The following is a 56,572-nucleotide window of genomic DNA, read 5'->3' as shown; positions in this document are numbered from 1 at the left end:
AGGGCAAAGACGTTGGCCAGGCCAATCGACAGCGCCGCGGTGATCTGCGCCGACATGCCCTGGGCGTAGGTCATGCCCTGCTTGCCGATCTTCTCGCCGATGGTCAGCACCACGCGCTTCCAGCCGATCATGGTGCCCAGGCCCAGGGCCAGTGCCACTGCAACCACGACCCAGAAGGGCGCGTATTCGGTGGTGGTGGTCAGGTCCTTGCGCAGTTTCTCCAGGTCCGACTTCTCACGCGAATCCAGGGCCGGCAGCTTGCCGACCTGGCGCGCGGTGTCATCCAGGCACAGCAGGTAGCGGCGTACTTCGATGCGCTTCTCGGCGGGCAGGGTGTGGTAGTCGGACACGCCGTTGAGGGTGGTCATCAGCGCATTGATGGTCGGCTCGGTCTGCTGCGGCTCGCAGCGGAACTGGTCCGGCAGGTCGCCGCTCTGGGCCTTGCCCAGGGCCAGGTACTCGCCCAGGGTCGCTTCGTTGCGCTTGTAGAACTGGCTCAAGTGCACGGTGGCGTCGCGGGTGCGTTCGATCTGGTAGGTGGTGCTGCTCAGGTCCAGCACGAACTGCGCCGGCACGATGCCGATCAGCACCAGCATGATCAGGCCGATGCCTTTCTGGCCATCGTTGGAACCGTGCACGAAGCTCACGGCCATGGCCGAGACCACCAGTACCAGGCGGTTCCAGAACGGCGGGTGCTTCTTGGAGTCGGTCCGTTTGCGCTCGTCAGGGGTCTTGTGCATGTTCGACAGCGGGCGCCAGGCCTTCAGCGCGATCAGCACCAGGGCGGCCAGGAAGAAGCCGACGATGGGCGAGACCACCAGCGAGGCGCCGATGTCGATTGCCTTCTGCCAGTTCACGCCCTTGCCCAGCGGGATGTGGTTGATCATGGCGTTGGCCAGGCCCACGCCCAGGATAGAACCGATCAGCGTGTGCGAGCTGGACGACGGAATGCCGAAGTACCAGGTGCCCAGGTTCCAGGCGATGGCGGCGGCCAGCAGCGAGAACACCATGGCCAGGCCCTGGCCAGTGTTGACGTTGATCAGCAGCTCGACCGGCAGCAGGTGAACGATTGCGTAGGCAACGCCCACGCCGCCAAACAACACCCCCAGGAAGTTGAAGGCGCCGGAAAAGAACACGGCCAGGTGTGGCGGCATGGCTTTGGTATAAATGACTGTAGCGACCGCGTTGGCGGTGTCATGAAAGCCATTGATGAACTCGAAAGCCAGGACAAAGGCGAGAGCGAAGAAAAGGCTCACCAGTACCCAGGCGTCGACTCCGTGGAATAAATCAATCATGAAGGTTTTCTGACCCGGTCATAAGGGGGCGCGATTATGCCAGAAAACCCCGGAAATCGATGCCCCTGCTGCTCACTGGTAACAAATTTCGACAATTTGGTCAGGTCGACCGAGCGCTTCCCGCCTGTGGCTACAGGCAGGGCGGGGCCGCTAAACAGCGGGCTTTGGCGGGAAAAACGCAACCTCGAGCGCCTGTTCAGGCACCCTCAAACGGGCGTATGAAATTTCCCTGTCACCCGATAGTCATCACTCGGTCATGATGCGTGCCGCACCGGGCACGCCATCAGAGTGCGATCAGGCGTCAAGGTTCCTCGCCTTTCAAATCCTTTTCGATTTTCTGGATTTCCTGGGCGAACGCCTGGTCGAGCAGGGTGGCCCGCTTGCGCCACGGCTTGCGTTCCGGCTCGGGCTGGGCGGCGTAAGTGGTGACTTCGCCACCGTAAACTTCCTTGTAACGTTGTTCCTGGCGCTCAAGTTCCGCGCGCAGTTCATCTTTCGTCACATTGTTACCTAATGGTCCGTTGTATTCCGGTGTTTGCGCACTGCCACGAGGGGCAGGCGGCCACGTCACCAGAACGGGGGCTGTCGTAGCAACAGTCTGGTTATTGGTCGAGGCCGGCAGTGGGGTGCCGGACATGCATGGGCGGGGTGGGGTGGCCCAGGCAAGGTGTTTGCCGCCGTGAACTAAACTATCACGAGGCTTACGGAAAATATTATAGCAACCCGTGCAGATAACACTATCGGCACGGTAACGACGTATCTGCAAGTTTCGTGTGTTTTTTGTTACGGCGATAAACAACGGTTTGAACAACAACGCTGTTGCAAGATGCCTTCGGGCATACCAGGGCAGCCGCAAGGAAAGAAAAACGGCCTTGCCTGGGCAAGGCCGTGCCTGGGACTTCTTTGGTGGGTACCTGACCAGTCTCTCCAAGAAGCCACATGGTGGCAGTGAAAAGGTATAAGCAACCCGTCGAATCGTCAATTGCGATTATCGGCCAATCGTTCGATAATCGCCCTTCGGGAACGCTTTTTTCTCAGGCAGCGGTGCCCGTCGTACTGATTGACCATGCAAAGGACCCGGAATGAACGATCAACTGCGCAATTCATTCACTTCACTGGCCCCGCCCATCGTGGCGTCGCCGGCCAAGCGTATCCAGGCCTTCGCCGGCGATCCGGACTTCATGACCTCGCTGGCGCGCGGGCTTGCCGTGGTGCAGGCGTTCCAGGAGCGCAAGCGCCACCTGACCATCGCCCAGATCAGCCACCGCACCGAGATCCCTCGTGCAGCCGTGCGCCGCTGCCTGCACACGCTGATCAAGCTGGGCTATGCCACCACCGACGGGCGCACCTATTCGCTGCTGCCCAAGGTGCTGACCCTGGGCCACGCCTACCTGTCGTCCACGCCGCTGGCGGTTACCGCCCAGCCGTACCTGGACAGCATGAGCGAGCAACTGCACGAGGCCTGCAACATGGCTACCCTGGAAGGCGACGACATCCTTTATATCGCCCGTTCCGCCACCACCCAGCGGTTGATCTCGGTGGACCTGGCGGTGGGCGGGCGGCTGCCGGCCTACTGCACGTCCATGGGCCGCATCCTGCTGGCGGCACTGGACGACGTGACCCTCAAGGACTACCTCGACCACGTCGAGCTGCAGCCCAAGACCAGCCGCACCCTGACCTCGCGCGAAGCGCTGCTCGAATGCCTGCAGCTGGTGCGCCAGCAGGGCTGGTGCATCGTCGACCAGGAACTGGAGCAGGGCCTGCGCTCCATCGCCGTGCCGGTGTACGACGCCTCGGGCCAGGTGCTGGCCGCGCTGAACGTCAGCACCCACGCCGGCCGTGCCAGCCGCACCGACCTTGAACAGCGCATCCTGCCGATCATGCTCAACGCCAGCCGCGGCCTCAGCGCGCAATTGTTCTCCTGAGCCACCCAGCGGTTGCTGTTCGATAAACGCACAGATCCACGTTTGTCGAATTGCGCCGCGCAGCGCTGCTGATTAATGTCGCCCGCACAGGTCGAGCCCGACTCGACCCTTCCAATAATAAAGTGCAGAGGTTGACCCCATGACTCCGATCCCCTTCGTGCGCCTGCGATCCTGCGGAGCCTGACCCCCCTTTCAGCTATTCTTTTGAATATGCGGCCCCGTGCCTGCATACGTGCGCTTGCGCGTCTCTTGCGGAAATAAAAATAATGAATCGTCCCCAAACCGCTGTAGGGAACTGCCTCGATGTGCAGTCCTTCATCAACGCCCAGCCGCTGTCTCGCTACCAATGGCGAGTGGTCATCCTGTGCTTCCTGATTGTCTTCCTCGATGGCCTGGACACCGCCGCCATGGGCTTCATCGCCCCGGCGCTGTCCCAGGACTGGGGCATCGACCGCGCCAGCCTCGGCCCGGTGATGAGCGCCGCGCTGATCGGCATGGTGTTCGGCGCCCTGGGCTCCGGCCCGCTGGCCGACCGCTTCGGCCGCAAGGTGGTGCTGGTCGGCGCCGTGCTGCTGTTCGGTGCCTTCAGCCTGGCGTCGGCCTACAGCGGTAACGTCGACCAGTTGCTGGTGTTGCGTTTCCTCACCGGCCTGGGCCTGGGCGCCGGCATGCCCAACGCCACCACGCTGCTGTCCGAGTACACGCCCGAGCGCTTCCGCTCGCTGCTGGTCACCAGCATGTTCTGCGGCTTCAACCTGGGCATGGCAGGCGGCGGTTTCATCTCCGCCAAGCTGATCCCGGCCTACGGCTGGCACAGCCTGCTGCTGGTGGGCGGCCTGCTGCCGATCGTGCTGGGCGTGGTGCTGCTGGTGTGGCTGCCTGAATCGGCGCGCTTCCTGGTGGTGCGCAACCGCGGCACCGACCGCATCCGCAAGACCCTAGCGCCCATCGCCCCGGCGGTGGTGGCCGAGGCGGGCAGCTTCAGCGTGCCGGAACAGAAGACCGTGAAGGGCCGCAACGTGCTGGCGGTGATCTTCTCGGGCACCTACAGCGCCGGCACCCTGCTGCTGTGGCTGACCTATTTTATGGGCTTGGTGATTGTCTACCTGCTGACCAGTTGGCTGCCGACGCTGATGCGTGACAGCGGCGCCAGCATGGAGCAGGCCGCCTTCATCGGCGCGCTGTTCCAGTTCGGCGGCGTGCTCAGCGCCGTGGGCGTGGGCTGGGCCATGGACCGCTTCAACCCGCACAAGGTCATCGGCACCTTCTACCTGCTGGCCGGCGTGTTTGCCTACGCCGTGGGCCAGAGCCTGGGCCACATCACCGTGCTGGCGACCCTGGTGCTGGTGGCGGGCATGTGCGTGAACGGCGCGCAATCGGCGATGCCATCGCTGGCCGCGCGTTTCTACCCCACCCAGGGCCGCGCTACCGGCGTATCGTGGATGCTGGGCATCGGCCGCTTCGGCGCCATTCTGGGTGCCTGGATGGGCGCGACCCTGCTGGGCCTGGGCTGGAACTTCGAACAGGTGCTGACCGCGTTGGTGATCCCGGCGGCGCTGGCCACCACGGCCGTGGTCATCAAAGGCATGGTCAGCCACGCTGACGCGACCTGAGTGTTGATTCTTGTGGGAGCTGGCTTGCCAGCGAGCTTTTCGAGGCCCCAAAGCTCGCTGGCAAGCCAGCTCCCACAAAGTGCATAGCAAGGCAAGGATTGGTTCGGTGATCGCACACAAGGTCGATTATCGGATTGTTTCAACAAATTCGGCAGCTTACTCTGCTACCCATTCCGGCGTGCCCCTCGCGCCTTTTTTTATTCTGAGCTGCCACCGCTCACGGCCCGTTACCAGGAGAAGATTGATGCGTGAAGTATTCATCTGCGACGCGATTCGCACCCCCATCGGCCGTTTTGGCGGTGGCCTGTCCACCGTGCGTGCCGATGACCTGGCGGCTGCGCCCATCAAGGCCCTGATCGAACGCAACCCGCAAGTGGACTGGAACGCGGTGGACGAAGTGTTCCTGGGCTGCGCCAACCAGGCCGGCGAAGACAACCGCAACGTGGCGCGCATGGCGCTGCTGCTGGCCGGCCTGCCCGAGTCCATCCCTGGCGTTACCCTGAACCGCCTGTGCGCCTCGGGCATGGACGCCATCGGCACTGCCTTCCGCGCCATCGCCAGCGGCGAAATGGAGCTGGCCATCGCCGGCGGCGTCGAGTCCATGTCCCGCGCCCCGTTCGTGATGGGCAAGGCTGACGCGGCGTTCTCGCGCAACATGAAGCTGGAAGACACCACCATCGGCTGGCGCTTCATCAACCCGCTGATGAAGGCCCAGTACGGCGTGGACGCCATGCCCCAGACCGCCGACAACGTCGCCGACGACTACAAGGTTTCGCGCGCCGACCAGGACGCCTTCGCCGTGCGCAGCCAACAGCGCACCGCCGCCGCCCAGGCCGCCGGCTACTTCGCCGAGGAAATCGTGCCCGTGCGTGTTGCCCACAAGAAGGGCGAGACCATCGTCGACACCGACGAGCACCCACGCGCCGACACCACCCTGGAAACCCTGGCCAAGCTCAAGCCGGTCAACGGCCCGGACAAGACTGTCACCGCCGGCAACGCCTCGGGCGTCAACGACGGCGCTGCGGCGCTGATCCTGGCCTCGGCCGAAGCCGTGAAGAAGCACGGCCTCAAGCCACGTGCCCGGGTGCTCGGCATGGCCAGCGCCGGCGTTGCCCCGCGCGTCATGGGCATCGGCCCGGTGCCGGCGGTACGCAAGCTGATCGAGCGCCTGGGCGTGGCGGTCAACGATTTCGACGTCATCGAACTCAACGAAGCCTTCGCCAGCCAAGGTTTGGCAGTGATGCGCGAACTGGGCCTGGCCGACGACGCCCCACAGGTCAACCCCAACGGCGGCGCCATTGCCCTGGGCCACCCGCTGGGCATGAGCGGCGCGCGCATCGTCATGACCGCCTTGCACCAGCTGGAGAAAACCGGCGGCAAGAAAGGCCTGGCGACCATGTGCGTCGGCGTTGGCCAAGGCCTGGCACTGGCCATCGAACGCGTCTGATACAGAGCAGTCCGGTTACCCGAAACGCCCATCGGCCTCCACGCAAGGCCGCTGGGCTTTCGGGTAATTGTTTTGTTGAGGGAGGTTGTTACGGTATATGTCTTACCAGTACCAACCTTAACGAGTGATAAGAACATGACAACAACTCACTACACCGGCGAAGAGCGGAGCAAACGCATCTTTGCAATCGTCGGCGCTTCCTCGGGCAACCTGGTCGAATGGTTCGACTTCTACGTGTATGCCTTCTGCGCGATTTACTTCGCACCGCATTTCTTCCCGTCCGCCGATGCCACCGTGCAGTTGCTCAACACCGCAGGCGTGTTCGCGGCCGGCTTCCTGATGCGCCCCATCGGCGGCTGGATCTTTGGCCGCGTGGCCGACCGCCACGGCCGCAAGAACTCCATGATGATCTCGGTGCTGATGATGTGCGCCGGTTCGCTGGTGATCGCCTGCCTGCCAGGCTATGAAAGCATCGGCCTGTGGGCCCCGGCCCTGCTGCTGTTGGCGCGCCTGTTCCAGGGCCTGTCGGTGGGCGGCGAATACGGCACCACCGCTACCTATATGAGTGAAGTGGCCCTGCGTGGCCAGCGTGGCTTCTTCGCCTCGTTCCAGTACGTGACCCTGATCGGCGGCCAATTGCTGGCTGTGCTGGTAGTGGTAATCCTGCAGCAAGTGCTCAGCGAGGACGAACTGCGTGCCTGGGGCTGGCGCATTCCGTTCGTGGTCGGCGCCATCGCCGCGGTGATCTCGCTGCTGCTGCGTCGCACCCTGAAGGAAACCACCAGCGCCGAGACCCGCAAGGACAAGGACGCCGGCAGCATCGTCGGGCTGTTCCGCAACCACACCCCGGCCTTCATCACCGTGCTGGGCTACACCGCCGGCGGCTCGCTGATCTTCTACACCTTCACCACCTACATGCAGAAGTACCTGGTGAACACCGCGGGCATGACCGCCAAGACCTCCAGCTTCGTCATGACCGGCGCGCTATTCCTGTACATGTGCATGCAGCCGCTGTTCGGCATGCTCGCCGACAAGATCGGCCGTCGCGCCTCGATGCTGTGGTTCGGCGCCCTGGGCACGCTGTTCACCCTGCCGATCCTGCTGGTGCTGAAAACCGTGACCAGCCCGTTCCTGGCGTTCGTGCTGATTACCCTGGCCCTGGCCATCGTCAGCTTCTACACCTCGATCAGCGGCCTGGTCAAAGCCGAGATGTTCCCGCCCCAGGTGCGCGCCCTGGGCGTGGGCCTGGCCTACGCCGTGGCCAACGCCATTTTCGGCGGTTCGGCGGAATTCGTCGCCCTGAGCTTCAAGACCGGCGGCAACGAAAACGCGTTCTACTGGTACGTGACGATCATGATGGCCATCGCCTTCCTGTTCAGCCTGCGCCTGCCCAAGCAGCCGTCGTACCTGCATCACGATCACTGATCCAGCCAGCGCGCGCCTGACACGGGCGCGCGCCTTTAAGGAAGGTTTATGAGCGAGAGACCGAGCAACCAACTGTTCGACGCCTACTTCAGCGCCGATGCCATGCGCGACATTTTCAGCGACCGTGGCCGCGTGCAGGGCATGCTGGATTTCGAAGCAGGCCTGGCCCGTGCCGAGGCCCGCGCCGGGGTGATTCCTGCTGAAGCGGTGGCGCCGATCGAGGCGGCCTGCCAGGCCTCTCGCTACGATTACCAGGCGCTGGGCCAGGCCATTTGCAGCGCCGGCAACTCGGCCATTCCGCTGGTGAAAATGCTCGGCAAGCAGATCGCCAGCCAGGCGCCGGAAGCCGAGCGCTACGTGCACCTGGGTGCCACCAGCCAGGACGTGATGGACACCGGCCTGGTGCTGCAATTGCGCGATGCGCTGCAGCTGCTGGAAGCCCGCCTCGCCACCCTGGGCGACTCCTTGGCGCGTCAGGCCGAGCGCTACAAGGCCACGCCACTGGCGGGCCGCACCTGGCTGCAACACGCCACGCCCGTGACCCTGGGCATGAAAATAGCTGGCTGGCTGGGTGCGGTCACCCGCAGCCGCCAACGCCTGCAAGAACTCAAGCCGCGCCTGCTGGTGCTGCAATTTGGCGGCGCTTCCGGTTCCCTGGCGGCACTGGGTGACAACGCCATGCCCGTGGCTGAAGCCCTGGCCCATGAGCTGCTACTGACCCTGCCCGAGCAGCCCTGGCACACCCAGCGCGACCGCCTGGTGGAATTCGCCTCGGTGCTGGGCCTGGTCGCCGGCAGCCTGGGCAAGCTGGGCCGCGACGTCAGCCTGCTGATGCAGACCGAGGCCGCCGAAGTCTTCGAACCCTCGGCGCCGGGCAAGGGTGGCTCGTCGACCATGCCGCACAAGCGCAACCCGGTGGGCGCCGCCGTGCTGATCGGCGCCGCTACCCGCGTGCCGGGCCTGGTCTCCACCATGTTCGCCGCCATGCCCCAGGAGCACGAGCGCAGCCTGGGCCTGTGGCACGCCGAGTGGGACACCCTGCCGGAGATCTGCTGCCTGGTGGCCGGCGCCCTGGAGCAGGCCCAGCTGTTCGCCGACGGCCTGGAAGTGGACGCCGCGCGCATGCTCAAGAACCTCGACCTGACCCAGGGCCTGGTGCTGGCCGAAGCGGTCAGTATCGTCCTGGCCCAGCGCCTGGGCCGCGACGCCGCGCACCATCTGCTGGAGCAGTGCTGCAAGCGCGCCGTGGCCGAAAAGCGCCACCTGCGCGCCGTGCTCGGCGACGAGCCGAAGGTGACCGCCGAACTTTCCGCGGACGAGCTTGATCGTCTGCTCGACCCCGCGCACTACTTGGGCCAGGCACAAACCTGGGTCGAGCGTGCCGTGGCTGAACATTCCCGTTTTAGTGCCTGAGGAGAACCGTTGTGGGCAAGATTCAACTCGCTGATGGTGAACTGAACTACCAACTCGATGGCCCGGCTGACGCGCCGGTGCTGGTGATGTCCAACTCCCTGGGCACGTCCCTGGAAATGTGGGACACGCAGATCGCCGGCCTGACCCAGCATTTCCGCGTGTTGCGCTATGACACTCGCGGCCACGGCGGTTCCCTGGTTACCGAGGGCCCGTACAGCATCGAGCAACTGGGCGGCGACGTGATTGCCCTGCTGGACGCCCTGCACATCGAGCGCGCGCATTTCTGCGGCCTGTCCATGGGCGGCCTGATCGGCCAATGGCTCGGCATCAATGCCAGCGAGCGCCTGCACCGCCTGATCGTCTGCAACACCGCGGCCAAGATCGGCAACCCCGACGTGTGGAACCCGCGCATCGAAATGGTCCTGCGCGACGGCCAGGCGGCCATGGTCTCCCTGCGCGACGCTTCCATCGCGCGCTGGTTCACCCCTGACTACGCCGAAGCCAACCCGGCCGAAGCCAAGCGCATCACCGACATGCTGGCTGCCACCTCGCCCCAGGGCTACGCGGCCAACTGCGGCGCGGTGCGTGACGCCGACTTCCGCGAGCAACTGGGCGCCATCAAGGTGCCGACCCTGGTCATCGCCGGCACCGGCGACGCGGTCACCACCCCGGCCGACGGTCGCTTCCTGCAAGAACACATCAAGGGCGCCGAATACGCCGAGTTCTATGCGGCGCACCTGTCCAACGTGCAGGTTGGCGAACCCTTCACCCAGCGCGTGCTGGATTTCCTGCTGGCCAAACACTGATAGTCGAGGAGTCATCCGTGGACGAGAAAGAACGCTACAACGAAGGCATGAAAGTTCGCCGCGCGGTGCTGGGCGACGCCCACGTGGACCGCAGCCTGACCAACATCACCGAGTTCAACGGTGAGTTCCAGGAAATGATCACCCGCCACGCCTGGGGTGACATCTGGACCCGTCCGGGCCTGCCGCGTCACACCCGCAGCCTGATCACCATTGCCATGCTGATCGGCATGAACCGCAATGAAGAGTTGAAGCTGCACCTGCGTGCTGCGGCCAACAACGGCGTGACCCGCGCGGAGATCAAGGAAGTGCTGATGCAGAGCGCGATCTACTGTGGTATTCCGGCGGCTAACGCTACGTTCCACCTGGCGGAGTCGGTGTGGGATGAGTTGGGCGTTGAGTCGCGCGAATAAGCGCGAGGCATTGAAATGCAAAAAGGGCGATGAGAAATCATCGCCCTTTTTTATTCGCTGTTGGCAGCCACCAACACTATCGGCTTTTGATCTTGATCCCGTGCGGCCTTTGATCTTGATTGTGTGCCCCATAAAGCGCCAGGGCCGACTGGAGGCGGCGGCCAAGCGGTCCACGGCGTAGCCGGGGAAGACGGAACCGGAGGCGCTTCTATTCCGGGCCGTCGGCCGCTTGGGCGACGCCGGAGGGAGGGGACCCGCAGCGAAGCGTAGGGACCAAGCAGGGGCAAGCCTTTTTTGCTTACTTTTTGTGGCGTTTGACAAAAAGTGAGTCGGCGTAAGGCCGAAAAGGTGATTCTGCATCACCCTTGGTAATGGATATGTTCACGATGGTCGGAGGGACTGTCAGATATTTTGTGTACGAGCCGGTAACGGCCTGCCGTCAGGCAGGCCGTGCTCTTACCAGGTCGGCCTGATAAACCGATCACCGTACAGAATCGCGAATTGATTCATCGCACTCTTCCAATCCTGAGCCGCATTGCCCCAGTTTGCCGTGATATTTCGCAACCCCAGCCAGATAAGCTTCGTCGCCGCCTCGTCCGTAGGGAAGTGGCTTCGTGTCTTGATAATCTTGCGCAGCTGGGAGTTTATGCTCTCGATGGCGTTGGTGGTGTAGATCACCTTCCGTATGGCTGGTGGGAACACGAAGAACGGGATGACCCGGTCCCACGCCCGCCGCCAGGCTGCAACCACGGTGGGGTGTTGCTTGCCCCAAGGGCCGGCTTCAAAGTCGTTCAGCGCCTGCTCAGCTACCTCGGCGTTCAGCGCCTGGTAGATGGGTTTGAGCGCCTTGGTCAACTCGCGTCGCTTGTCCCAGGCCACGTAATCCAGGCTGTTGCGGATCAAGTGGACGATGCAGGTCTGCAGCGTCGTCTGCGGATAAACCGCCGCCAGCGCTTCTGGCATGCCCTTGAGCCCGTCGGTGACGGCGATCAGCACATCTTCCACGCCCCGCGTCTTGAGGTCGTTGAAGACCTTCATCCAGAACTTGGCGCCCTCGGTCGTCTCGATCCAGATACCCAGGATATCGCGGGTTCCGTCAGGCAAAACACCCAGCGCAAGGTAGACCGCCTTGTTGCGAACCAGTCCTTCTTCGCGGATTTTGACCCGCAGCGCATCGAAGAAAATAACCGGGTACATAGGCTCCAGGGGCCGCTGTTGCCACGCACCGATCTCAGCCATCACCTCGTCGGTTACCGAGCTGATGAAGTCAGGCGAAACGTCCGTGCCGTATTGCTCGGAGAGAAACGCACGGATTTCCCTGACCGTCATGCCACGGGCATACATGGCGATGATCTTGTCGTCGAAACCGGTGTAACGGCGCTCGTGCTTGGGAATCAGAATGGGGGCGAAAGTGCCGTCCCGGTCGCGCGGGATTTCCAGTCGGATGGGCCCATCACCGGTCAAGACCGTCTTGCCGGTTTTGCCGTTACGGTGATTGGTTTCATCCTCTGGGCGCTGCGCGCCCGGCGGATAGCCCAAGTGATGGCCGAGTTCGGCACTCAAAGCTCGTTCAATCAGGGCCTTCTTGAACGCCGCAGAGGCATCCTCGATAGCTTCGGCCGTCATTGGCCCGTCAGCGAACTGCTCCAGCAGCTCTTTCGGGATTTTTGGTAGCTCGCGGAGCGGGGTTTTCTTTTTGGTTGGCATGCATGCATGCACCTCTTACTCATGTTATGCCCGAACACAAAATTTCTGACACTCCCTTCGAATCCCGCTTCGGCGATTTCGAACATATCCATTTTCGCGGGGATACCACCGACCGTTTCGCCCTTACGGCGACTCACTTTTTGTCAAACGCCACAAAAAGTAAGCAAAAAAGGCTTGCCCCTGCTTGGGCCCTCCGCTGCGCTACGGGTCCCCTCCTTCCGGCGCCGCTCAACGGGCAGACGGCACCCGCTATAGAAGCCTGCGGGTTACCGTCTCTTCGGCCTGCGGCCTCGGCCCTTCGGGCAGCCCGTTGAGCGACGCCTCCAGTCGGCCCTGGCGCTTTACGGGGCATACAATCAAGATCAAGAGCCAGATCAAAAGCCAGATCAAAAGCTAGATCAAAAGCTAGATCAAAAGCTAGATCAAAAGCCAGATCAAAAGCCAAAGCAAAAGCCAAAGCAGGTCAACGGCAGGTCAACGGCAGGTCGGCGGCGGGGGAGATGTGGGGGAAGGGCAGAAACGCAACGTCGCCGCAGCCTGACGGCAGCGGCGACGCAGTTGCGGCGGGAGTTACAGGATGCTGATCGGGTACGACACGATCACGCGGTTCTCGTTGAACTGGCTGGTGCCATAGTCACGACGCATGGTCGAGTTGCGCCACCGCAGGTTCAGGTCTTTCAGGGTGCCTTCCTGGAAGGTGTAGGCGATTTCCGATTCGCGGCCCCACTCGCTGCCACCGTCGATGGTCGCGGTGTGGATGTTGTCACCGTGGATGTAGCGGTTCATCAGGGTCAGGCCCGGGACGCCGACGGCGGCGAAGTTGTAGTCATGGCGCAGCTGCCAGGACCGTTCCTGGGCGTTGTCATAGCTGGAGTTGTAGCTGTCGTTCGCCAGGGTGCCGCCGCTGGTGCCGTTGACGCGCATCCAGTTGCTGTCGCCGGTCAGTTTTTGCAGGCCGACGTAGAAGGTGCTGCCGCCATACTTGGCCGAGAGCATGGCCGAGTAGGTGTTGTTGTCCAGCTTGCCGTCCAGCGCGCTGCCGTCATCGGAGCCGTGGAAGTAGCCCAGGTTGGCCCCCAGGGTCCAGGCGCCTACCGGCTGCGAGTGGATCAGTTGCAGGTATTGCTGCTTGTAGATGTCTTCCAGTTGCGAGTACCAGGCGCCTACCAGGGTGCGCTTGTCGTTGAAGGTGTACTCGGCACCGGCGAAGTTGAAGCGATCGGACTCGTGGCTGGTGTTGCCGGTCAGCTGCATGGGCAGCATGCTTGCGTCGTTGCGCGGGCTGTTGTCGCGGAACTGGCCACCGTACAGGGTCAGGTTGGTGATTTCCTTGGAGGTGATCTGCGCGCCGCGGAAGGTCTGTGGCAGCGAACGACCGTCGTCCGAGCGCAGGATCGGCAGCACCGGCATCCACTCGCCCACTTTCAGTTCGGTGTTGGAGATCTTGGCCTTCACTGCCACGCCCAGGCGCCCGAAGTTGTCGACCGCCTTGCCGCTGCTGTCCAGGGGCAGCAGCTGGGTGCCGCTGGTGCCGCCACCGCCGTCGAGTTTCTGCGAGTACAGGCCCAACACATCGACGCCGAAGCCGACCACGCCCTGGGTGAAGCCGGACTTGGCATCGAGGATGAAGTTTTGCGTCCACTCGGCCTGGGTGCCTTGTGGGGCCTTGTCGTCGGTGAAGTTGCGGCCGAAGTAGAAGTTGCGCAGGGTCAGGTTGACCTTAGCGTCTTCCACGAAGCCACCGGTGTCGTCTGCCATCACGGGCAGGGAAGAGCCGGCGATGGCCAGGGCGATCAGACTGTGAGCGTAGGACGAGCGAGTGATGGCTTTCATTATTGTTCTGGTCTCTCTAATTATTGGCAACAGGGGGCCGTCGCGACGGTTGTTCAAGTCGTCGTGATTCATGCAGTTCTGGCGTTGCGGGTGGGTCAGCTGGAAAGCGGAGAGAGGGTGTGCATGGTGGCTTTACCTGTTGTTATTGTGTTTTTTGTGTTCGGGATCTGGCGATTCCTTCACCGGTCCTGTTGAGCGGATGGTGCTTGGTCGCAAGGGGTGAATCAATCTGTCGCACCTGAAACGGGGCGATAAACGAACACTAACTAACTTGTTAGTTCCGCACAACCCCCTTCATTTTTGTTAGCGCATGTGTTTTATAACATTGATTCTGACAAAATTGACAGAAATTCATCAGTTATCGTACATCTTTGGCGCGCCTTGGACGCGGCCTTTGGCCGCTGCTACGTGGGGGGCATGAGAAAGCCCGCCGGGGAGGGCGGGCTTCGGGTGTTGCGGGGCAGCTATCAGCTTTTCGGTGCTTCAGCCTGGTCCTGCTTGGCCTGGGCATCGCCGGTCTGCTGGTACCAGCCACCACCCAGCGCCTTGTACAGGTTGACCTCGCTGGTCAGCTGCGACAGGCGGTCGCTGATGGCCGACTGCTGGGCGCTGAACAGCGAGCGCTGGGCGTCCAGGAAGGTCAGGTTGCTGTCCACGCCGATGCGGTAGCGGCGCTCTGCCAGGCGGTAGTAGTCCTGGTTGGCTTGCACCAGGTCTTTCTGCGCCTGCAGTTGTTCCTTGAAGGTCTTGCGCGCCGCCAGGCCATCGGAGACTTCCTGGAAGGCGGTCTGGATGGATTTTTCGTAGTTGGCGACGTTGATGTCCTTCTGGATCTTCGCGTAGTCCAGGCTGGCCTTCAGGCTGCCGGCGTTGAAGATCGGCAGGTTGATCGAAGGCGCGAAGGTCCAGGCGCCCTGGCCACCCTTGAACAGGTTGCCCAGCTGCGAGCTGGCGCTACCCGCCGAGGCGGTCAGGGTGATGCTTGGGAAGAACGCCGCGCGGGCCGCGCCGATGTTGGCGTTGGCGGCCTTCAGGGCGTGCTCGGCTTCAAGGATGTCCGGGCGCCGCTGCAGCAGGTCGGACGGCAGGCCGGCCGGCACTTCGGTCAGCAGGTCGCCGTCGAGCGGCTGCGGCTTGGCCAGGTTGGCCGGCAGCGGGCCGCCGAGCAGCAGCACCAGGGCGTTTTCGTCCTGGGCCACCTGGCGTTGGTACTTGCTCAGGCTGACCTTGGCAGTTTCCACCGAGGTGCGCGCCTGGGCCAGGTCCAGCGCCGAGGACACGCCCACTTCGCTGCTGCGCGAGGTCAGCCGGTAGCTTTCCTCGTAGGCCTTGAGGGTTTCCTGGGTCAGCTTCAGCAGGTTCTGGTCGGCCTGCCAGGTGTAGTAGGCGTTGGCCACGCTGGCCACCAGGCTGATCTGCGTGGAGCGACGCGCTTCCTCGCTGGACAGGTAGGTTTCCAGCGCCTGCTGGCTGAGGCTGCGCACGCGGCCCCAGAGGTCCAGCTCGTACGAGCTGATACCCAGGTTGGCGGTGTACTCGCCACCCACCGCGACCTTGCCGGTAGAGCTCAGGTCGGCCGGGGTGCGGGCGCGGGTGCCGGTGGCGTTGGCGCTGACCGCCGGGAACAGGTCCGCACGCTGGATGCGGTACTGCGCCTGGTAGGCCTGCACGTTGAGGATCGCCACTTTCAGGTCACGGTTGTTGACCAGCGATTCCTGGATCAACTGCTGCAACGCCTGGTCGTGGAAGAACTGCTGCCAGCCCTGCTCGGCGGCGGCCATGCTGGCTGCCTGGGCAGGCGAATACGCCTGCCCTTGCGGGTACTGGGCCGGCACAGGCGCGGCCGGCTGCTTGTAATCCGGAATCAGCGAGCAGCCGCTGAGGATGGCCGCGGCGACCGCGATGGACACTAGGGACTTGCTCATTGCCCAGCCTCGTTACGTGGGGTTTGGGTCGATTCGATCGACTCGTGCGACGCGTGCTCATCCTTCTTGCGCTTGTCACCGAACAGCGCTGACACCGACACGAAGAACAGCGGTACCCAGAACAGCGCCAGGGTAGTGGCCGTGATCATGCCGCCGATCACGCCGGTACCGATGGCGTGCTGGCTGCCCGAGCCGGCGCCGTGGGAGATGGCCAGTGGCACAACACCCAGGATGAACGCCAGGGACGTCATGATGATCGGGCGCAGACGCATCCGGCAAGCCTCGATGGCCGCTTCGGTGTAGCTGCGGCCCTGCTCATGCAGTTCCTTGGCGAACTCGACGATCAGAATGGCGTTCTTCGCCGCCAGGCCCACCGTGGTCAACAGGCCCACCTGGAAGTACACGTCGTTGGACAGGCCGCGCAGGCTGGTGGCCAGCAGCGCACCGATGATACCCAGCGGCACCACCAGGATGACCGCGATCGGGATCGACCAGCTTTCATACAAGGCTGCCAGGCAGAGGAACACCATCAGCATGGAAATGGCGTACAGCGCCGGTGCCTGGGAACCCGACAGGCGTTCCTCGTAGCTCAGGCCGGTCCAGGACAGGCCCACGCCTTTGGGCAGCTTGGCGGCAATGCGTTCCACTTCGGCCATGGCCTCACCGGTACTGTAGCCAGGCGCTGGCGAACCGAGGATCTCGATACCTTCCACGCCGTTGTAGCGGGCCAGTTTCGGCGAGCCGTAGATCCACTTGCCGCTGGCGAAGGCCGAGAACGGCACCATGGTGCCGGCGCTGTTGCGCACGTACCACTTGTTCAGGTCTTCAGGGTTCATGCGCGAGTTCGGCTGGCCCTGCACGTACACCTTCTTCACCCGACCGCGGTCGATGAAGTCGTTGACGTAGCTGCCACCCAACGCCACCGACAGGGTGGTGTTGATGTCGGCGATGGTCACGCCCTGGGCGCTGGCGCGTTCGTCGTCGATTTCCAGCTGGAACTGGGGCTCGTCGTTCAGGCCGTTAGGACGGGTCTGCGTGAGGATCTTGCTTTGCGCGGCCATGCCCAGGAACTGGTTGCGCGCTTCCATCAGCTTGTCGTGGCCGATGCCGGCACGGTCCTGCAGGTAAATGTCGAAGCCGGTGGCGTTACCCAGCTCCAGTACCGCAGGCGGTACGAAGGCGAACACCATCGCGTCGCGCAGGCTGAAGAAGTGCTGTTGGGCACGGGCCGACAGTGCGGCAGCGGTGTTGTCGGCGTTACGCTCGTCCCACGGCTTGAGCATGATGAAGGCCATGCCCGAGCTCTGGCCGCGGCCGGCGAAGTTGAAGCCGTTCACGGTGAACACCGAGCTTACCGCGCCTTTCTCGTCGTCCAGCAGGTACTTGCGCATGTCGTCGATGACCGTCTGCGTGCGCTGGGCGGTGGAGCCTGGCGGGGTCTGCACCTGGGCAAAGATCACGCCCTGGTCTTCTTCCGGCAGGAACGAGGTAGGGATGCGCGTGAACAGCCACGCCATGCCCACCACGATCAGCACGTAGGCCAGCAGGTACGGCACTTTGCGGCGCAGCACGTGGCCCACGCCAGCTTCGTACTTCTGCACGCCGCTGTCGAAGGTACGGTTGAACCAGTTGAAGAAACGACCGTGCTTGTGGTGATCCTCGCCCTTCTTGATGGGCGCGAGCATGGTGGCGCACAGCGCCGGGGTGAAGATCAGCGCGACCATTACCGACAGGGCCATGGCCGAGACGATGGTGATGGAGAACTGACGGTAGATCACGCCGGTGGAGCCGCCGAAGAACGCCATCGGCAGCAGTACCGCCGACAGCACCATGGCGATACCCACCAGGGCGCCCTGGATCTGGCCCATGGATTTCTTCGTGGCTTCTTTGGGTGACAGGCCTTCCTCGGCCATCACCCGCTCCACGTTTTCCACCACCACGATGGCGTCGTCCACCAATAGGCCGATCGCCAGCACCATGCCGAACATGGTCAGGGTGTTGATGGTGAAGCCTGCGGCGGCCAGGATACCGAAGGTACCCAGCAGTACCACGGGCACTGTCATCGTGGTGATGATGGTGGCGCGGAAGTTCTGCAGGAACAGGTACATCACCAGGAACACGAGGATGATCGCCTCGACCAGGGTTTCCACCACGTTATGAATCGAGGTGGTGACCACTGGGGTGGTGTCGTACGGGAACACGGCCTTCACGCCAGGCGGGAAGAAGGGTTCCAGGTCGGCGATGGTCTGGCGGATTGCCTTGGCAGTGTCCAGGGCGTTGGCGCCGGTGGCCAGCTTGATGGCCAGGCCGGAGGCCGGAGCACCGTTGAACTGCGCATCGATACTGTAGTTCTCACCGCCCAGGCCTACTTCGGCGACATCGCCTACGCGCACTTGGGAACCGTCGGTGTTGACCTTCAGGAAGATGTTGCGGAACTGCTCGGCCGTCTGCAGGCGGGTCTTGCCGATGATGGTGGCGTTCAGCTCCTGGCCGGCTACCGCAGGCAGGCCGCCCAGCTGGCCGGAGGACACCTGCACGTTCTGCGCCGAGATGGCGGTGGAGACGTCGCCCGGGGTCAGTTGGTACTTGTTCAGCTTGGCCGGGTCGAGCCAGATACGCATGGCGTACTGGGCACCGAACACCTGGAAGTCACCCACGCCCGAGGTACGCGAGATGGGGTCCTGCATGTTGGAGACGATGTAGTTACTCAGGTCGTCCTTGGTCATGCTGTTGTCGGTGGACACCAGGCCCACCACCATCAGGAAGTTCTTCACCGCCTTGGTCACGCGGATACCCTGTTGCTGCACTTCTTGCGGCAGCAGCGGGGTCGCCAGGTTCAGCTTGTTCTGCACCTGGACCTGGGCGATGTCAGGGTTGGTGCCCTGGTTGAAGGTGGCGGTAATGGTCATGCTGCCGTCGGAGTTACTTTCCGAGGCGACATACCGCAGGTTGTCGATACCGTTGAGCTGTTGCTCGATTACCTGCACCACGGTGTCCTGCACGGTCTGTGCAGAGGCGCCTGGGTAGGTTACCTGGATGGCGATGGCCGGTGGCGCGATCGCCGGGTACTGGTTGATCGGCAGGCTGAGGATCGATAGAGCACCGACCAGCATGATCACCAGGGCAATTACCCAGGCGAAAATCGGACGGTCGATAAAGAATTTCGACATGGTTTACTCCCCTTTGCCGCCTGCGGACGCATTGGTGGCGGGGGCAGGGTTCGCAGGTTTGACGTTGGTCGCTTCGGTCGCCTTGACCTCGATGCCTGGCTTGACGTACTGCAGGCCTTCGGTGATCACGCGGTCACCGGCCTTCAGGCCATCTTCCACCAGCCACTGGGTGCCGACGGTGCGGCTGGCTTTCAGCTCACGCAGCTCGACCTTGTTGTCGGCATTCACCACCAGTGCGGTCGGGGTGCCTTTCAGGTCGCGGGTCACGCCTTGTTGCGGCGCCAGGATGGCCTGGGCGGCAACGCCGGCTTCCAGCTGGGCGTGCACGAACATGCCCGGCAGCAGGGTGTGGTCTGGGTTGGCGAACACGGCGCGCAGGGTGACGGAACCGGTGGTTTCGTCGACCGACACTTCCGAGAACTCCAGCTTGCCTTCCTGGGCGTAAGTGCTGCCGTCTTCCAGGGTCAGCTTGACCTTGGCGGCGTTGTCACCGGCCTTCTGCAGGGCGCCGCTGGCCAGTTCGCGGCGCAACTTCAGAATCTCCGCCGAAGACTGGGTCACGTCAACGTAGATTGGGTCCAACTGCTGGATGGTCGCCATGGCGTCGGTCTGGCCGCTGGTGACCAGGGCGCCCTCGGTCACGCCCGAACGGCCGATGCGGCCGGTGATCGGTGCGTAGACCTTGGTGTACTTCATGTTGATCTGCGCAGTCATCAGCGCCGCTTCGTTCTGCAATTGCGTGGAACGGGCGTTGTCGTATTCCTGGCGGCTCACGGCCTGCTCGTTGATCAGCTGCTTGTAGCGATCAGCCAGCGACTTGGATGCCTGCAGGGTGGCCTGGGCGCTGGCCAGGGTGGCCTCGTACACCGACGGGTCGATCTGGTACAGCTGCTGGCCGGCCTTGACGTCCGAGCCTTCGGTGAACAGGCGCTTGAGAATGATGCCATTGACCTGAGGACGGACTTCAGCCACACGGAAGGCAGTGGTGCGGCCCGGCAGTTCGGAGGTCAGTGTGTAGGCTTGTGGTTGCAGGGTTACGACGCCGACCTGAGGAGTTTGTGGGGCGGGGGCCGCCTCTTCCTTTTTACAGCCGCTGAGCAAAGTGGCCAGGGCGACGGCGGAAACCAGAGCGGTAACAGCTGGCTTGAATTGCATGAAGATCCTCGGGTCAGGAGCACTGTGAATGCTCAAGAATAGTGGAATGGCAAAAAAGAGGTGCTACTAGATTAGTAGCTTACTAACGAATATACTTACATTCATGGTTGTTTGTAAACACCCGAAGGTCCCTGAAAACGCCTTACGGGTACGATTCAGCAAGCGCGGTAGCAGGCACACAAACGCCGCACCGTCCCGACCCCGACTGCCGAACACAGCGGGGCCCCCGAAAGAGGTTTTTACTGCCATGGTCCGACGTACTAAAGAGGAAGCCCAGGAGACGCGGAACCAGATTCTGGAAGCTGCCCAGAACGCTTTCTACGAGCGTGGCGTGGCGCGCACCACCCTGGCCGACATCGCGGCGCTGGCGGGCGTGACCCGCGGTGCCATCTACTGGCATTTCAGCAACAAGGCTGACCTGGTGCAGGCGATGCTCGATTCCCTCCATGAACCGTTGGACGAACTGGCGCGGGCCAGTGAGAGTGAAGAGGAACTCGACCCGTTGGGCTGCATGCACAAGTTGCTGGTGCATTTGTTCCAGCAAGTGGCGCTGGACCCCAGCACGCGGCGCATCAACGAGATCATGTTCCATAAATGCGAGTTCACCGACGAGATGTGTGACATTCGGCGCCAGCGTCAAGCTGCCAGCCTGGACTGCAACGTGCGTATCGATTTGTCCCTGCGCAACGCGGTCAACCGCGGGCAGTTGCCCGAAGACCTGGATACCGCTCGCGCCGCGGTGGTCTTGCATGCCTATATTGACGGCATGCTGGGGCAGTGGTTGTTGGTGCCAGATAGTTTTGACCTGAATCAGCAGGCCGAAAAATGGGTTGACGCATGTTTCGATATGCTGCGCCTGAGCCCGGCGCTGCGCAAATGAAAGTGTGATTCCAGTTGTATCAACGTATAAGCTGATAGCAGAATTAATAATTATTGGCTGTGTGCCATTATCCACGTTCAACCTGGGTTTGGATAGTTAGCCGGCTAAGTATTTTCTGTTTTGGCGCCGAGCGTGTGAATGACTTCGCAGACCAACCTGCTGGACCGCAATGACCAGCCCCTCAAGGGCATCGGCCTGATCTGCCTCGCGACACTACTGTTTGCCAGCCACGACGCCTTGTCGAAATTCCTCTCCGGTATCTACCCCATTGTCATGGTGGTATGGGCGCGTTATCTGGTTCATACCTTATTGATGCTGGTGGTATTTGTGCCACGCACTGGCCTTTCCAGCGTTATTCGTACCAAGCGCCCGGGGCTGCAATTGGTCCGCGCCTTGTGCCTTATTGGTACCAGCCTGCTGTTTACCACTGGCCTGCGGTATATCCCGTTGGCCGAGGCCACTTCGGTCAACTTCCTCGCGCCCTTGCTGGTCACTGCCTTGTCCGTGGTGATATTGGGCGAGCGAGTTACCCGCAGCCAATGGGGCGCGGTGCTCACGGGGTTTATCGGGGTATTGATCGTGGTGCGGCCGGGGGGAGACCTGTTTACCCCGGCCATTCTCTACCCGCTCGGTTCAGCGCTGTGTTTCGGCTTCTATCAGCTGATTACGCGCAAGCTCAGTGATATCGACAGCCCCACCACCAGCAACTTCCTGGCTGGCATATTCAACACGCTGATCATGTCAGCTTTATTGCCGTTCTTCTGGGTGCGCCCCGATTGGCTGCACGCGCTGTTCATGATCGGCCTGGGCACCTGCGGCATGCTCGGCCACCTGTTGCTGACCCAGGCGTTTCGCCACGCACCGCCGGCCATGCTGGCGCCGTTCAGCTATGGGCAGATCCTGTTCGCCGGCATGTATGGCTTCCTGATCTTCGACCACACCCCCGACAGTTGGGCGCTGACCGGCATCGCGGTCATTTGCCTGAGTGGCCTGGCGGTGGCCTGGGCACAACGCAAACGCTGAATCGGCGGCTACGCTCTGTTGGAATTACAACAACAAGAGGTGTGGCCCATGAAGGATTTCAGGCGCTGGCTGCTGGTGCTGTTGGCGGTGCTGTCGCCGCTGGCGCTGGCCGCGGGCAACGACGATGCCAGGGAGGCGGCAGCCGCCAAGGCGCTGCTGGAAAAAGCCCTGGCCTATTACCACGACAACGGCGACAAGGCCTTCGCCGCGTTCAGCCGCCAGGGGCAGTTCATCGACGGCGACCGCTACGTGTTCGTGGTCGACACCCAAGGCGTGATGCTTGCCAGCGGTGGCCCGTCGGCGGCGCTGATCGGGCGCAACGTCAATGACGTCATCGGCCCCGACCTGCAGCAGGCGTTCAAGCAGGCGGTGAACATCCCCGAGGCCAACGGCATCCAGCAGACCGAATACAAATGGCAGAACTGGCAGGACGGCCGCGTGGAGCGCAAGCGCGTGTTCTACCAGCGCATCGGCAACCGCATCCTTGCCGTGGGCTACTACCTGCCGCGCGCCTCGCCGCAACAGGCCCAGGCCCTGCTGGACAAGGCCGTGGCCGCCATCAAGAGCGACCAGAAACAGACCGTGCAGGACATCAACAACCTCAAAGGTGGCTTCCTGCAGGATGACCTGTACGTGTTCGTCGTCGACCTCAACAGCCACCGCTACGTGGCCCACGGCACCAACCAGCGGCTGGTGGGCGTGGACTTCACCACCGTGCGCGACCCCGACGGCAAGCCGGTGGGCGAGCCGATCCTGGCGCTGATGGCCAAGCAGGACAGCGGCGAATATGACTACCGCTGGCGCAACCCGGTGACCAGCCATGTCGAAGACAAGCACGTGTATGTGCGCAAGGTGGGGCTGGTGATGGTTGCGGTGGGTTACTACAGCCGGTGATGTTGCTGCCGTACGCGATTTCGTTGTAGCCGCTGCCGGCAGGCTGCGCTGGCCCGTGAATACGCTGAAAATCTCCAGTGAGGCTCAGGGCCAGCGCAGCCTGGCGGCAGCGGCTACAGGGGTTTGATGGGGGGCGGCATTAGCGCCCGCGCAAGATGGCGTTGGGCATGGCTAGCGCCGCCCCAAGGCCCAGCACCGAAATGGCCGCGCTGCCCAGCAACAGCACCCGGAAGGTCTCCAGCAGCTTGCCGCGCAACGCCTCCTGGGCCGCACCGCTGCTGGCGTGCAGGCTGGCCAGCAAGGCATCGCCCGAGGCGCCATCGGGGCCCAGGTCCAGCCCATGCAGCAAGGCCAGCAGCAGCGCCGACATGCACGCCACGCCCATGGCCCCGCCCAGGGAGCGGAACAGGTTAGTGGTGCTGGTGCCCACGCCAATGTCCTTCTGCTGCACCGCGTTCTGCGCGCCCACCAGTGAGGTGGGGAATTGCAGGCCGGCGCCGAAGCCGGTCAGCAGCATGAACGCGCCACTGAGCAGCAGCCAGTCCGGTGGGGTGAAGGCCAGGCCCAGGATACCCAGGGGGATCAGCACCGCGCCGGTGAGGATCACCGGTTTGTAATAGCCGGTGCGCGCTGTGGTGCGCCCGCCCAGGAAGGCGCCGATCGGCAGGCCGATGGCCAATGGCAGCACGTCCAGTGCCGCGCTGTCGGCGCCGGCACCGGTCACGGTCTGGAAGCGCAGCGGTATCAGCACCGACAGCGAAATGGCCTGGAACGCGGTGAAGAATACCGTGCACCAGCACAGCACCGCCGGGCGAATGGCAAACAGGTGCATGGGCAACAGCGGTTCCGGCGCGCGCCGTTCATGGCGCACGAACAGGCTCAGGGCCACCACTGCCAGTAGCAGCGTGCCCCATACGGGCGCCTCGCCCAGGCCGCGGCCCTGGCCCAGTTCGGTGATGCCCAGCAGCAGCGAGGTGAGGCCGACGATCATCAGCATCGTGCCCAGGTAATCGATCACCGGCTGCCGGCGGTTCACTGCCAGGCCGCGCAGCACCTGGCGGGCGTACAGCCACGCCCCCAGGCCCAGGGGCAGGTTCAGCAGGAAAATCCAGCGCCACGACAGGTACTCGGTCATGTAGCCGCCCAGCACCGGGCCGGCGACGCTGGCCGCCGCGTACATGCTGCTGAAGTAGCCCTGGTAGCGCCCGCGTTCGCGGGGCGGCACGAAGTCGCCGATGATCGCCTGGCTCACCGAGACCATGCCGCCGGCGCCGATGCCCTGGATGATCCGCGCCAGCACCAGTTGCTCCATGCTCTGGGCCATGGCGCAGAACAGCGAGGCGCCGGTGAACAGGCCCAGGCCGATGAGGATCATGCGGCGGCGCCCGTACAGGTCGCCGAACTTGCCATAGATAGGCACGGCCACGGTCATGGCCACCATGTAGCCGGAGATGACCCAGGCCAGCAGGTTGACGTCATGGAACTGGGCGGAGATGGCCGGCATCGACACGGCGACGATGGTCTGGTCGAGGGCGCCGAGGAAAATCGCCAGCATCAACGAGATGAGGATGCTGCGCAGGGCAGGTTGGGGGTGGTTGAGGTTGGTCACGGGGCAGGCCTGCAAGGCAGAGAAACCCCGGCAGCACCGGGGGGAAAGTCCCCCCAGTCTACTAGATAGCTAGCTATGTGTTCTATTCGATTGTTTCATAGGGCAAACCAACGTAGTTCTCGGCGATGGTCTTGCGCCCGGCCTCGGAGCCTACGTAGTAGTCCAGTTCGGTCTGCTGGATGCGCTGGCTGAAGTCGTCGGTGTCGGGGAATTTGTGCAGCACCGAGGTCATCCACCAGCTGAAACGCTCGGCCTTCCATACCCGGCGCAGGCAGACTTCCGAGTACTTGGCCAGCAGGTCGGTGCGGCCTTCGCCGTAGACCTTGCACAGGATGTCGAACAGCGTGCTGACGTCGCTGGCCGCCAGGTTCAGGCCCTTGGCGCCGGTGGGCGGGACGATGTGCGCGGCGTCGCCGACCAGGAACATGCGCCCGTACTGCATGGGCTCCACCACGAAGCTGCGCAGCGGCGCGATGCTCTTCTCGATGGACGGGCCGGTCACCAGGCGCTCGGCGAGGTCCGCAGGCAGGCGGGCCTTGAGTTCGTTCCAGAAGCGCTCGTCGGACCAGTCCTCGACCTTCTCCTCGGCGCTCACCTGCACGTAGTAACGGGTGCGGGTTTCCGAGCGCATGCTGCACAGGGCGAAGCCGCGTTCGTGGTTGGCGTACACCAGCTCTTCGTTGACTGGCGGCGTGTCGGCGAGGATGCCCAGCCAGCCGAACGGGTAGACGCGTTCGAAGGTCTTGATCGAGTCGGCGGGAATGGATTGCCGCGCCACGCCGTGGAAGCCGTCGCAGCCGGCGATGTAGTCGCAGTCCAGGCGGTGCACCTGGCCGTCTTTCTCGTAGGTGAGGTACGGCGCCTCGCCCTTCATGTCGTGGGGCCGTACGTTGCTGGCTTCGTAGACGGTCTGCGCGCCGCAGGCCTGGCGGGCAGCCATCAGGTCGCGGGTGACTTCGGTCTGGCCGTAGATCATCACGGTCTTGCCGCCGGTCAGGGTCTTGAGGTCGATGTGCGCGCGGCGGCCATTGAACGCCAGTTCGAAGCCGGTGTGCACCAGGCCTTCGGCGTCCATGCGGGCGCTGACACCGGCCTTGCGCAGCAGGTCGACCATGCCTTGTTCCAGCACGCCGGCGCGGATGCGGCTGAGCACGTAGTCGGGGGATTGGCGTTCGACAATCACGTTGTCGATGCCGGCCTTGTGCAGCAATTGGCCGAGCAGGAGGCCGGAGGGACCGGCGCCGATAATGGCGACTTGAGTCTTCATTGTTGTCATCCCAGGCAAGGTTCGCAGGGCCCGAGGGCGGCTTGCGAAGTGTTTTTATGATTGGAGTGCCTGCATTTTTCGCTTCAAACGCCGGGTCAGGAAGGTGAAAACCGCGCGTTATTTTGTACTTTTCGCTAATCGGTGCGATTATCGAGTGAAATTCGCGTCCTGGAGTGCGTCACGATGTCACGGCCTGCCGCGCCACCCATTCCGGTGTTCAAGCTCTACGGCGAGGGCCAGGACTGGCTGACCCCCGACCTGCTGCACTGCGAGACCATCCCCAAGCGCAGCCGCCTGTACCACTGGGAAATCCAGCCGCACCGCCACGCCGACCTGTGCCAGCTGCTGTACGTACACGCCGGCCAGGCCGAGATCGAGGTGGAGGGCCAGCGCCGGCTGATTGCCGAGTCGACCCTGCAGGTGGTGCCGCCACTGTTCGTCCACGGCTTTCGCTTTTCCGAGGACATCGACGGCCACGTCATCACCCTCGCCGCGCCGTTGGTCAGTGAGCTGAAAACCTTGCTGGGCGCCGCGGGCGAGGTGCTGATGGCGCCGGCCACCTTCGCCGCCGGCGCGGACCGCGACTACCTCAACACCCTGGTGTCGGCCGTGCAGCGCGAGTACGCCGAGGACCATCCAGGCCGGGATTTGGCCCTGCACTCGTTGATCAACATGATTGTGGTGTGGGTCAGCCGCCAGATGATCCAGCGCAGCCGCGCCGGGCAGACGGTGGAGCGGGGGCGAGAGTATTTCAACGGTTTCACGCGGCTGGTGGAAACGCGGTTTCGCCAGCAGCCCAGCGTCGAGGCGCTGGCCCATGCCGCCGGGCTGTCAGTGGCCCACCTCAACAACGTGTGCCGGGAACTGGCCGGGCAATCGGCGCTACAGATCATTCACCAGCGGCTGTTGCTGGAAGCCAAGCGCAACCTGATCTACACCAGCATGACGGTCAGCCAGGTGTCGGACAGCCTGGGCTTCGCCGACCCGGCGTATTTCTCACGTTTCTTCCGCCGCCTGGCGGGCGTGTCGCCGAGGGCGTTTCGCCTGGCGGGCAGCCTGCCGGCCGAACTCAGCGCATCGCGTTGAAGTTGCCCGAGTGGGGCAGGCACATGGTGTCGCTGCAACTGAGCTCGATGCGCGGGACGTTGCGCGCCTCTTCCACTCGCCAGGCTGCCGTGGCGTAGAGCGCGGCGGCGAGGATGATCAGCAGAGTCATCAGGTAGTTTCTTGTTGTAATGATCATTGCACTCACCTTTGCCATGAAGGGAGGGGGTATGCATCAATCAGTCTAGATCAAGGTTCAAGGCGGTGCCCGGTGTCTACACAAAGTACGTTTACGTGTAAAGGCTGATACGGACTAATTTGCTATCAGGAACCATCTTTTTACTTCTAAAAAGAATCTTGGAAATTAAAATCGACCACAAAACAAACAGTTATATGATCCAATAACTCATCTGTGAATGTGTTACTTTAAATTGACACGTGTGGTCCAACTCTGGAACTATCGACTCATGGCTATGGGCCTTCTCTGGTAGCCATCCAGTAGTGCATTGTTTCTCGAAACCCGCGTCCCAACTGATCCCAGAGCGTTTCTGTGCGGTAGCTTTGACCCGCGCGCCAGGGCTCGATCGCTGCAACTTCTCATACCTTTGGACACGCCCTTTGCCGTCAGCACTTTGACGGGTGGCCGGCGTTCGTCCGCTTTTTATCAACAATAAGCTCCCTCAACGGAAGCATGCGCGCGCCTGGCGCCGTCCCATGCAAAGGGGTCACATCATGTATGGAAAATACCTGGAAACTTCCACCGGCTGCGTAGTGGGTGGCGCCGGGCCTGCGGGCATGGGGCTGCTATTCAATGCCGTGCGCACTGGAACCATTGCTGAACTGGCGCAATATGGGTTGATTATCGTCGATGCCAGCGCCACGCCTGGCATTGGGCGCCTGGGGGAATATCAAATCACCGCCAACTCGGTGGGTGACGTGTTCCTGGACTGCCTGCGCGACCCGGCGATGGCTGAAGTGTTCGCGCCGCTGCAGGCCTCGCCGGCGTACTGGCGTATCCGCGACCAGGCCCAGGAGGCACCGCTGCTGTCGCAGGTGGGCGAACTGCTGCTGGAAGCCTCGCAACTGGTGCTCGATCACATCGTGGCGCGCTACAGCGTGCAATTGTGGAGCGAGACACTGATCACCGAGGTGTTCCACGACCGTGACGAGTACCACATCTGGGTGGAACACCGCGGCCAGAAACAGTGCATTCGCAGCCACGCGCTGGTACTCAACCTGGGCGGGCGCCAGGATCCGCACAATCTGCTCAACGGCCTTGCGGCCCAAGGCCTGACGTTGCCGCCGGCCAGGGCGATCCACAGCGCCGACAGCCTGTTGCGGCTGACGCCCCGGGCGTTGCGCGCCACCTTTGCCACGACGGTGGCCCAGGGCGGTAGTTTCAGCGTGATCGGTGGCTCCCACAGCGCCTTCTCGATGCTGGAAAACATCGCCGTGGCACTGGAACCGCTGGGCCTTGCGCAGGTGAACCTGATCCATCGCTCGTCCATCCGGCTGTTCTACGAGAGCGTCGAGCAAGCGCGGGCCAATGGCTACGCGTTTGATCCGGTCGCGGACGTGTGCCCGATTTCCGGCCGGGTCAACCGTTCCGGTGGCCTGCGCTACCGGGCCCTGGCCGTGGGCCGGGAAGTGCTGGAGCGCGGCGTGGTAGGTGGCACTTCGGTGCGTGCCCGGCTGCTGCAGACCGACGGCAGTGACGTGGAACAGATGCGCGCAGCCAGTGAAGTGCTGCGCACTGCCGCGGTGGTGATGCAATGCACCGGTTACCAACCGCTGCTGCCACAGCTGCGGCGCATGGATGGCACCGCCATCGAGCTGCGCCAGGTGACCGGGGGCCTGGACTCTGACCCCAGCGGCTGCCCTTGCGACCAGGGCGGGCGGCGGCTGCACGGGCTGCACCTGTTCGGGCTGGGCTCGGGGCTGGGTGTCGACCCGCTGTTGGGCAGCGAGCCGTCGTTCAGCGGGCGGATCTACGGCGTCTGGCAATTCCACCATGACGCCAGTCGCGTAGTGATCGATGCGGTGCTGCAGCGCCTGGCTGACCTGGCCAGCCCACCGGCCACGGTGGTGCATGCGCACCTGGAACTGATCCGTGGCTGGCCCGAGCGGTCGTCGGGCAGTGACTGGGCAGAAGCGGCATCGTGACAACCAAGGGCGAACCCAACCGGGTTCGCCCTTTTTTTTGCCCGTAGCAGCTGCCGCAGGCGGCGTCCGGGGCCGCTGCGGTAAGCGTGAAAGATCGCGTTGCCCGGGACGCGGCCTGCGGCCGCTGCTACAGGTGCGGTGTGCACAGGATTTCGCGTAGCAGCTGCCGCAGGCGGCGTCCGGGGCCGCCGCGGTAAGCCTGAAAGAACGCGGGGGTACGGGGAGGCGGGGGCCTCAGCGCAGGCTTGCCTGGCGCGCCAGCCAGTCGATGAACGCCAGCGTGCCTTCGCTGGCGGTGCTGCGCGGCGGCTGCACCAGGTAGTAGGCCAAGCCGGTGCGCACTTTCAGCTCGAAGGGCATGGCCAGCCGCTGCTGCGCCAGGTCCTCGGCAATCAGCGACCAGTCGCCGATGGCCACGCCGGTGCCCTGGGTGGCCACCGACATCGCCAGGTCCAGGGTCTCGAAATGCTGGCCCTGGCTGAGGTTGGGCAGGTTCACGCCGGCACCCGCCAGCCAGGTCTCCCAGTCTTCTTCGTCACGCGTAGGGTGCAGCAGCATGTGCTGCGCCAGGTCCTCGGGCTGGCTGAGCGGCAGCGGGCCGGCCAGCAGCGCGGGGGCGCACACGGGCGTCAGCTGTTCGTCGAACAGGTGCCGCGGTTTTTGCCCGGCCGCCGGTTCCGGGCCGTAGATGATGGCCGCCTCGAAGCTCTCGTGGCGGAAATCCACGCCATGTTGCACCGTAGTGGTCAGCTCCACGGGAATGTCCGGGCGTTCGGCCTGCCAGCGCATCAGCCGTGGCCACAGCCAGCGCATCACGCAGGTGGGCGCCTTGAGTTGCAGGGCCTGGCGCTGGCCGCTGGCAGCCTGCACGGCTTCCTCGATCAGGCCGAACACCTGCTGGATCCGCGGGAACAGCTCGCGGCCCTGCTGGGTCAGGCTCAACCCCCGTGCCTGACGCATGAACAGCGGGTAGCCCAGGTGGCTTTCCAGCCCGGCGATCTGCCGGCTGACCGCGCCCTGGGTGATGTGCAACTGCTGGGCGGCGCGGGTGAAGTTGCAGCATTGAGCGGTGACCAGGAAGGTGTGCAGCGCGGGCAACGGGGGCAGGCGTTTCATCAGCTTCAGCCATGATCTGGGGACATGGCTAGTATGACTATATTTGCCTTGTGCACACCAGCCGCCAACCGCTGAAATGCCGCCTGTTTGCAGAACAATCAACAGGCGGTGAAACAATGGCGACGTGCGGCGAAGTGTTGGTCAAACTCCTCGAAGGCTATGGCGTGGAACAGGTCTTCGGTATTCCGGGCGTGCATACCGTGGAGCTGTACCGCGGGCTGGCGCGCTCGCCCATCGAGCACGTCACGCCACGCCACGAGCAGGGCGCCGGTTTCATGGCCGACGGCTACGCCCGCACCCGCGGCAAGCCGGGCGTGTGCTTTATCATCACCGGGCCGGGGATGACCAATATCACCACGGCCATGGGCCAGGCCTATGCCGACTCCATTCCCATGCTGGTGATTTCCAGCGTGCAGGCCCGCGGGCAGCTGGGTGGCGGCCGCGGCAAGCTGCACGAACTGCCGAACCAGAGCGCGTTGGTGGCCGGGGTCTGCGCGTTCTCGCACACGCTGATGGCGGCCGCCGACCTACCGGCCGTGCTGGCGCGCGCTTTTGCCGTGTTCGACGGCGCCCGGCCGCGCCCCGTGCATATCGAAATCCCTCTGGACGTGCTGGTGGAAGACGCCGACGCCTTGCTGGCCAGCGAGCCGGTGCGGGTGCAGCGCGCCGGTGCCGCGCCCCAGGCCGTGGCCCAGATGGCGCAGTGGCTGCGCCAGGCCCGGCGGCCATTGATTCTGGCCGGCGGTGGTGCCATCGATGCCGCGCCAGCGCTGACATTGCTGGCCGAACGCCTGCAGGCGCCCGTGGCGCTGACCATCAACGCCAAGGGCCTGCTGCCCGCCGCGCACCCGCTGCAGATCGGCTCCACCCAGTCGCTGCCCGCCACCCGTGCGCTGATCGACGAGGCCGACGTGGTGCTGGCCATCGGCACCGAACTGGCGGAGACCGACTACGACATCACCTTCAAGGGCGCCTTCCGCATTCCCGGCACCCTGCTGCGGGTGGACATCGATCCCGACCAGACCGTGCGCAACTTCCTGCCCAAGGTGGCCCTGGTCGCCGACGCCAGCAGCGCCGCCCAAGCCTTGCTGGCCGCCTTGGACGTTGGCTTCCTGCCACCGCGCGAGCCGCAGTGGGGCGCCGCCCGTGCCAGCCAGTTGCGTGCCGCCCTGGCCGCGGAATGGGACGCGCCTACCCGCGCCCAGACGCTGATGCTCGACACCCTGCTGGCGGTGTTGCCCGACGCGGTGCTGGTCGGCGATTCCACCCAGCCGGTGTACACCGGCAACCTGACCCTGGACATGGACCACCCACGCCGCTGGTTCAACGCCTCCACCGGCTACGGCACCCTGGGCTATGCCTTGCCGGCGGCCATGGGCGCCTGGCTGGGCGGCGCGGGCAAGCGCGAGCTGCGGCCGCCGGTGGTGTGCCTGATCGGCGACGGCGGCGTGCAGTTCACCCTGCCGGAGCTGGCCAGCGCCGTGGAAGCGCGCATCCCGGTGATCGTGCTGCTGTGGAATAACCAGGGTTATGAGGAGATCAAGAAGTACATGGTCAACCGCGCCATCGAGCCGGTGGGCGTCGATATCCATACCCCCGACTTCATCGCCATCGCCCGCGCCATGGGCTGCCACGCCCAGGCCGCCAGCAATGTGCAGGCCCTGCGCGAGGCGCTGCACGGCGCCGTGGAGCGCAACGTGCCGACCCTGATCGAAATTGACCAAACTACCTGGATGAGCGAATTCCACCCATGCTGACTTTCCCGCAGAACCTGGCCGGCCTGTACATCGACGGCCAGTGGAGCCACGGGCCCCAGGCCCTGAGCGTCATCAACCCGGCCACCGAAGCCGTACTGGCCCAGGTGGACGGCGCCGATGAAGGCGCGGTCGACCTGGCGGTGGCCGCCGCCCACCGCGCCTTCCGCCAATGGTCCACGACCTCGGGCAGCGAGCGCGCCGGCTACCTGCGCGCCATCGCTGCCGGGGTGACCGCCCAGCGCGAACGCCTGGTGCAATTGCAAGCCTGCAACAACGGCAAGCCGCTGTTCGAGGCTGGCATCGACGTAGACGACGTGATCGCCACCTTCACCTACTACGCCGAACTGGCCGACGGTCTCGACGCGCGGCTGGACAGCCCCGTGCCGCTGCCCACCGACGAGTTCAGCGCCCGCGTGCGCCGCGAGCCGTGCGGCGTGGTCGGGCTGATCGTGCCGTGGAACTTCCCCATGGTCACCACTGCGTGGAAGCTGGCGCCGGCCCTGGCCGCCGGTTGCTGCGTGGTGCTGAAACCCTCGGAGGTCACGCCGCTGGCCGAACTGGAACTGGCGCGCATCATCGCCGCTTGCGGCCTGCCCCAGGGGGTGTTCAACCTGGTGTGCGGCACCGGCCTGGCGGTGGGTGCGCCCATGGCGGCCCATCGGCGTATCGCCAAGATCTCCTTCACCGGCAGCAACGCCGTGGGCGTGCAGGTGATGCAACGCGCCGCCGAGACCGTGAAGGGCGTCAGCCTGGAACTGGGCGGCAAGTCAGCCTTGCTGGTGCTGGAAGACGCCGACCTGCAACTGGCCGTGGAGCTGGCCAGCGGTGGCGGCTATTTCAACGCCGGGCAGATGTGCTCGGCCACCAGCCGCGTGTTGGTAGCGCGGCCTCTGTACGCCGAGTTCGTGCAGCGTCTGCAGGCCCGCGCCGAAGCCATCGTCCAGGGCGACCCCTTCGAGCCGGGCACCGAGATGGGCGCGCTGGTGAACCGCGTGCAGTACCAGCGGGTGTTGGGTCATATCGAGGCCGGCATCGAAGCGGGGGCCACGCTGGTTACCGGTGGCTCGCGGCCGGGCAACCTGCCAACCGGCTTCTTCGTGGCACCCACGGTGTTCACCGACGTGCCGCTGGACAGCGCCCTGTGGACCGAGGAGATTTTTGGCCCGGTGCTGTGCGTGCGGGCGTTCGACAGCGAGGCCGAAGCCATTGCCCTGGCCAACGACAGCGACTTCGGCCTGGTGGCCAGTGTGGTCAGCGCTGACGCGGCGCGTGCCGAGCAGGTGGCCAACGCCCTGCAGGCCGGGTTGGTGTGGATCAACGCGCCGCAGGTGATCTTCCCGCAGACCGCCTGGGGCGGCTACAAGCAGAGCAGCCTGGGCCGCGAGCTGGGGCCGTGGGGCTTGCAGGCGTTCCAGGAGATCAAGCACGTGGTGCGCGCCATGTGATCCAGCTGGCCCGGCTCACACCGTCATGCGCAGGCGCTGCAGGTCGCGCGCCGGCGGGGCGCCGAACAGCCGGCTGTACTCGCGGCTGAACTGCGAGGCGCTTTCGTAGCCCACGCGGTAGCCGGCGGCGCAGGCGTCGAGGCCGTCGGTGAGCATCAGCCGGCGGGCCTCCTGCAGGCGCAGCAGTTTCTGGTACTGCAGCGGGCTCATGGAGGTCATGGCCTTGAAGCGGTGGTGCAGGGTGGACACGCTCAGGTTCACCTCGCGGGCCAGGTCTTCCATGCGCAACGGGTGATCGAAATGGCTGTTCAGCCAGTCGATGGCCTGGGTCACCCGGTGCATCTGGCTGTTGCTCACGGCAATCTCGTACAGCCGGTGGCCCTGGGGGCTGCGCAGCAGGCGATAAAGAATTTCCCGACGCACCAGCGGCGCCAGCATGGCGATGTCCCGCGGCGTATCCAGCAGTCGCACCAGGCGGACCACGGCGTCGAGCAGCGGCGCATCCAGTTGTTCCACATACAGCCCACGTTCGGTGGGCCGCGCCGGCACGCCGGTGGGGCCGGCGGCGGCAATCAGCGCATTGATTTCGCCGGGGTCGATGTCCAGCCGCAACGACAGGCACGGGCTCTGTGGCGACGCTTCCAGGATCGCGCCGCTGACCGGCATGGCCACCGACACCACCATGTAATTCAGCGGGTCATATAGGTAGTCCTCATCGCCCAGGCGCACGCGCTTGCTGCCATTGGCCAGGATGCACAGGGCCGGGCGCATCAGTTGCGGGAACGACTGGCTGCACTGCTCCGAACGGCTGAGGAACAGCGCCGGTATGGCGGATTCAAAGCTGCCGTTGCCGGCGATGTGGCGGTCGATCAGGTCGGCGAGGGTGGCGCGCTGGCTTTCCATGAAAGGGTCCAGCTGCGCGTGGAGACGCTCGAAATCGGTCATGGCGAAGCCTCGGTAGGCGAATGCGTCGAGGATAGTTTTGTGCAAGCGCCGGGGCCAGTCCAATCCTGCGCCATGCTTGCCTGATCCTGCCGATGTTGCCGAACGGGCCAGCGGCCATGGGCCTGGCTGCTGGCGGACATTGGTCCGGTTGCAGCGGGCGGCTGCCTGGGTGTTGTTGCACCCCGGCAGGATCAGGCAAGGCTGGAGCAGGAATCGACTAACGCTGGCTGGCGGCAGCGCTTAATCTCTGTTGCCGTACCACCAGTATCAGCCGACTACGGAGAAACGTCCCATGTCATTACCCACCCCCGTCAGCCATTGCGCTTTCATTCGGGCCCGCGCCGGGCGTTCCGCCGAACTGGGCCAGCGCCTGGAACGCTTGCTGGCGCCCTCGCGCCACACCCCGGGCTGCCTGCACTTTGCCCTGCAGCACTCCCAGTGCGACGAAGACCTGTGGCTGATCAGCGGTTTCTGGGCCAGCCAGCAGGCCATGGCCATCTGGTTCGATTCGCCGGTGATGCAGGTGTTCGATGCGCTGGTGAACGACATGCTGGTCACCAGCCTGGACTTCCACACCTTTAGCGACGTGGACAGCCGCAGCACTTGCGCGGTGCACAAACTCGCGAGTTGAAGCGCTAGAATGCCCGGCTTCACTAAACGCCGGGGCACTGACGATGGCACGCAAAGAGTTTCAACACTTCGAGGCCGTTTCGGCCGTGGTTCCGGGCGAGGGTGGCTATAGCGCAGCCATTGCCGTGAAGGCGCTGGGCGCCGGTGGCGCGCCGCGCTTCCACAAGATCTTGCCAGGCAGCACCTTCGCTACCGCCATGACCGCTGACCAGGCTGCCTGCGACGAGCTGGAAAAACTCGCCGACGTGGACACCGACGGCGAGCTGGTCTGGTAACGGCCTACTGCGGCCGATACATCTTGAACAGGGCCTCGGGGCCCAGCTGGAAGTAGTCGGCGGGGCCGCCGCCACGCAGGATCGGCTGGGCGGCGGCGGTGTCGTAGATACCGTCCTTGAGCAGCCATTTGGCGATGTGCACGGCCACCACTTCCCCCAGGATCAGCCAGCTGGGCACCACCTGCTTGTCGGCCCGTTGCAGCTGGATGATCTGCGTGACCTTGCACTCGAACGACACCGGGCTTTCCTGCACCCGCGGCACCGCGATCACCTTCGACGCCACTGGCGTCAGGCCGCTCAGGCTGAACTCGTCGACTTCCGGCGCCACCGCCGCGCAGCTCTGGTTCATCTGCTCGGCCAGCGGCCGGGTGGCCAGGTTCCAGGCGAACTCGCCGGTCTTCTCGATGTTGTTGAGGCTGTCCTTGCGGCCCACGCTGGAGAACCCGATGATCGGCGGGATGTAGTTGAAGGCGTTGAAGAAGCTGTAGGGCGCCAGGTTCAGGCGCCCCTGCTCGTCGTGGGACGAGATCCAGCCGATGGGCCGCGGCCCGACGATGGCGTTGAACGGATCGTGGGGCAGGCCGTGGCCCTGGGAAGGTTCGTAGTAGTGGATATCGTCGGGCATTGCACGATCCTGGTGGGCAAAGATGCCAGTGTGCCGCCGACAGGACGCGCCACGCAACCGTAGCCGCTGCCGCAGGCTGCGCTGGCCCTGCGGTTCACTGAGAATCTACAGCGAGGCACAGGGCCAGCGCAGCCTGGCGGCAGCGGCTACGGGTCAATCGGTTTCGATGCGCGAATGGGTGCGGGTGTCCTTCATGAACACGTACACCAGCAGCGAACAGGCGATGCACGCCGTCACATACCAGTAGTAGCCGCTTTCCATGCCGATGCTCTTGAACCACAGGGCGATGAACTCGGCGGTGCCGCCGAATATCGAGACCGTCAGCGCATAGGGCAGGCCCACGCCCAGCGCGCGAATTTCGGTGGGGAACAGCTCGGCCTTCACCACCGCGTTGATCGAGGTGTAGCCGCTGACGATGATCAGCGCCGCCATGATCAGGAAGAACGCGCCCCACCAGGTTTCAATGGTGTGCAGGGTGGTGAGGATCGGCACGGTGCACAGGGTGCCCAGCACACCGAAGGCGATCAGGATGGGCCGGCGGCCGATCTTGTCCGACAGCGCGCCGATCACCGGTTGCAGGCACATGAACAGGAACAGCGTGGCGGCCGAGATCATCGTCGAGTCGGTCTTGCTCATGCCCACGGTGTTCACCAGGTACTTCTGCATGTACGTGGTGTAGGTGTAGAACGCCAGGGTGCCGCCCATGGTCAGGCCGACCACGGTCAGCAGTTCCTTGGGATGACGCATCAGCGTGCGCATCAGGCTTTCCTTGGGCGCTTCCTTCTTCTGGCTGAACGAGGCGGTTTCTTCCATGCCCCGGCGCAGCCACAGGGCGACTACCGCGCACAGCGCGCCTATCACGAACGGCACGCGCCAGCCCCAGGCCAGCAGTTGCTCCTCGGTGAGGGTCTGTTGCAGCACGATCAGCACGGCCAGGGCAATGAGCTGGCCCGAGATCAGGGTCACGTACTGGAAGCTGGAGAAGAACCCGCGGCGCTCCTTGGTGGCCATCTCGCTGAGGTAGGTGGCGGAGGTGCCGTACTCGCCGCCCACCGACAGGCCCTGCAACAGGCGTGCGAACACCAGCAATATCGGCGCGCCGACGCCGATGGTTTCATAGCCGGGGGTGAGGGCAATGATCAGCGAGCCGAAGCACATCAACAGCACCGAGGCCATCAGCGCCGCCTTGCGGCCCTTGCGGTCGGCGTACAGGCCCATCAGCCAGCCGCCGATGGGGCGCATCAGGAAGCCCACGGCGAAGATCGCTGCGGTGTTGAGCAGTTGCGCGGTGAGGTCGTTCTTGGGGAAGAACACCTGGGCGAAGTACAGGGAAAACGCGGCGTACACGTACCAGTCGTACCACTCGACCATGTTGCCCACCGAGCCGCTGAAGATCGACTTCAGCCGGCTGGAGGTGGTTTTCGGTGTGGCCTGCGCGCCCGCGGGCAGGCTGGGGGAGATTTCCATGCTGGTTCCTTTTCGTTGTTGTTGTATGGCAGCGAACAGCGTGCCTTGGGAAGGGACATAGCAGGGGGCGTGCCAGGTTGCAGAGGCTTGGTCTAGAGGGGGTGAGCGTGCGTCTTAAGCAAAATTCCGCCGATTGACCACCCGCCTATAAGCGGATTTCCGCTGATCCGAACACCGCGTCGCCTGCATCGCGACTAAAGTCGGCTCCTACCACGGGCAGCGTAGGAGCCGACTTTAGTCGCGATGCAGGCGGCGCATGGTTTTGTCAGGCGAGGAAGTCTTCGCGTTGCAGGCCGTGGCGCTGCATCTTCTCGTTGAGGGTGCGGCGCGGCAGTTGCAGTTCGGCCAGCACCGCCTTGATATCGCCGTGGTGGCGGCTAAGGGCCGCGCGCAGGCACTGGGCCTCGAAGGCTTCCTGCTGGGCGGCCAGCGACGTGCCAGGGCTGGCGGCTGGCGTCGCTTCAGGCGCTTCAAGGCCCAGGGCATGGCGCTCGGCGGCATTGGCCAGTTCGCGCACGTTGCCCGGCCAGTCGTGGCTGAGCAGTTGCGCCAGGCGTGTGGCACTCAGGCGGGGCAGCTCGCGGCCAGCCCGGGCCGCGCTGTGGGCGGCGAAATGCTCGAACAGCAGGGGAATGTCTTCGCGGCGGTCGCGCAGCGGTGCCAGGCGCAGTTCGGCCACGTTCAGGCGGTAGGCCAGGTCTTCGCGGAAGCGCCCGGCGCGCGCCTCCTGCAGTAGGTCCGGCTTGGTGGCGGCGACAATGCGCACGTCGATGGCGATGCTCTGGTTGGAGCCCAGGCGCTCCACCGTCTGCTCCTGGATCACCCGCAGCAGCTTGGCCTGCTGGGCCAGCGGCAGGCTTTCGATTTCGTCGAGGAACAGCGTGCCGCCATGGGCATGTTCCAGCTTGCCGATGCGCTTGCCCTGGGCGCCGGTGAAGGCGCCGCTTTCATGGCCAAACAGCTCAGCCTCGAACAGCGCCTCGGGGATTGCCGCGCAATTGAGCGCCACGAAGGGTTTCGCCGCCCGTGGCCCGCACTCATGCAGGCAACGAGCCACGCGCTCCTTGCCGCTGCCCGTCTCGCCGCGAATCAGCACGTTCACCGGCAGGCTGGCCAGGTCGAGGATTTGCCGGCGCAGCTGCTGCATGCCCGGCGAATGCCCTAGCAGGTCGGCCTGCAGGCGGTCTTGATGGCTGGCGCGGGCTTGCAGGCGGCGGTTTTCAAGCACCAGTGCACGCTTGTCGAGGGCGCGGCGCAGGCTGCTCAGCAGCGTGTCGGGGCTGAAGGGTTTTTCCAGGAAGTCATAGGCGCCGCCTTGCAGGGCCTGCACCGCCATGGGCACGTCGCCGTGGCCGGTGAGCAGGATCAGCGGCAGCTGCGGGTCGCGGGCCTGCAGCTGTTCCAGCAGTTGCAGGCCGTCCATGCCCGGCATGCGTACGTCGCTGATGACCACCCCGGGAAAGTCCGCGGCCAGCGCCGCCAGGCAGGCTTCGGCGCGGTCATGGCTGGTGACGGTGAACCCGGACAGGCCCAGCCATTGGGTCACGGCATCGCGGATGCTGGCTTCGTCGTCCACCAGCATCACGTCGCGTAGCGGCGTCGGGTTCATGGGGCCTCCGGTTCGACAGGCATGACCAGGGTGAGCAGGGCGCCGTTGCCCTGGTTGGCGGCGCTCAGGTGGCCGCCGCTTTCGTGGGCGATGGCGTAGGACACCGCCAGCCCCAGGCCGAGGCCGTCGCCCACCGGTTTTGTGGTGAAGAACGGATCGAACACCGTGGCCAGGTGTTCCGGGGCGATGCCGCCGCCGCTATCGGCCACCGACACGCGCCACTGCCCGGCGTCGCGGTCGATGCGCACTTCCAGGCGGCGCTGGGGTTTCTGGCTCATGGCGTCGAGGGCGTTGCGCAGCAGGTTGATCAGCACCTGTTCCAGGCGAATCGGGTCACCGCGCACCCAGGCCGGGCGGGTCAGGTGCAGCACGGTGCTGACCCGTTCCTGGCGGATGCGCGGCTCCAGCAGTTGCAGCGCCTGGTCCACCACCTCGGCCAGGTCCACGCGCTCGCGCAGGCCCGCCGGGCTCTTGCGCGCGAAGGTCTTCAGGTGCCCGGTGAGCGCGGCCATGCGCGTGAGCATCTGCTCCAGCGGCAGCAGCGCCTGGTAGGCGTCGTCGACGCGGCCGTGGTCCAGCAGCAGGCGCAGGGTGGCCAGCTGCATGCGCTGGGCGGTCAGCGGCTGGTTGATCTCGTGGGCCAGGGCCGCCGACATCTGCCCCAGGGCCGCCAGCTTGGCGGCCTGCACCAGGCCGTCCTGGGCGGTTTGCAGCTCGCGGGTGCGCGCCTGCACCAGCGCTTCCAGCTCTTCCCGGCTGCGCTGGCGCACCAGGCCCAGGCGCCAGCGCTGGTACAGGAACAGGCCGAGGAACACCAGGGTCAGCCAGGCACCAGCGGCGGCCAGGGCGGCGTTGCGGGCGTCCTCGGCGACCAGCTGCGGCTTGCGCAGCAGGTGCAGGGTCCAGCCTTCGCTGGTCAGCGGCAGCGACTCCCACAGGTAGTCGGCGCTGCCGTCGGGCCCCTCGACCCGGGCCAGCTGGCTGTCGCCGTCGAAGGCCGCCAACGGCTTCACGGCCAGGGGGCTCAGCGGCTGGCGGTCGTACTGGCGAGTGCTGGCCAGCTCGGCCTGGTCGGCAGCGCTCAACGCCTTGAGCTGGCGGTAGCGCCAGCCCGGCTGGTTGGCGATGAACACGATACCGCGGGCGTCGCTGACCAGCAGGGTGTCGCTGCCTTGGCGCCATTCGCGCTCCAGCTCCGGAAACTCCAGCTTCACCACCATGGCGCCGAGGAAGGCGCCGTGCTCGTCCTTCACCGCGCTGGAGAGGAAATAGCCCGGCACCCCGCTGGTCACGCCCACGGCGTAGAAACGGCCGCTGCCCTGGCTGCGGGTCTGCAGGAAGTAGGGGCGAAAACCATAGTTCTGGCCCACGTAGCTGGTGGGCAGCTGCCAGTTGCTGGCGGCCACGGCCAGGCCGTCACGGTCGAGCAGCTCCAGGGTGGAGCTTTGCGCGGCCTGGTTGATCTGTTCCAGCTTGCGGTTCAATGCGTCCTGGGCCGCGGCGCCGACGGGGCCCTTGAGCGCCGCGATCAGTTGCGGGTCCAGCGCCAGCACGGCGGGCAGGCTGCGGTAGCGCTCGATCAAGGTGTGCAGGGAGTTGGCGTACAGCCCCAGTTGCTGATGGGCACGACCCGCTTCCTCGGCCATGGCCAGGCGTTGGGCGTGACGCATGGCCAGCAGGGCCGAAGCCAGGGTGCCGGCGATGATCAACAGGGTGATCAGGGGCAGGCGCAGGGCGCGAGATGGGAAGCGCATGGGCATTGCCAATCGGTTGGGGGGCAAAACCATAGCACGATGGGCGGGTGTGTAACTTTGTCGCACATCATTGGTAATACTTCGCCGGCGCCTGGCTTTCCCCAATATTCCGGGAAATGCGCGGCGCTTTCGGACGCGGCCTGCCGGCCGCTGCTACGGGATTTCGACGAACCCGTAGCAGCTGCCGCAGGCGGCGTCGCTTACAGCAAGGTAAAGCTCTGCTGCTTGACGTTTTGCGAGTCCAGGCCGATCTGCACCTGGAACTCACCCGGCTCCGCCGCATACTTGAGCTGCGGGTTGTAGAACTTCAGGTCGTCCTCGGTGAGGGTGAAGCGCACGGTTTTTTCCTCGCCGGGCTGCAGGGTGACCTTCTCGAAGTTCTTCAGCTCCTTGATCGGCCGGGCCATGGACGCCACCACGTCATGCACGTACAGCTGCACCACCGTGGCACCGGCGACCTTGCCGGTGTTCTTCACGGTCACGCTGGCAGTGACGGTGCCGCCACGCTTGAGGGTGGCGCTGGACAGGCTCACGTCCGACAGGCTGAAGTCGGTGTAGCTCAGGCCATACCCGAAGCTGTACAGCGGCCCGGTTTCCTCGTCGAAGTACTGCGAGGTGTAGTTGCCCGGCTGGCCGGGGTTGAACGGCCGGCCGATGGTGAGGTGGCTGTAGTACACCGGAATCTGCCCCACCGAACGTGGGAAGCTGATCGGCAGCTTGCCCGACGGGTTGTAGTCGCCGAACAGCACGTCGGCGATGGCGTTGCCGCCCTCGGTGCCCGAGAACCAGGTCTCCAGCATGGCGTCGGCCTGCTTCTGCTCCTCGACCAGCGACAGCGGCCGGCCATTCATCAACACCAGCACCAGCGGCTTGCCGGTGGCCTTCAGCGCCTTGATCAGGGCTTTCTGGGTGTTGGGCAGGGCCAGGGTGGTGCGGCTGGCCGACTCGTGGGACATGCCCCGGGCCTCACCCACGGCAGCCACCACCACGTCGGCCTGCTCGGCGGCCTTCACCGCCTCGGCGATCATCTGCTCGGCCGGGCGCTTGTCGATGTGCACTTCCTCGCGGTCGAAGATGATGCGGTTGAGGAACTCGATGGCGTCCTGGTTATCGGTGACGTTGGCGCCCTTGGCGTAGATCACCTTGGCGCGGTCGCCCACGGCGTTCTGCAGGCCATGCAGCAGGGTGATCGACTGGTCGGGTTTGCCGGCGGCCGACCAGCTGCCCATCATGTCGATCGGCGCATCGGCCAGTGGCCCCACCAGGGCGATGGTGCCTTGCTTCTTCAACGGCAGGGTGTGGTCATGGTTCTCCAGCAAGACCATGCTGGTACGCGCCACTTCCCGCGCGGCCTGGCGGTGCAGGCGGCTGTCGGCGTAGGTGTCGGCCGGGTCGTCGCTGGCCTTGCCGATGCGGCGGTACGGGTCCTGGAACAGGCCCAGGTCGTACTTGGCGCCCAGCACCTCGCGCACGGCGTTGTCGACGTCGGCCTGGCTCACTTCACCGGACTTCACCAGCCCCGGCAGCTCCTTGCCGTACACCTGGTCGTTCATGCTCATGTCGATGCCGGCCTTGATCGCCAGCTTCGCCGCCTCGCGGTCGTCGCGGGCCACGCCGTGCTTGATCAGCTCGTGAATGGCGCCGTGGTCGCTGATGGTGATGCCCTTGAAGCCCCAGTCCTTGCGCAGCAGGTCTTGCATCAGCCAGGTGTTGGCGGTGGCGGGCACGCCGTTGATGGAGTTCAGCGCCACCATCACCCCGCCGGCACCGGCGTCGATGGCCGCGCGGTACGGCGGCAGGTAGTCCTGGTACATGCGCGTGGGGCTCATGTCGACGATGTTGTAGTCGCGCCCGCCCTCCACGCCGCCGTACAGGGCGAAGTGCTTGACCGCGGCCATGACGCTGTCGGCGGCGGCGACGTTGTCGCCCTGGTAACCCTTGACCATCACCTTGGCGATGCGCGACACCAGGTAGGTGTCCTCGCCGAAGCCTTCGCTGGTGCGGCCCCAGCGTGGGTCGCGGGCGATGTCCACCATGGGCCCGTAGGTCATGTCGATACCGTCGGCGGCCGCTTCCTGGGCGGCGGTGCGCGCGCTCAGGCCAATGGCGCTCATGTCCCAGCTGGACGCCAGGGCAAGGCTGATGGGGAAAATGGTGCGCTGGCCGTGAATCACGTCATAGGCGAAGAACATCGGTATCTTCAGCCGGCTGCGCTGCATGGCCGCGTCCTGCATGGGACGGTTCTCGGCGCGGGTCACCGAGTTGAACGTGCCGCCGATGTGGCCGGCGGCGATCTCGTCGCGAATCTGTTCATGGGTCATTTCCGGGCCGATGGAAATCAGCCGCAGCTGGCCGATTTTCTCGTCCAGGGTCATGCGCTTCATCAAGTCGGCGATGAACGCTTCCTTGGTCTTGAGAGGAGAGGGGGCGGTGGCCGCCATGGCCGGTGGAAAGGCCAGGCTTGTAAGGATGCCCAGCAGGCACAGCTTCTTCATGAATAGCTCTCGTCATGGCTTGCAGTGGTTTGCGAAGGCAAACAGGCGAGCCCAAGAAGGTGGAACGAATGTTTTTGTAATGTGCGCGCTTCTTTTAGCCCATCGAGGGGCGGCAATCCAGAGTTGTTTTGCCCGGTGTCGTATTCAGGCTGCGGCGGGCGGCTGGCCGGTGAGTAGGAAACGGCGGGTGTTCTGACAGACGAAGTTGTAGGACTGTGTAACTTTTTCCTTATCTTTTTGTGGCCTTCTTCTGTTGTTTTTGAAAGTCAATGCGCGGCACTTCCTGATTTTATAAGTACGTATTTCCGTGCATTGTTTTTCTCCCTGCGCCTGACTAAGGTGCGCGCTTGTGCTGGTCGATGAGCAGGCAACCTTCATGCATTTGACCCCACGGGAGAAGGAAGTCCTGAGCCTTCTGCTGGCAGGCTCCACCAACCGGGAAATCGCCGTATTGCTGGGTATCAGCGCCTACACCGTGCGTGATCATGTGTCGGCGCTGCTGCGCAAGGGGCGCGCGCGCAACCGCATGGAACTGGCCCTGTCGCCGCTGCCGTCCGCCCCCGTGGTGGCCGCGGCCAGGCCTGCGGGGGTGTTTATCTGATCGAGTCCGGGACTATTGAAATGCTGGTGTTATTGATAGGCGAGCTGATGCTGGCCATTGCCGTGATGGGATTGTGCGTATTTCGCATAGGCGCAGGTTCACGATTGGGCAGGGAAGCGCTGCTGCAGAGGGTGGTGATGTTCTATTCCGCCGTGCTGATGGGCGTGGGCGGCCTGGCTGCGGCGGCGTGGTAGCAGGGCCGACGTCCGGAATATGAACAAGTCCGTGCCCTGGCGGGCCAAAGCCCCGTAAAATGCGCACATCTTCATTCTCCCCAGGCTTTTCCGATGTCCGCCCCTGCTGCCAGCCCCAAGACCGCGACCGACCCGCGCGCCACCTTCCTCGACCTGCTGGGCGCAAGCCTTGAGCAGAATGCCCTGGTCAAGCTGGTGCTGGCCCGGCACGTGGGCGCCGAGGCGCAGTTGCAGCGGGTCATCATCAAGCCGGTGACGGTGAAGGAGCAGGCCTGCCTGTCGTTCGTCTACCGCTACCAGACCCGCGACATCACCAAGAACCTGGCGCTGGACGAAGCCCTGGCGCTGATCGCCGAACTGCTGCCAGCCAGCTTCAAGAACGCGCACCTGCTGACCCTCACCGACGAGGTGCAGCTGGAGTTCAGCAAGAAGAACAAGCCCATGCTGCACCGCAACGCCGCGCAGCAGCCGCGCCAGGCGGCCTCGGCCGAGCATGACCGCGAGAAGAAACGCTACCTGGAACTGAGCCGGCCGTTCCTGGTGGACCTGGGGGTCACCAACAAGCAGCATGAGCTGATTCCAGCCATGTCGCGCAAGTGGAAGCAGATCAACAAGTTCATCGAGGTGTTCTCCCACGCCTTCGCCGGCGCGCCGATCGCGGCAAACCAGCCGGTGCGCGTGGCTGACTTCGGCTCGGGCAAGGGCTACCTGACCTTCGCCATCCACGACTACCTGCGCAACACCCTGGGCCGCGAGGGGCAGGTGACGGGCGTGGAGCTGCGCGAAGACATGGTCACCCTGTGCAACACCGCCGCGGCGCGCCTGGACCACCCCGGCCTGGTGTTCGAGCACGGCGACGTGCGCACCGTGGTGCCCAGCGCCATCGACGTGATGATCGCCCTGCACGCCTGTGACATCGCCACCGACTATGCCATTCACACCGGCATCCGCACCGGCGCGGCCATCATCATGTGCTCGCCGTGCTGCCACAAGCAGATCCGCCTGCAGATCCAGAGCCCTGGCCTGCTCAAGCCCATGCTGCAATACGGCCTGCACCTGGGCCAGCAGGCCGAGATGGTCACCGACAGCCTGCGCGCCCTGTACCTGGAAGCCTGCGGCTACGACACCAAGGTGTTCGAGTTCATCTCGCTGGAGCACACCAACAAGAACAAGATGATCCTGGCGGTGAAGCGCGCCGAACCCCAGGACCCGCGTGCGCTGCTGGAAAAGATCGAGGCGCTGAAGGCGTTCTATGCCATCCAGGAGCATTGCCTGGAAACCCTGCTCAAGGCCGACGGCCTGATCTGAAGCCAGCGTTTCCGACGCCAGCGTAGGACGGTTCTTTTTTGCCGTCCGAGGCTTGATGTCGGATAGGCAGCCCCTCCGTACCCCGTGACACTCGCCCTTTTTCCACGGGCGAGGTGCTCATATGGGCAATGGCATTTACTTCCTGGCGGCGCTTTGCTGCGGCGCAGGCCAGGCCTGGGCGCAAGAGCCGCCCAGCGACCCCGACTACCCACTGCAAACCTACCTGCACCAGAGCAATGTACCTGGGGTGTGGGCGCGCTATAGCGGCCAGGGCGTGCGCATCGGCCAGTTCGAGGCGCACGGCAAGGCGCACAAGAAGGCCTTCGCCTACCACGATGAAGACCTGCTGCCCAACGTCGACCCCCAGTGGCAGGCCAACAGCGTGCCCTGGCTGTGGGGCAGCAAGGCCAGCCCCGACCCCCATGCCCAGCACGCCAGCAGCGTGGCCGCGGTGATGGTGGCCGCGCGCAACAGTCAGGGCACCGTGGGCGTGGCGCCCCAGGCAACCATTGGTGGCCACTGGGTGGGCGGGCAGCTGGAAACCCTGGCCAAGCTGAAACGCTACGATGTAGCCAACCTCAGCTGGGGCGCCATCGGGCGTTTCGAGCCGGTGCTGCAGGTGCCGGCCATTGGCGCGGTGCCGGTGCAGTACCGGCGGGCATTGAGCGAAGGCCGCGACGGGCTGGGCACGGTGATCGTGATGAGCGCCGGTAACGACCGCCAGGCCGGTGGCAACACCAACTACGCCAGCCTGAGCAATATGCGCGGCAACATCATGGTCGCCGCCACCTGCCCGCCGCCGCGCAGCCAGCCGTGCGCGGCGCCGGGCTTTTCCAGCCCCGGCGCCAACCTGCTGGTCAGCGCCCAGGGGGTGGGCGTGTTTACCCGGGTGGGGGTGCCCCAGGCCGGCACCAGCCTGGCGGCGCCGATTGTCAGCGGCATCGTCGCGCTGATGCTGCAGGCCAACCCGCGCCTGGGCTACCGCGATGTGCAGGACATCCTCACGCTCACCGCCCGCCAGGTGCGCGACCCGTCCACCGACTGGCAGTACAACGCCAGCCGCCAGTGGAACGGCGGCGGCATGCACGTCAGTCACGACTACGGCTACGGCGAGGTCGATGCCCAGGCCGCCGTGCGCCTGGCCCAGGACTGGCCGGCGCGGCAGCGGTTCGCCAACGAGGCGCTGCTGGAGCAGCCGCTGGCCAGCCGCCGCGGCGAGTTCGCCATTCCCGACAACGACCCTGGCGGCCTGAGCTACGCCATGTCGTTGGCGGACGCGCGCCTGCGCGTCGAGCACGCGCTGGTCGAGGTCAAGCTGACGCACCAGCGGCCCGGGGATCTGCAACTGGTGCTGGTCTCACCGTCGGGCACCCGTTCGCTGCTGATGGACCGGCCTGGCAAGCCGCCCGCCGATGGCGCCCATGCCGGCGACCTGCGCTTCCACCGCAAGCAGAGCCTGGACTTCATCTTCAGCACGGCACGCCTGCGTGGCGAACCGGCGTCGGGCGAGTGGCGGCTGCACATCACCGACCTGGCCCAGGGCAGCACCGGGGTGCTGCACAGTTGGCGCCTGAACCTGTTCGGGCGCCAGGACAACGGCAATGATCACTACGTGTACACCAACGAGTTCGCCACGTTGCAGGCCCCTGCACGCAAGAGTCTGCGGGACGTGAACGGTGGCATCGACACCCTCAACGCGGCGGCTATCAGCAGCGCTTCGGTTATCGATTTGAGTCGCGGCGAAGCGCGCTTGGCGGGGCAGGCCGTGCGCCTGGAGAACCCTGGGGAGCTGGAGCACCTGATCGGTGGTGATTACGCCGACCTGCTGATTGGCAATGGGGCAGCCAACGCGCTGCTGGGTGGTCACGCCGATGATCAACTGCAGGGCGGTGCCGGGGATGACTGGCTGGACGGCGGGCCTGGCCACGACACGCTCAGTGGCGGCCCGGGGCGCGATCGCTTCGTGATTCAAGCGCGGGCCGAGGAGGGCGATACGCTGCTGGACTTCGAGCCGGGGCAGGATCGCCTGCTGCTCAGTGGCTTTGCCGAGGGCAGCCGTCCGGCGTTCACCCGCAGTGGCGAGCACACCCTGGTAACCTTGCCCCACGGCCAAGTGCTAAGCCTGCGCCATGTGCTGCCGGAACAGCTGCGCGACAGCGACTGGCAACTGCTGCCTGAACCACCGGCGCTAGACCTGCTGCAAGCCGGCCTGCCACCCCCGTAGCAGCTGCCGAAGGCTGCGTCCCAGTTGCCAGTGACGCGGCCTGGCGGCCGCTGCTACACCAGCCTAGCGCTTGCGCTTCACCGCAGGCTTTGGCACTGGCACGTTCAGCGACGGCGCGCCCAGCGGGTGGCTAGTGGCGTCGAAGAACTGCACCTCGCGGCCGGCGAACAGGGTGGTGAAGTAGTGTTTCTGGCTGAGAATCCAGGCATCGCTCAGCGGGAAGATCGACACCGCCAGCTGCTGCACGCCGGCCTGTTCGATGGCCTCCAGCAGGTAGCGGTCCTGCTCGCCCAGGCTGTGGCCGAACAGGCACAACGGGCCCTGGTGCTGGGCCAGTTGCGCGTGGCACCAGCTCAGGTAGTCGGACTGACGAATGGCGCGCAGCTTGTCTTCGCGACGGCCTTCGTTGACGAACAGCGGCACCTCGCCAGGCTGGTTGATGGCGAAGCCGTCCAGCAGGGCGCTGCCCACCGCGTTGCGCTTGCGCGTGGTGCCGTCCACCTGGCGAATCAGGTGCAGGCCGCCGTGCAGGTGCAGCACACGGGTGGCGTCGCTGCGCACGCGGCGCACGTCAAAGCCCAGGTCCACGTCGAACAGCTCGTCGAAGCCCTCGGGCGCCTGTTCCACGGCCCAGGTCACCAGCAGGTCGTAGTTGCTCGAGTACACCGTGGTGTATTCACGCAGGTGGCGGGCCATCGCCTGCAAGTGTTCGCCCGGTAGCAGACGGAACGGGATGTGGGCGCTGCGCATGGCGTGGATCAGCGCTTCCTTGATCGCGTAGTAGCGGTTCAGCGGTGCCGAGGCACTGATGGCCAGCGCGGCGTTGACCCGTACCGTGGTGTTGAGGGCGCTGAGCACCTGCTCGAAATTCTCGGTGCCCATGGATTTGAACAGCGCCAGGTCGGTCTGCCCCAGGGGCTTGTTGCGCACTTTCTGCGCGCGCTCGAACAGCGAGTCGTAGGCAAAGTTGCGCCACAGGGCACGGCTGGCGCCGTTGCCCAGCAACAGGCCGGTGCAGTGAAAGGGCAGATGAGGCCATTGGCCCAGGCTGGCGTCGAAAGCGTCGAGTTCCATGGCGTGCGTCTTGCTCGGGATCGGTTACAGGGCGCGACTGTACCATGGGGTGCGGGCGGGGAAACCGTCTTGTCATGTTCGTCGCCGACTATGCTGGTCTCTTTTGCCCTTGCAGGAAGCACCCATGTCGTTACGTTGGTTGACCACCGCTTTACTCATGACCGCCGCTGCCGTGGCCCAGGCCCAAGTGCCCACGGGCGAGGCACTGGCCAGGGCTGCCGGTATCCCCTGGCCGGCCGTGATCGCCCATCGCGGCGCTTCCTATGACGCGCCGGAGTCCACTCGCGCCTCCTACCTGCTGGCTCGCGAGCTGGGTGCCGACTACCTGGAAATGGACCTGCAACGCACCCGCGACGGCCAGTTGATTGCCCTGCATGACACCAACCTGGGGCGCACCACCGACATCGCGACGAAATTCCCCGAGCAGAAAGACCAGCCCGTCAACCAGTTCACCCTGGCGCAGCTGAAAACCCTGGATGCCGGCAGCTGGTACAACAAGGCCTATCCCGATCGCGCCCGCCCGGCCTACGCGGGCCTGAAAATCCTGACCCTGGATGAGATCATCGACCTGGCCGACCAGGACCCGGCCCGCCGCCCGGGGCTGTACATCGAGACCAAGGCGCCGCTGCTGTTCCCCGGCATCGAAAAGGAACTCACCGCCAAACTGATCCAGCGCGGCTGGCTGACCGCTGCCGGCGAGGTGGCGCCGGGCCACCGGCTGGTGCTGCAGACCTTCGAGAAAGGCAGCCTGACCCTGCTCAACCAGTTCATGCCCAAGGTGCCGAAAGTGTTGCTGCTATGGATAGGCGAGGGCAGCATCGACCCCGCCTCGCCAGCGGCCTACAACCCCGCCAGCGGCGAAACCAAGGCCGCCTACTACGCCCGCCAGCAACCCCGCGACCACGCGGCCTTCGAACAGTGGCTGGACTTCGCCAAGGCCAACGGCGCAGTCGGCACCGGCCCCTCGGCGGCCCTGACCCAGGGCGGCGACCAGAGCTACATGGACCTGGTGCAACCCTGGATGAACCAGCTCACCCACGCCAAGGGCATGCTGGTGCACGTGTACACCGTGGATGACCCGGTGGATTACCAGAAAGTCATGGCCGCGGGCGTGGATGGCATCTTCACCAACCGCAGCAGCGAGTTGCTCAAGTTCTACCACCGCCCCGCAAGCCGCAGCGTGCCAGAGATCCTCCAGGCGAACGGCTACTGATTCACCCTGACCCAGCGATCGCACGCAGCAGCAACTGTCTTGAAATGGCGTCGTCTGCATCGCGACTAAAGTCGGCTCCTACGACATGCGTGGTAGGAGCCGGCCTTGGCCGCGATGCAGGCGACGCGGTCTATGGGGTCTCCGCATTCGCGTAGCAGCTGCCGAAGGCTGCGTCCGGCGGCGGGCCTGTGTTGCGCCGGGACGCGGCCTGCGGCCGCTGCTACGGGCGCGCGCTGTGTCCGGTATAAAGCGCCGGAGAGGGCAATACTTTTCTGATCTCGCGCTGACAACCCCGCCACCTAAAAAAACATTGCCCCCAGAGTTCACCGCCCCGCAGAACGGAGTTGTCATTCCTGTAGTTTCGAGAAGTCGCCGCTGTGGCTGGCCAACGGAACGCTCCGCGAATGAGTGAGCTGCAGAGGCCAGCGCCGCCTGGCAGCGCCTACAAATCCTGGCGGTCCTTGCGCAACGTGGCGATGGTGCGGTTGATGTAGTCGGCGTTGCGGTCCAGGGTTTCCAGGGCGCTGCGCACGTTCTCGGCGATATCTTCCGCCTCCCAGCGCACCTCGACCCACAGGGCCAGTTCCTCTACTGCGGCGGCGATCGCCAACTGGTTTTCATACAGCTTGTCCAACAGCACGGGTTGCAGCAGCTGGTCCGTCATGCCGAGCTCCTTGTTCCATAGGGCAGCTTGGGGGTCATTATCGGTACGACCTGCGGCGTGTGTAATCGTTCTGTTAATGTGTGGGTGGATCCATTGCCGACAATTTTTTTGCATTGATGGCAGTGTAGCTGTTGCCGCAGGCGGCGCTAGGGACGTTTTTTCACCGATCTCCAGTGAAAGTCGGCTAGATGGAACGGGTATTTGTGCGCAGATTTGGGATTGGCTTATAAAGATGCGTAGCCCTCGACCAATCCTCCAGCGCCAAGACCAACAATGACTGCACTCAACGATCCCCTTGCCGCCGCTTCCCCCATTGGTACTGATCAAACCCTGCGCCGGCGTTCGCTGTTCGCCGCGTGCGGCGCTCATGCCGTGCACGACGGTCTCACCGATCTCATTTATGTGCTGCTGCCCATCTGGCAGGGGCAATTTGGCTTGAGCCTGGCCCAGGTGGGGCTCTTGCGCGGCGCGTACTCGGGGACCATCGCCGGGTTGCAACTGCTGGCCAGCCGCGCGGCCCGGCGTTGGGGCCGGGAGCGGTTGCTGGTGGGCGGCACGGCGTTGGCCGGGCTGGCGTACCTGCTGGTTGGCCAGGCCGGTGGCCTGGGGGTGTTGCTGGTTGCGCTGATGCTCGGTGGGCTGGGAGCCAGCGCCCAGCACCCGCTGGCGTCATCGCTGGTGACCGACAGCCATGAAGCGGGCGGGGGCGTGAAGCAGGCGCTGTCGCAGTACAACTTTGCCGGCGATATCGGCAAGACCCTGATCCCCGGCCTGGTAGGGCTGCTGCTGACGGTGATCAGCTGGCGCGCCAGCGCTACCCTCATCGGCCTGCTGGGTATCAGTGCCGCCGTGCTGCTGTGGTGGCTGATTCCCTCGCAAGCGGTGGCTGCGCTCCACGCCGGAAAAAACCCGAAGGCGGCTGCTGGCGAAGGTTCGGTGACCGGCCTGCGCGCGTTGCTGGCGACCGGCACCCTCGACAGCGCCGTGCGCATGGGCTTCCTGACCTTCCTGCCGTTCCTGCTGCAAGGCAAGGGCGCGGGTAGCGCCGGCATCGGCCTGGCGCTGATGCTGCTGTTCATCGGTGGTGCCTTCGGCAAGCTGCTGTGCGGCTACCTGGGCGCGCGCATCGGCATGATGAAGACCGTGTGGCTCACCGAGACCACTACCGCGGTGCTGATCGTGCTCGCGGTGTTCCTGCCGCAGTTCGCCCTGATGGCGCTGCTGCCGTTGCTGGGGCTGGCGCTCAACGGGACTTCATCGGTGCTGTACGGCGCCGTGCCTGAGCTGGCCGGTGCCGGCAAGCGCGAACAGGCCTTTGCGCTGTTCTACACCGGCACCATCGGCGCGGGCGCGCTGGCGCCGGTGCTGTTCGGGCGGTTGGGGGACGCGACCGGGATACCGGCGGCGGTGATGACGTTGGCGGCGATGTTGTTGCTGACGGTGCCGTTGGCTTGGGTGGTGGAGCGGGCAATGGACCGGTGATTTGACCTCATCCTGCACTCTGGGATGCAACCGGACACTTAAATTCGCTGGTACCCGCTTAGTTAAACAGAGCAGCCATGTCTTCGAGGCTCACGGTTTCGTTTTCATCAAGGCTGTGCAGCCGCTCGATGGCCAGCAGCTCAGCGCGCAGGTCGTCGATTTCGTCCTGCATGGCCTGGTAGGCGTTCACGCCGATCAGCACTGCCGCCGGCTCATTGTCCTTGACGACCACCACGTGGGGTACGTCTCCATTGGTAACTTCTTTTAACCGTGCGCCGAAGGTGCGGGCCATGGTGGTGGCGGAGACTGCTTGATCGGCTCGGTCGAGAAGTGCGCTCATGGATTGATCCTCGGGCTTGTCATGCAGGAGATTGGATTGAGGTGGTCAGGTGTAGGCTAAATATTGCGGGTCATCATGCCCGATACAATGCGTAACGCCCTCGGGCGTTGAAGGTCGACTGTAAATCTTCAGCGCGCACGAACGCCAGCGCAGCCTGAAGGCAGCGGCTACGGGTGTTTTAATATCTGGGGGGGAATATCAGGCTGCATCAGCAGCAGGGCTGACGCTTGCCTTGAACGGTTTCACTGGCTCGGGACGAGCAGCGAACCGTGGAGAATGCTGGAGCGGGTGAAGGGAATCGAACCCTCGTTATCAGCTTGGGAAGCTGGAGTAATGCCATTATACGACACCCGCTGAACGCGGTTCACTTTTTACCAGAACTCGCCGGTCAATTGAAGCCTTTTATCCGCCCGAGGCGGAATTTGCCGGCCGGCCGCCGTGGTTGCCACGCTTCTTTGCCAGGTTATCGGGCGTCGAGCAGCAAGCACAGCGGTCGGCTGGCCAGGCGTTCAGATGGCCAGCGCATGGTGACCGTCGAACGGGCGGTAGCGAACACGGTTTTCCTGCGGGTTGGGCTTGAGGAAGTCCATCAGGGCCAGGCGGGTGTCGCGGCAGGCTGCCTTGTGTTCCATGTCAAGGAAGTGCCCGGTGCTCTGGATGGTGGCAAACTCGGTCCGCGCCACGTGCTGGGCGAAATGCCGTGCCTCGTGGGCAGTGGTGTATTCGTCCCATTCACCGTTCATGAACAGCACCGGCACGTTGATCTTCGCCGCGGCGTGCAAGGCGTTGCCCAGGTCGTGTTGCAGTACTTCGCTGATGTGGAAATGCATCTGCGCGTACTCATGGTCGTCCAGGCTGCTGACGTGCCGGTAGTTGAAGCGCTTGAACAACGACGGCAGGTGCTTGCCGATGGTGTCGTTGACCAGGTGCCCGACCTTGTGGCGGTCGCAACGGCCCAGGTAATGGACGCCGCGTTCCAGGTAGTCGCGCATCGAGGCATTGAGCACCGGCGAGAACGAGCTGATCACGGCCTTCTCGATGCGCTTTGGCTGGTGGGCCAAGGCCAGCAGCGCGCAGGCGCCGCCCCAGGAGAAGGACATCACGTGTTCAGCGTTGAAGTGGTCGATCAGCTCCACCAGGATCTGGCCTTCCTCTTCCTTTGTCAGTGCACGGTGGTGCACGTTGTGGGGCTTGGATTTACCGGCGTAGGGCTGGTCGTACAGCACTACGTTGAACTGAGGATGCAGATTGCGCACTGTCTGGGCAAATGACGCGGTAGTGGCCAGTGACCCATTGACCAAGATGATGGTCTTTTCAGCGGCATCCGCGCGATAGAACTCCGTGTAAACCCGATACTGACCCTGTATATCCAGCACAGCGATTTCTGGCCTCATGTCGTAAGACTCCTGGCAAAAGAAACGGGTACTCGCGCAAGCGACTCTGCACGCAAGACTCTGCACGCAATTTGTGACAGGTAGGCAATTGCCTGGGAATTTTTTGCCCATGTCGATCCGTACAATCTGGTCGACGGGTATTGTTATAAGCGGGCGATCTGCTAGTTCGCGGCCCGATGGAAGCGGCCGGTTGCCAGCAAAAAGGTTTCTTAGAATATGGTGGTGACTGCCGAGTCACATGTGGACCGACGATTGGATTCAAGCAGGCCGATGACGTCTGCGCAAGTACCGTTGGCACAATGTCAGTGAGGTTTCTGCCCGGCGGTAAGACGCCTAGATTTGCTGAATCTCTTCAGCGCGCAGCGCCCGGTACTGGCCCGGCGACAGCTCTGGATCAAGGGTTAGCGGACCCATTTGCTCACGATGTAGCCGTAACACCTTGTTTTGAAAGTGACCGAACATTCGCTTCACCTGGTGGTACCGTCCCTCGACGATGGTCAGGCGGGCACTGCGCGGCCCCAACAGCTCCAATTTGGCCGGCTGGGTGGTCAGGTCTTCGAAGGCAAAATAAATTCCGCGGGCGAAGGTCTCGATGTACTGCGCGTCGATGAGTTGCTCGGTTTCAACGTAGTACACCTTGCCCAGTTTCGTCTGCGGCTGGGTCAGGCGGCGGGACCACTGGCCGTCGTTGGTGATCAGCATCAGCCCCGAGGTGTTGTAGTCGAGGCGGCCGGCCAGGTGCAGGTCGTGCTTGTCCGGCTCATGCAGCAGGTCGAGCACCGTGGGGTGCTGCGGGTCGACCGTGGCGCTGACGCAGCCCATGGGCTTGTGCAGCATGAAGTAACGCGCCGGGCGCCCGGCTTGCAGCACCTGGTCGTCGAGCGTCACCTGGCTGAACTCGCGCACCTCATGATGCGGGTCGCCCGTGGCCACGCCATCGACGCGCACGCGCCGTTCCACCAGCAGCAGGCGTACCTGCTTGCGGTTGAGCTGCGGCAGGTTGCTCAGGAAGCGGTCGAGGCGCATGCAGGCCCTTGGGGCGGCAGTTGGTCCAGCACCTGGGCGCAACGCGGGCACAGGCAGGCCTTGTCGCGCAGGGCCGCGGGCAGGGCGGCGAGTACGCTGGGGTCGATGCTCACGCCATAGCACCAGCAGGACTGGGTGGCGGTGCGCGGGTCGGCCAGGCTGCAGGCGTTGGGGGCGCCACAGGCCGGGCACAGGCTGACATCATTCATGACAGGATTGGGGCAACTCGCTGCGCACGCAATTGCGTCCGCTCTGTTTGGCGCGATAGAGCGCATGGTCGGCGCAGTTGAGCAGGGTGTGCAAGGTGTCGTCCAGCTGCAGCCCGGTCACGCCGACGCTGGTGGTGATTTTCAGCGATTTGTCGCCATAGGGGAAGGCGTATTCCTCGGTGTGCCGACGAATCTTCTCGGCGATCTGCAGGGCATCGGCGCCCGGGGTGGCGCGCAGCAGCACGATGAACTCCTCGCCGCCCCAGCGGCAGAGGATGTCGGAATGGCGCAGGCTGGCGCGCAGCACCTGGGCGAAGCCCTTGAGCACTTCGTCGCCGGCCAGGTGGCCGTGGCTGTCGTTGAGTTGCTTGAAGTGGTCCAGGTCCAGCAGCAGCGCCGCCAGTGGCTGGGTGTCGCGCATGGCCTCGCTGATGGCCTGGGTGGCCAGCAGGTCGAAGCCGCGGCGGTTGGGCAGGCCAGTCAGGGTGTCGCAGGTGGCCAGCAGCTCCAGGCGCTGCTGGTAGCGGCCGATCACGCGCTTGAGCAGGGCCAGCACCAGGGCGGTCACCAGCAGGCAGATCATCAGGTTCAGGTACAGCGACTGGCGGATATCGCCCAGGGCGTTGTCCTCGCGCTTGTCGACGAACAGGTACCAGTCCAGCTCGGGAATGAAGCGCACGTTGAGGAAGTGCCGGGCGCCGTCGGCCAGGTATTCGTGGTTGCCGCTGCTGGGCAGGGGCATCTGCGCCAGCAGCTGCTCCAGCCCTGGCACGGCGCCCAAAGCCTGGCCGCTGCGGGCGCCCTGGGGGCCGCCGTGGGTGCCGGTGAGCACCACCTGGCCCTGGCGGTCGACGAAGTACACCCGGCGCTGGTAGCGCTGCTCGTAATCCTCGATCAGCTTGACCACGGCGTTCACCTGCAGGCCCACGCCGGCCGCCCCGATGAAGCGGTCCTGGTAGTCGAACACCTTGTAGTTGATGAAGATGGTCAGCGCGTCGTGGTTGGCCATGTCGACGTCGACGTTGATCTCGTAGGGCGTGGCCATGTCGCGCACGCGGAAGTACCAGGCGTCGCGAGGTTCATGGGGCTGCACCTTCTTCAGCACGCCCTTGGCCTGGTAGTAGGTGAGGCTGGCGTTGGAGACGAAGAAGGCGGTGTAGGCGCCGTAGTGCGTCATCACCTCCTGCAGGTAGCGGGTCATCTGCTGCGGGTCGCGCTCGCCGGCCAGCACCCAGTCGCGCATGAAGGTGTCGCGCGACATCATCGAGGAGATCAGTACCGGGCGCACCAGGTCTTTCTGGATTTCCGAGTACACCGTGTCGCTGGTCAGGGGCAGCTCGGTGTTGACGATGTTGTCGCGGATCGAGCTGCGCGAGGCGTAGTAACTCAACAGCGAGGTCAGCACGAAGCCGCTGGCAAGCAGCACCACCAGGGTCAGGATCAACGAGCGCTGGGACAGCGAGGCAAGGCGGGGCGGCATAGCAAATCCATTGGCTGTAGACCGGTGCGGCATTCTAGGGGAAAGCGAGGCCGTGCGGGAAATGCTGGCCTAAAGTACGAGACGGCAATTGGGAGTGTTTCGATGTTGTAGCAAATTATTTCCGTGATGGCACTGAGTCGGGTTTCGCCTGTCTTAATCTATGCCGATCGCTATATTTTGCTCGGCGCCGACCAGCGTCGCTGGTTCGAGCTGTCCAGCGGTCCGGGAGGCCGCCATGAAA

General features: G+C 64.5%; 46 protein-coding genes and 1 tRNA gene (1 of these 47 only partly in view). 22 read left to right on the top strand and 25 right to left on the bottom strand.

What is annotated here, in order from left to right; translation table 11 throughout:
- Together RAM80_RS11970 and RAM80_RS11965 are read right to left on the bottom strand one after the other, a co-directional pair.
- Positions 1–1,295 carry the 5' portion of an inorganic phosphate transporter gene (locus RAM80_RS11970; protein ID WP_416426717.1) on the bottom strand. 178 nt of this gene lie to the left of the window's left edge, so 1,295 of the gene's 1,473 nt are visible here — the first part of the coding sequence; it begins with the start codon at positions 1,293–1,295; its stop codon lies beyond the left edge, outside the window.
- A 301-nt stretch (positions 1,296–1,596) separates the two neighbouring features.
- Positions 1,597–1,797, bottom strand: coding sequence for a hypothetical protein (locus tag RAM80_RS11965; RefSeq protein WP_416427463.1), 201 nt, complete (start codon positions 1,795–1,797; stop codon positions 1,597–1,599).
- 580 nt (positions 1,798–2,377) lie between these two features.
- Between RAM80_RS11965 and pcaR the strand changes: the two genes are divergently transcribed.
- From pcaR to pcaC, 7 genes are all read left to right on the top strand, one after another.
- Positions 2,378–3,220: a pca regulon transcriptional regulator PcaR gene (pcaR, locus tag RAM80_RS11960; RefSeq protein ID WP_416426716.1), complete on the top strand. Its 843-nt coding sequence runs from the start codon at positions 2,378–2,380 to the stop codon at positions 3,218–3,220.
- Between the two features lie 266 nt (positions 3,221–3,486).
- Entirely contained in the window at positions 3,487–4,833 is a 1,347-nt protein-coding gene (locus RAM80_RS11955) for an MFS transporter (RefSeq protein WP_416426714.1), read from the top strand.
- Positions 4,834–5,074: 241 nt separating this feature from the next.
- Complete coding sequence (gene pcaF, locus RAM80_RS11950) at positions 5,075–6,280, top strand: 3-oxoadipyl-CoA thiolase (protein ID WP_416426713.1); 1,206 nt, start codon at positions 5,075–5,077, stop codon at positions 6,278–6,280.
- Positions 6,281–6,415: 135 nt separating this feature from the next.
- Entirely contained in the window at positions 6,416–7,705 is a 1,290-nt protein-coding gene (locus RAM80_RS11945) for an MFS family transporter (RefSeq protein WP_416426712.1), read from the top strand.
- Positions 7,706–7,753: 48 nt separating this feature from the next.
- Positions 7,754–9,118 carry a 3-carboxy-cis,cis-muconate cycloisomerase gene (locus tag RAM80_RS11940; RefSeq protein WP_416426710.1) on the top strand — a complete coding sequence of 455 codons (1,365 nt, stop codon included), beginning with the start codon at positions 7,754–7,756 and terminating at the stop codon, positions 9,116–9,118.
- 11 nt (positions 9,119–9,129) lie between these two features.
- Positions 9,130–9,924, top strand: coding sequence for a 3-oxoadipate enol-lactonase (pcaD, locus tag RAM80_RS11935; protein ID WP_416426709.1), 795 nt, complete (start codon positions 9,130–9,132; stop codon positions 9,922–9,924).
- Between the two features lie 17 nt (positions 9,925–9,941).
- Positions 9,942–10,334: a 4-carboxymuconolactone decarboxylase gene (gene pcaC / locus RAM80_RS11930; RefSeq protein ID WP_027976947.1), complete on the top strand. Its 393-nt coding sequence runs from the start codon at positions 9,942–9,944 to the stop codon at positions 10,332–10,334.
- Positions 10,335–10,790: 456 nt separating this feature from the next.
- On the opposite strand, the gene RAM80_RS11925 is transcribed toward pcaC, so the two are convergent.
- The 5 genes from RAM80_RS11925 to RAM80_RS11905 form a co-directional block, all read right to left on the bottom strand.
- Positions 10,791–12,041 (bottom strand): IS256 family transposase, encoded by a 1,251-nt coding sequence (locus RAM80_RS11925; protein ID WP_416421961.1) that lies wholly within the window; start codon positions 12,039–12,041, stop codon positions 10,791–10,793.
- Between the two features lie 570 nt (positions 12,042–12,611).
- The gene (locus tag RAM80_RS11920; protein ID WP_416426707.1) at positions 12,612–13,874 is read right to left on the bottom strand and encodes an OprD family porin; all 1,263 of its coding nucleotides are present in this window, start codon (positions 13,872–13,874) and stop codon (positions 12,612–12,614) included.
- Between the two features lie 467 nt (positions 13,875–14,341).
- On the bottom strand, positions 14,342–15,799 hold the full coding sequence (gene adeC / locus RAM80_RS11915; protein ID WP_416426706.1) for an AdeC/AdeK/OprM family multidrug efflux complex outer membrane factor: 1,458 nt from the start codon (positions 15,797–15,799) through the stop codon (positions 14,342–14,344).
- Positions 15,796–18,969, bottom strand: coding sequence for an efflux RND transporter permease subunit (locus RAM80_RS11910; RefSeq protein ID WP_416426705.1), 3,174 nt, complete (start codon positions 18,967–18,969; stop codon positions 15,796–15,798). Before RAM80_RS11910 ends, adeC begins: the two co-directional genes overlap by 4 nt.
- Before the next feature lie 3 nt (positions 18,970–18,972).
- Positions 18,973–20,124 carry an efflux RND transporter periplasmic adaptor subunit gene (locus RAM80_RS11905; RefSeq protein WP_416426704.1) on the bottom strand — a complete coding sequence of 384 codons (1,152 nt, stop codon included), beginning with the start codon at positions 20,122–20,124 and terminating at the stop codon, positions 18,973–18,975.
- A gap of 247 nt (positions 20,125–20,371) precedes the next feature.
- Here RAM80_RS11905 and RAM80_RS11900 point away from each other — a divergent pair, with 247 nt between their 5' ends.
- The 3 genes from RAM80_RS11900 (at position 20,372) to RAM80_RS11890 (ending at position 22,921) form a co-directional block, all read left to right on the top strand.
- The gene (locus RAM80_RS11900) at positions 20,372–21,004 is read left to right on the top strand and encodes a TetR family transcriptional regulator (protein WP_416426702.1); all 633 of its coding nucleotides are present in this window, start codon (positions 20,372–20,374) and stop codon (positions 21,002–21,004) included.
- A 138-nt stretch (positions 21,005–21,142) separates the two neighbouring features.
- Positions 21,143–22,027: a DMT family transporter gene (locus RAM80_RS11895; RefSeq protein ID WP_416426700.1), complete on the top strand. Its 885-nt coding sequence runs from the start codon at positions 21,143–21,145 to the stop codon at positions 22,025–22,027.
- Positions 22,028–22,075: 48 nt separating this feature from the next.
- The gene (locus tag RAM80_RS11890) at positions 22,076–22,921 is read left to right on the top strand and encodes a cache domain-containing protein (protein ID WP_416426698.1); all 846 of its coding nucleotides are present in this window, start codon (positions 22,076–22,078) and stop codon (positions 22,919–22,921) included.
- Positions 22,922–23,060: 139 nt separating this feature from the next.
- Here RAM80_RS11890 and RAM80_RS11885 read toward each other — a convergent pair whose 3' ends face one another.
- Positions 23,061–24,530 (bottom strand): MDR family MFS transporter, encoded by a 1,470-nt coding sequence (locus RAM80_RS11885; protein ID WP_416426696.1) that lies wholly within the window; start codon positions 24,528–24,530, stop codon positions 23,061–23,063.
- Between the two features lie 82 nt (positions 24,531–24,612).
- A complete protein-coding gene (gene pobA, locus RAM80_RS11880) occupies positions 24,613–25,797 on the bottom strand; it encodes a 4-hydroxybenzoate 3-monooxygenase (protein ID WP_416426695.1) in 1,185 nt (394 codons plus the stop codon).
- A gap of 183 nt (positions 25,798–25,980) precedes the next feature.
- Between pobA and RAM80_RS11875 the strand changes: the two genes are divergently transcribed.
- On the top strand, positions 25,981–26,883 hold the full coding sequence (locus tag RAM80_RS11875; protein ID WP_416426693.1) for a helix-turn-helix domain-containing protein: 903 nt from the start codon (positions 25,981–25,983) through the stop codon (positions 26,881–26,883).
- Here RAM80_RS11875 and RAM80_RS11870 read toward each other — a convergent pair.
- Entirely contained in the window at positions 26,867–27,013 is a 147-nt protein-coding gene (locus RAM80_RS11870; RefSeq protein ID WP_416426691.1) for a hypothetical protein, read from the bottom strand. The two genes, RAM80_RS11875 and RAM80_RS11870, sit on opposite strands and share 17 nt — an antisense overlap.
- 560 nt (positions 27,014–27,573) lie before the next feature.
- Here RAM80_RS11870 and RAM80_RS11865 point away from each other — a divergent pair.
- Entirely contained in the window at positions 27,574–29,004 is a 1,431-nt protein-coding gene (locus RAM80_RS11865) for a pyridine nucleotide-disulfide oxidoreductase (protein WP_416426690.1), read from the top strand.
- A gap of 234 nt (positions 29,005–29,238) precedes the next feature.
- Here the strand turns inward: RAM80_RS11865 and RAM80_RS11860 are convergent, their stop codons facing one another.
- Complete coding sequence (locus RAM80_RS11860; RefSeq protein WP_416426688.1) at positions 29,239–30,120, bottom strand: LysR substrate-binding domain-containing protein; 882 nt, start codon at positions 30,118–30,120, stop codon at positions 29,239–29,241.
- Between the two features lie 116 nt (positions 30,121–30,236).
- Between RAM80_RS11860 and RAM80_RS11855 the strand changes: the two genes are divergently transcribed.
- Both RAM80_RS11855 and RAM80_RS11850 read left to right on the top strand, forming a co-directional pair.
- Positions 30,237–31,877 (top strand): 5-guanidino-2-oxopentanoate decarboxylase, encoded by a 1,641-nt coding sequence (locus RAM80_RS11855; protein ID WP_416426686.1) that lies wholly within the window; start codon positions 30,237–30,239, stop codon positions 31,875–31,877.
- Complete coding sequence (locus tag RAM80_RS11850) at positions 31,871–33,322, top strand: aldehyde dehydrogenase family protein (protein WP_416426684.1); 1,452 nt, start codon at positions 31,871–31,873, stop codon at positions 33,320–33,322. Before RAM80_RS11855 ends, RAM80_RS11850 begins: the two co-directional genes overlap by 7 nt.
- A 15-nt stretch (positions 33,323–33,337) precedes the next feature.
- On the opposite strand, the gene RAM80_RS11845 is transcribed toward RAM80_RS11850, so the two are convergent.
- The gene (locus tag RAM80_RS11845; protein ID WP_416426682.1) at positions 33,338–34,267 is read right to left on the bottom strand and encodes an AraC family transcriptional regulator N-terminal domain-containing protein; all 930 of its coding nucleotides are present in this window, start codon (positions 34,265–34,267) and stop codon (positions 33,338–33,340) included.
- Positions 34,268–34,559: 292 nt separating this feature from the next.
- Here RAM80_RS11845 and RAM80_RS11840 point away from each other — a divergent pair, with 292 nt between their 5' ends.
- Complete coding sequence (locus RAM80_RS11840; RefSeq protein ID WP_416426680.1) at positions 34,560–34,898, top strand: antibiotic biosynthesis monooxygenase family protein; 339 nt, start codon at positions 34,560–34,562, stop codon at positions 34,896–34,898.
- 43 nt (positions 34,899–34,941) lie between these two features.
- The gene (locus RAM80_RS11835) at positions 34,942–35,172 is read left to right on the top strand and encodes a hypothetical protein (RefSeq protein ID WP_416426679.1); all 231 of its coding nucleotides are present in this window, start codon (positions 34,942–34,944) and stop codon (positions 35,170–35,172) included.
- 4 nt (positions 35,173–35,176) lie between these two features.
- Here RAM80_RS11835 and RAM80_RS11830 read toward each other — a convergent pair whose 3' ends face one another.
- From RAM80_RS11830 to bglX, 5 genes are all read right to left on the bottom strand, one after another.
- Positions 35,177–35,797: a flavin reductase family protein gene (locus RAM80_RS11830; RefSeq protein WP_416426677.1), complete on the bottom strand. Its 621-nt coding sequence runs from the start codon at positions 35,795–35,797 to the stop codon at positions 35,177–35,179.
- A gap of 153 nt (positions 35,798–35,950) precedes the next feature.
- Positions 35,951–37,264, bottom strand: a complete 1,314-nt coding sequence (locus tag RAM80_RS11825) for an MFS transporter (protein WP_416426675.1) — start codon at positions 37,262–37,264, stop codon at positions 35,951–35,953.
- Between the two features lie 265 nt (positions 37,265–37,529).
- Positions 37,530–38,873: a sigma-54-dependent transcriptional regulator gene (locus RAM80_RS11820; RefSeq protein WP_416426673.1), complete on the bottom strand. Its 1,344-nt coding sequence runs from the start codon at positions 38,871–38,873 to the stop codon at positions 37,530–37,532.
- The gene (locus RAM80_RS11815; RefSeq protein ID WP_416426672.1) at positions 38,870–40,627 is read right to left on the bottom strand and encodes an ATP-binding protein; all 1,758 of its coding nucleotides are present in this window, start codon (positions 40,625–40,627) and stop codon (positions 38,870–38,872) included. The genes RAM80_RS11820 and RAM80_RS11815 overlap by 4 nt, the downstream gene beginning before the upstream one ends.
- 200 nt (positions 40,628–40,827) lie before the next feature.
- Complete coding sequence (gene bglX / locus RAM80_RS11810; RefSeq protein ID WP_416426670.1) at positions 40,828–43,122, bottom strand: beta-glucosidase BglX; 2,295 nt, start codon at positions 43,120–43,122, stop codon at positions 40,828–40,830.
- Between the two features lie 376 nt (positions 43,123–43,498).
- On the opposite strand from bglX, the gene RAM80_RS11805 reads away from it, so the two are divergent.
- The 4 genes from RAM80_RS11805 to RAM80_RS11790 all read left to right on the top strand — a co-directional run bounded on the left by RAM80_RS11805 (position 43,499) and on the right by RAM80_RS11790 (position 47,449).
- Positions 43,499–43,723: a response regulator transcription factor gene (locus RAM80_RS11805; protein WP_416426668.1), complete on the top strand. Its 225-nt coding sequence runs from the start codon at positions 43,499–43,501 to the stop codon at positions 43,721–43,723.
- Between the two features lie 20 nt (positions 43,724–43,743).
- Positions 43,744–43,917: a hypothetical protein gene (locus RAM80_RS11800; RefSeq protein ID WP_416426667.1), complete on the top strand. Its 174-nt coding sequence runs from the start codon at positions 43,744–43,746 to the stop codon at positions 43,915–43,917.
- A 93-nt stretch (positions 43,918–44,010) separates the two neighbouring features.
- Positions 44,011–45,225 (top strand): class I SAM-dependent methyltransferase, encoded by a 1,215-nt coding sequence (locus tag RAM80_RS11795; protein WP_416426665.1) that lies wholly within the window; start codon positions 44,011–44,013, stop codon positions 45,223–45,225.
- Positions 45,226–45,346: 121 nt separating this feature from the next.
- The gene (locus RAM80_RS11790; RefSeq protein WP_416426663.1) at positions 45,347–47,449 is read left to right on the top strand and encodes a S8 family serine peptidase; all 2,103 of its coding nucleotides are present in this window, start codon (positions 45,347–45,349) and stop codon (positions 47,447–47,449) included.
- Positions 47,450–47,512: 63 nt separating this feature from the next.
- Here RAM80_RS11790 and RAM80_RS11785 read toward each other — a convergent pair whose 3' ends face one another.
- Positions 47,513–48,523 carry a DUF4917 family protein gene (locus tag RAM80_RS11785; RefSeq protein ID WP_416426661.1) on the bottom strand — a complete coding sequence of 337 codons (1,011 nt, stop codon included), beginning with the start codon at positions 48,521–48,523 and terminating at the stop codon, positions 47,513–47,515.
- Positions 48,524–48,647: 124 nt separating this feature from the next.
- Between RAM80_RS11785 and RAM80_RS11780 the strand changes: the two genes are divergently transcribed.
- Positions 48,648–49,736 carry a glycerophosphodiester phosphodiesterase gene (locus RAM80_RS11780; protein WP_416426659.1) on the top strand — a complete coding sequence of 363 codons (1,089 nt, stop codon included), beginning with the start codon at positions 48,648–48,650 and terminating at the stop codon, positions 49,734–49,736.
- 442 nt (positions 49,737–50,178) lie between these two features.
- On the opposite strand, the gene RAM80_RS11775 is transcribed toward RAM80_RS11780, so the two are convergent.
- Complete coding sequence (locus tag RAM80_RS11775) at positions 50,179–50,400, bottom strand: hypothetical protein (RefSeq protein ID WP_416426657.1); 222 nt, start codon at positions 50,398–50,400, stop codon at positions 50,179–50,181.
- 273 nt (positions 50,401–50,673) lie between these two features.
- On the opposite strand from RAM80_RS11775, the gene RAM80_RS11770 reads away from it, so the two are divergent.
- Positions 50,674–51,882 carry an MFS transporter gene (locus RAM80_RS11770; RefSeq protein ID WP_416426656.1) on the top strand — a complete coding sequence of 403 codons (1,209 nt, stop codon included), beginning with the start codon at positions 50,674–50,676 and terminating at the stop codon, positions 51,880–51,882.
- 58 nt (positions 51,883–51,940) lie between these two features.
- On the opposite strand, the gene RAM80_RS11765 is transcribed toward RAM80_RS11770, so the two are convergent.
- The 6 genes from RAM80_RS11765 to RAM80_RS11740 all read right to left on the bottom strand — a co-directional run bounded on the left by RAM80_RS11765 (position 51,941) and on the right by RAM80_RS11740 (position 56,331).
- Positions 51,941–52,222, bottom strand: coding sequence for a type II toxin-antitoxin system prevent-host-death family antitoxin (locus RAM80_RS11765; protein WP_416426654.1), 282 nt, complete (start codon positions 52,220–52,222; stop codon positions 51,941–51,943).
- Positions 52,223–52,502: 280 nt separating this feature from the next.
- Positions 52,503–52,576, bottom strand: a tRNA-Gly gene (locus tag RAM80_RS11760).
- A 155-nt stretch (positions 52,577–52,731) separates the two neighbouring features.
- Complete coding sequence (locus RAM80_RS11755; protein ID WP_416426652.1) at positions 52,732–53,616, bottom strand: alpha/beta fold hydrolase; 885 nt, start codon at positions 53,614–53,616, stop codon at positions 52,732–52,734.
- A 333-nt stretch (positions 53,617–53,949) separates the two neighbouring features.
- Complete coding sequence (locus RAM80_RS11750; RefSeq protein ID WP_416426650.1) at positions 53,950–54,642, bottom strand: pseudouridine synthase; 693 nt, start codon at positions 54,640–54,642, stop codon at positions 53,950–53,952.
- Positions 54,621–54,851 (bottom strand): cysteine-rich CWC family protein, encoded by a 231-nt coding sequence (locus RAM80_RS11745; protein ID WP_416426648.1) that lies wholly within the window; start codon positions 54,849–54,851, stop codon positions 54,621–54,623. The genes RAM80_RS11750 and RAM80_RS11745 overlap by 22 nt, the downstream gene beginning before the upstream one ends.
- Complete coding sequence (locus RAM80_RS11740) at positions 54,844–56,331, bottom strand: diguanylate cyclase (protein WP_416426646.1); 1,488 nt, start codon at positions 56,329–56,331, stop codon at positions 54,844–54,846. Before RAM80_RS11740 ends, RAM80_RS11745 begins: the two co-directional genes overlap by 8 nt.
- Positions 56,332–56,572: the final 241 nt, after the last annotated feature.

The organism is Pseudomonas sp. App30 (assembly GCF_047947025.1).
In the GTDB taxonomy this organism is placed as follows: Bacteria; Pseudomonadota; Gammaproteobacteria; order Pseudomonadales; family Pseudomonadaceae; genus Aquipseudomonas.
This window is presented reverse-complemented; position numbering and strand designations above follow the sequence as displayed.

What these genes read in the sequence shown, in the direction of transcription:
- pcaR (WP_416426716.1), top strand. Translation starts at nt 2,378, where the DNA reads ATGAACGATCAACTGCGCAATTCATTCACTTCACTGGCCCCGCCCATC.
- RAM80_RS11955 (WP_416426714.1), top strand. Translation starts at nt 3,487, where the DNA reads ATGAATCGTCCCCAAACCGCTGTAGGGAACTGCCTCGATGTGCAGTCC.
- RAM80_RS11945 (WP_416426712.1), top strand. Translation starts at nt 6,416, where the DNA reads ATGACAACAACTCACTACACCGGCGAAGAGCGGAGCAAACGCATCTTT.
- RAM80_RS11940 (WP_416426710.1), top strand. Translation starts at nt 7,754, where the DNA reads ATGAGCGAGAGACCGAGCAACCAACTGTTCGACGCCTACTTCAGCGCC.
- RAM80_RS11925 (WP_416421961.1), bottom strand. Translation starts at nt 12,041, where the DNA reads ATGCCAACCAAAAAGAAAACCCCGCTCCGCGAGCTACCAAAAATCCCG.
- RAM80_RS11920 (WP_416426707.1), bottom strand. Translation starts at nt 13,874, where the DNA reads ATGAAAGCCATCACTCGCTCGTCCTACGCTCACAGTCTGATCGCCCTG.
- adeC (WP_416426706.1), bottom strand. Translation starts at nt 15,799, where the DNA reads ATGAGCAAGTCCCTAGTGTCCATCGCGGTCGCCGCGGCCATCCTCAGC.
- RAM80_RS11910 (WP_416426705.1), bottom strand. Translation starts at nt 18,969, where the DNA reads ATGTCGAAATTCTTTATCGACCGTCCGATTTTCGCCTGGGTAATTGCC.
- RAM80_RS11905 (WP_416426704.1), bottom strand. Translation starts at nt 20,124, where the DNA reads ATGCAATTCAAGCCAGCTGTTACCGCTCTGGTTTCCGCCGTCGCCCTG.
- RAM80_RS11900 (WP_416426702.1), top strand. Translation starts at nt 20,372, where the DNA reads ATGGTCCGACGTACTAAAGAGGAAGCCCAGGAGACGCGGAACCAGATT.
- RAM80_RS11895 (WP_416426700.1), top strand. Translation starts at nt 21,143, where the DNA reads ATGACTTCGCAGACCAACCTGCTGGACCGCAATGACCAGCCCCTCAAG.
- RAM80_RS11890 (WP_416426698.1), top strand. Translation starts at nt 22,076, where the DNA reads ATGAAGGATTTCAGGCGCTGGCTGCTGGTGCTGTTGGCGGTGCTGTCG.
- pobA (WP_416426695.1), bottom strand. Translation starts at nt 25,797, where the DNA reads ATGAAGACTCAAGTCGCCATTATCGGCGCCGGTCCCTCCGGCCTCCTG.
- RAM80_RS11875 (WP_416426693.1), top strand. Translation starts at nt 25,981, where the DNA reads ATGTCACGGCCTGCCGCGCCACCCATTCCGGTGTTCAAGCTCTACGGC.
- RAM80_RS11870 (WP_416426691.1), bottom strand. Translation starts at nt 27,013, where the DNA reads ATGACTCTGCTGATCATCCTCGCCGCCGCGCTCTACGCCACGGCAGCC.
- RAM80_RS11865 (WP_416426690.1), top strand. Translation starts at nt 27,574, where the DNA reads ATGTATGGAAAATACCTGGAAACTTCCACCGGCTGCGTAGTGGGTGGC.
- RAM80_RS11860 (WP_416426688.1), bottom strand. Translation starts at nt 30,120, where the DNA reads ATGAAACGCCTGCCCCCGTTGCCCGCGCTGCACACCTTCCTGGTCACC.
- RAM80_RS11855 (WP_416426686.1), top strand. Translation starts at nt 30,237, where the DNA reads ATGGCGACGTGCGGCGAAGTGTTGGTCAAACTCCTCGAAGGCTATGGC.
- RAM80_RS11850 (WP_416426684.1), top strand. Translation starts at nt 31,871, where the DNA reads ATGCTGACTTTCCCGCAGAACCTGGCCGGCCTGTACATCGACGGCCAG.
- RAM80_RS11845 (WP_416426682.1), bottom strand. Translation starts at nt 34,267, where the DNA reads ATGACCGATTTCGAGCGTCTCCACGCGCAGCTGGACCCTTTCATGGAA.
- RAM80_RS11840 (WP_416426680.1), top strand. Translation starts at nt 34,560, where the DNA reads ATGTCATTACCCACCCCCGTCAGCCATTGCGCTTTCATTCGGGCCCGC.
- RAM80_RS11835 (WP_416426679.1), top strand. Translation starts at nt 34,942, where the DNA reads ATGGCACGCAAAGAGTTTCAACACTTCGAGGCCGTTTCGGCCGTGGTT.
- RAM80_RS11830 (WP_416426677.1), bottom strand. Translation starts at nt 35,797, where the DNA reads ATGCCCGACGATATCCACTACTACGAACCTTCCCAGGGCCACGGCCTG.
- RAM80_RS11825 (WP_416426675.1), bottom strand. Translation starts at nt 37,264, where the DNA reads ATGGAAATCTCCCCCAGCCTGCCCGCGGGCGCGCAGGCCACACCGAAA.
- RAM80_RS11820 (WP_416426673.1), bottom strand. Translation starts at nt 38,873, where the DNA reads ATGAACCCGACGCCGCTACGCGACGTGATGCTGGTGGACGACGAAGCC.
- RAM80_RS11815 (WP_416426672.1), bottom strand. Translation starts at nt 40,627, where the DNA reads ATGCGCTTCCCATCTCGCGCCCTGCGCCTGCCCCTGATCACCCTGTTG.
- bglX (WP_416426670.1), bottom strand. Translation starts at nt 43,122, where the DNA reads ATGAAGAAGCTGTGCCTGCTGGGCATCCTTACAAGCCTGGCCTTTCCA.
- RAM80_RS11805 (WP_416426668.1), top strand. Translation starts at nt 43,499, where the DNA reads ATGCATTTGACCCCACGGGAGAAGGAAGTCCTGAGCCTTCTGCTGGCA.
- RAM80_RS11800 (WP_416426667.1), top strand. Translation starts at nt 43,744, where the DNA reads ATGCTGGTGTTATTGATAGGCGAGCTGATGCTGGCCATTGCCGTGATG.
- RAM80_RS11795 (WP_416426665.1), top strand. Translation starts at nt 44,011, where the DNA reads ATGTCCGCCCCTGCTGCCAGCCCCAAGACCGCGACCGACCCGCGCGCC.
- RAM80_RS11790 (WP_416426663.1), top strand. Translation starts at nt 45,347, where the DNA reads ATGGGCAATGGCATTTACTTCCTGGCGGCGCTTTGCTGCGGCGCAGGC.
- RAM80_RS11785 (WP_416426661.1), bottom strand. Translation starts at nt 48,523, where the DNA reads ATGGAACTCGACGCTTTCGACGCCAGCCTGGGCCAATGGCCTCATCTG.
- RAM80_RS11780 (WP_416426659.1), top strand. Translation starts at nt 48,648, where the DNA reads ATGTCGTTACGTTGGTTGACCACCGCTTTACTCATGACCGCCGCTGCC.
- RAM80_RS11775 (WP_416426657.1), bottom strand. Translation starts at nt 50,400, where the DNA reads ATGACGGACCAGCTGCTGCAACCCGTGCTGTTGGACAAGCTGTATGAA.
- RAM80_RS11770 (WP_416426656.1), top strand. Translation starts at nt 50,674, where the DNA reads ATGACTGCACTCAACGATCCCCTTGCCGCCGCTTCCCCCATTGGTACT.
- RAM80_RS11765 (WP_416426654.1), bottom strand. Translation starts at nt 52,222, where the DNA reads ATGAGCGCACTTCTCGACCGAGCCGATCAAGCAGTCTCCGCCACCACC.
- RAM80_RS11755 (WP_416426652.1), bottom strand. Translation starts at nt 53,616, where the DNA reads ATGAGGCCAGAAATCGCTGTGCTGGATATACAGGGTCAGTATCGGGTT.
- RAM80_RS11750 (WP_416426650.1), bottom strand. Translation starts at nt 54,642, where the DNA reads ATGCGCCTCGACCGCTTCCTGAGCAACCTGCCGCAGCTCAACCGCAAG.
- RAM80_RS11745 (WP_416426648.1), bottom strand. Translation starts at nt 54,851, where the DNA reads ATGAATGATGTCAGCCTGTGCCCGGCCTGTGGCGCCCCCAACGCCTGC.
- RAM80_RS11740 (WP_416426646.1), bottom strand. Translation starts at nt 56,331, where the DNA reads ATGCCGCCCCGCCTTGCCTCGCTGTCCCAGCGCTCGTTGATCCTGACC.